48 protein-coding genes, 1 other RNA gene and 1 riboswitch (2 of these 50 only partly in view) are annotated in these 57,671 nt (G+C 51.5%); of the genes, 39 read left to right on the plus strand and 10 right to left on the minus strand.

Features of this window, described 5'->3' with window-relative positions; genetic code table 11:
- From L2Y54_RS09005 to thiC, 3 genes are all read right to left on the minus strand, one after another.
- On the minus strand, nt 1–1,280 hold the 5' portion of the coding sequence (locus L2Y54_RS09005) for a vWA domain-containing protein (protein ID WP_236501510.1). 394 nt of this gene lie to the left of the window's left edge; the window shows 1,280 of its 1,674 coding nt (coding positions 1–1,280); it begins with the start codon at nt 1,278–1,280; the stop codon falls past the left edge of the window.
- Nucleotides 1,277–1,894 carry a hypothetical protein gene (locus L2Y54_RS09010; RefSeq protein ID WP_236501511.1) on the minus strand — a complete coding sequence of 206 codons (618 nt, stop codon included), beginning with the start codon at nt 1,892–1,894 and terminating at the stop codon, nt 1,277–1,279. Before L2Y54_RS09010 ends, L2Y54_RS09005 begins: the two co-directional genes overlap by 4 nt.
- Nucleotides 1,895–2,252: 358 nt before the next feature.
- Nucleotides 2,253–4,142: a phosphomethylpyrimidine synthase ThiC gene (gene thiC, locus L2Y54_RS09015; protein ID WP_236501513.1), complete on the minus strand. Its 1,890-nt coding sequence runs from the start codon at nt 4,140–4,142 to the stop codon at nt 2,253–2,255.
- Between the two features lie 37 nt (nt 4,143–4,179).
- Nucleotides 4,180–4,271, minus strand: a riboswitch (TPP riboswitch).
- 155 nt (nt 4,272–4,426) lie between these two features.
- Here thiC and L2Y54_RS09020 point away from each other — a divergent pair.
- From L2Y54_RS09020 to murD, 12 genes are all read left to right on the plus strand, one after another.
- Complete coding sequence (locus tag L2Y54_RS09020; RefSeq protein ID WP_236501514.1) at nt 4,427–4,714, plus strand: hypothetical protein; 288 nt, start codon at nt 4,427–4,429, stop codon at nt 4,712–4,714.
- Nucleotides 4,715–4,829: 115 nt separating this feature from the next.
- Nucleotides 4,830–5,039 (plus strand): hypothetical protein, encoded by a 210-nt coding sequence (locus tag L2Y54_RS09025; RefSeq protein ID WP_236501515.1) that lies wholly within the window; start codon nt 4,830–4,832, stop codon nt 5,037–5,039.
- A 24-nt stretch (nt 5,040–5,063) separates the two neighbouring features.
- Nucleotides 5,064–5,418, plus strand: an RNA gene (gene rnpB, locus L2Y54_RS09030) — RNase P RNA component class A.
- A gap of 115 nt (nt 5,419–5,533) precedes the next feature.
- Nucleotides 5,534–5,965, plus strand: a complete 432-nt coding sequence (gene tnpA / locus L2Y54_RS09035; RefSeq protein ID WP_236501979.1) for an IS200/IS605 family transposase — start codon at nt 5,534–5,536, stop codon at nt 5,963–5,965.
- 335 nt (nt 5,966–6,300) lie between these two features.
- Nucleotides 6,301–6,756 (plus strand): division/cell wall cluster transcriptional repressor MraZ, encoded by a 456-nt coding sequence (gene mraZ, locus L2Y54_RS09040; RefSeq protein WP_236501516.1) that lies wholly within the window; start codon nt 6,301–6,303, stop codon nt 6,754–6,756.
- A 24-nt stretch (nt 6,757–6,780) separates the two neighbouring features.
- Complete coding sequence (gene rsmH / locus L2Y54_RS09045; RefSeq protein WP_236501517.1) at nt 6,781–7,707, plus strand: 16S rRNA (cytosine(1402)-N(4))-methyltransferase RsmH; 927 nt, start codon at nt 6,781–6,783, stop codon at nt 7,705–7,707.
- Nucleotides 7,704–7,976, plus strand: coding sequence for a cell division protein FtsL (gene ftsL, locus L2Y54_RS09050; RefSeq protein ID WP_236501518.1), 273 nt, complete (start codon nt 7,704–7,706; stop codon nt 7,974–7,976). Before rsmH ends, ftsL begins: the two co-directional genes overlap by 4 nt.
- 50 nt (nt 7,977–8,026) lie before the next feature.
- Nucleotides 8,027–9,823 (plus strand): peptidoglycan D,D-transpeptidase FtsI family protein, encoded by a 1,797-nt coding sequence (locus L2Y54_RS09055; RefSeq protein ID WP_236502011.1) that lies wholly within the window; start codon nt 8,027–8,029, stop codon nt 9,821–9,823.
- A complete protein-coding gene (locus tag L2Y54_RS09060; protein WP_236501519.1) occupies nt 9,820–11,313 on the plus strand; it encodes a UDP-N-acetylmuramoyl-L-alanyl-D-glutamate--2,6-diaminopimelate ligase in 1,494 nt (497 codons plus the stop codon). The genes L2Y54_RS09055 and L2Y54_RS09060 overlap by 4 nt, the downstream gene beginning before the upstream one ends.
- Nucleotides 11,310–12,671, plus strand: a complete 1,362-nt coding sequence (locus tag L2Y54_RS09065) for a UDP-N-acetylmuramoyl-tripeptide--D-alanyl-D-alanine ligase (RefSeq protein WP_236501520.1) — start codon at nt 11,310–11,312, stop codon at nt 12,669–12,671. Before L2Y54_RS09060 ends, L2Y54_RS09065 begins: the two co-directional genes overlap by 4 nt.
- A complete protein-coding gene (mraY, locus tag L2Y54_RS09070) occupies nt 12,671–13,753 on the plus strand; it encodes a phospho-N-acetylmuramoyl-pentapeptide-transferase (protein ID WP_236501521.1) in 1,083 nt (360 codons plus the stop codon). The genes L2Y54_RS09065 and mraY overlap by 1 nt, the downstream gene beginning before the upstream one ends.
- A 19-nt stretch (nt 13,754–13,772) precedes the next feature.
- The gene (gene murD, locus L2Y54_RS09075) at nt 13,773–15,122 is read left to right on the plus strand and encodes a UDP-N-acetylmuramoyl-L-alanine--D-glutamate ligase (RefSeq protein ID WP_236501523.1); all 1,350 of its coding nucleotides are present in this window, start codon (nt 13,773–13,775) and stop codon (nt 15,120–15,122) included.
- Here murD and L2Y54_RS21860 read toward each other — a convergent pair.
- Entirely contained in the window at nt 15,106–15,162 is a 57-nt protein-coding gene (locus tag L2Y54_RS21860; protein WP_414718467.1) for a hypothetical protein, read from the minus strand. The genes murD and L2Y54_RS21860 overlap by 17 nt on opposite strands.
- A 16-nt stretch (nt 15,163–15,178) precedes the next feature.
- Here L2Y54_RS21860 and ftsW point away from each other — a divergent pair, with 16 nt between their 5' ends.
- The 8 genes from ftsW to lpxC all read left to right on the plus strand — a co-directional run bounded on the left by ftsW (nt 15,179) and on the right by lpxC (nt 24,242).
- Complete coding sequence (ftsW, locus tag L2Y54_RS09080) at nt 15,179–16,348, plus strand: putative lipid II flippase FtsW (protein WP_414718468.1); 1,170 nt, start codon at nt 15,179–15,181, stop codon at nt 16,346–16,348.
- The gene (gene murG, locus L2Y54_RS09085) at nt 16,338–17,462 is read left to right on the plus strand and encodes an undecaprenyldiphospho-muramoylpentapeptide beta-N-acetylglucosaminyltransferase (RefSeq protein WP_236501525.1); all 1,125 of its coding nucleotides are present in this window, start codon (nt 16,338–16,340) and stop codon (nt 17,460–17,462) included. The genes ftsW and murG overlap by 11 nt, the downstream gene beginning before the upstream one ends.
- Nucleotides 17,459–18,895 (plus strand): UDP-N-acetylmuramate--L-alanine ligase, encoded by a 1,437-nt coding sequence (murC, locus tag L2Y54_RS09090; protein WP_236501526.1) that lies wholly within the window; start codon nt 17,459–17,461, stop codon nt 18,893–18,895. Before murG ends, murC begins: the two co-directional genes overlap by 4 nt.
- On the plus strand, nt 18,892–19,812 hold the full coding sequence (locus tag L2Y54_RS09095) for a D-alanine--D-alanine ligase (RefSeq protein WP_236501527.1): 921 nt from the start codon (nt 18,892–18,894) through the stop codon (nt 19,810–19,812). Before murC ends, L2Y54_RS09095 begins: the two co-directional genes overlap by 4 nt.
- Complete coding sequence (locus L2Y54_RS09100) at nt 19,812–20,636, plus strand: cell division protein FtsQ/DivIB (protein ID WP_236501528.1); 825 nt, start codon at nt 19,812–19,814, stop codon at nt 20,634–20,636. The genes L2Y54_RS09095 and L2Y54_RS09100 overlap by 1 nt, the downstream gene beginning before the upstream one ends.
- Nucleotides 20,617–21,861, plus strand: a complete 1,245-nt coding sequence (gene ftsA / locus L2Y54_RS09105; protein WP_236501529.1) for a cell division protein FtsA — start codon at nt 20,617–20,619, stop codon at nt 21,859–21,861. Before L2Y54_RS09100 ends, ftsA begins: the two co-directional genes overlap by 20 nt.
- Before the next feature lie 17 nt (nt 21,862–21,878).
- The gene (gene ftsZ, locus L2Y54_RS09110) at nt 21,879–23,099 is read left to right on the plus strand and encodes a cell division protein FtsZ (RefSeq protein ID WP_236501530.1); all 1,221 of its coding nucleotides are present in this window, start codon (nt 21,879–21,881) and stop codon (nt 23,097–23,099) included.
- Nucleotides 23,100–23,324: 225 nt separating this feature from the next.
- The gene (gene lpxC, locus L2Y54_RS09115) at nt 23,325–24,242 is read left to right on the plus strand and encodes a UDP-3-O-acyl-N-acetylglucosamine deacetylase (protein WP_236501532.1); all 918 of its coding nucleotides are present in this window, start codon (nt 23,325–23,327) and stop codon (nt 24,240–24,242) included.
- Nucleotides 24,243–24,250: 8 nt separating this feature from the next.
- Here lpxC and L2Y54_RS09120 read toward each other — a convergent pair whose 3' ends face one another.
- Nucleotides 24,251–24,670, minus strand: a complete 420-nt coding sequence (locus tag L2Y54_RS09120) for a hypothetical protein (protein WP_236501534.1) — start codon at nt 24,668–24,670, stop codon at nt 24,251–24,253.
- Nucleotides 24,671–24,760: 90 nt separating this feature from the next.
- Here L2Y54_RS09120 and L2Y54_RS09125 point away from each other — a divergent pair, with 90 nt between their 5' ends.
- From L2Y54_RS09125 to L2Y54_RS09140, 4 genes are all read left to right on the plus strand, one after another.
- Nucleotides 24,761–25,723 carry a M23 family metallopeptidase gene (locus L2Y54_RS09125; protein WP_236501536.1) on the plus strand — a complete coding sequence of 321 codons (963 nt, stop codon included), beginning with the start codon at nt 24,761–24,763 and terminating at the stop codon, nt 25,721–25,723.
- Nucleotides 25,724–25,840: 117 nt separating this feature from the next.
- On the plus strand, nt 25,841–28,558 hold the full coding sequence (secA, locus tag L2Y54_RS09130; RefSeq protein ID WP_236501537.1) for a preprotein translocase subunit SecA: 2,718 nt from the start codon (nt 25,841–25,843) through the stop codon (nt 28,556–28,558).
- Between the two features lie 21 nt (nt 28,559–28,579).
- Nucleotides 28,580–29,788, plus strand: coding sequence for a bifunctional glutamate N-acetyltransferase/amino-acid acetyltransferase ArgJ (gene argJ, locus L2Y54_RS09135; RefSeq protein WP_236501538.1), 1,209 nt, complete (start codon nt 28,580–28,582; stop codon nt 29,786–29,788).
- Nucleotides 29,769–30,722: a Nudix family hydrolase gene (locus L2Y54_RS09140; protein WP_236501539.1), complete on the plus strand. Its 954-nt coding sequence runs from the start codon at nt 29,769–29,771 to the stop codon at nt 30,720–30,722. The genes argJ and L2Y54_RS09140 overlap by 20 nt, the downstream gene beginning before the upstream one ends.
- Here L2Y54_RS09140 and L2Y54_RS09145 read toward each other — a convergent pair.
- The 5 genes from L2Y54_RS09145 to L2Y54_RS09165 all read right to left on the minus strand — a co-directional run bounded on the left by L2Y54_RS09145 (nt 30,711) and on the right by L2Y54_RS09165 (nt 36,198).
- Nucleotides 30,711–30,914 carry a YdcH family protein gene (locus L2Y54_RS09145; protein ID WP_236501540.1) on the minus strand — a complete coding sequence of 68 codons (204 nt, stop codon included), beginning with the start codon at nt 30,912–30,914 and terminating at the stop codon, nt 30,711–30,713. The genes L2Y54_RS09140 and L2Y54_RS09145 overlap by 12 nt on opposite strands.
- A 12-nt stretch (nt 30,915–30,926) precedes the next feature.
- Entirely contained in the window at nt 30,927–32,546 is a 1,620-nt protein-coding gene (locus L2Y54_RS09150; protein WP_236501541.1) for a DEAD/DEAH box helicase, read from the minus strand.
- A gap of 199 nt (nt 32,547–32,745) precedes the next feature.
- The gene (gene radA, locus L2Y54_RS09155) at nt 32,746–34,110 is read right to left on the minus strand and encodes a DNA repair protein RadA (RefSeq protein WP_236501542.1); all 1,365 of its coding nucleotides are present in this window, start codon (nt 34,108–34,110) and stop codon (nt 32,746–32,748) included.
- Nucleotides 34,103–35,392, minus strand: coding sequence for an HlyC/CorC family transporter (locus tag L2Y54_RS09160; protein WP_236501543.1), 1,290 nt, complete (start codon nt 35,390–35,392; stop codon nt 34,103–34,105). Before L2Y54_RS09160 ends, radA begins: the two co-directional genes overlap by 8 nt.
- Nucleotides 35,393–35,394: 2 nt before the next feature.
- Nucleotides 35,395–36,198, minus strand: a complete 804-nt coding sequence (locus L2Y54_RS09165) for a cytochrome C assembly family protein (protein WP_236501545.1) — start codon at nt 36,196–36,198, stop codon at nt 35,395–35,397.
- Between the two features lie 132 nt (nt 36,199–36,330).
- Here L2Y54_RS09165 and ffh point away from each other — a divergent pair, with 132 nt between their 5' ends.
- The 15 genes from ffh to L2Y54_RS09240 all read left to right on the plus strand — a co-directional run.
- A complete protein-coding gene (gene ffh, locus L2Y54_RS09170) occupies nt 36,331–37,716 on the plus strand; it encodes a signal recognition particle protein (protein WP_236501546.1) in 1,386 nt (461 codons plus the stop codon).
- A 197-nt stretch (nt 37,717–37,913) separates the two neighbouring features.
- Nucleotides 37,914–38,177 (plus strand): hypothetical protein, encoded by a 264-nt coding sequence (locus tag L2Y54_RS09175; protein ID WP_236501547.1) that lies wholly within the window; start codon nt 37,914–37,916, stop codon nt 38,175–38,177.
- Between the two features lie 343 nt (nt 38,178–38,520).
- On the plus strand, nt 38,521–38,895 hold the full coding sequence (locus L2Y54_RS09180) for a hypothetical protein (RefSeq protein ID WP_236501548.1): 375 nt from the start codon (nt 38,521–38,523) through the stop codon (nt 38,893–38,895).
- 235 nt (nt 38,896–39,130) lie between these two features.
- Complete coding sequence (locus tag L2Y54_RS09185) at nt 39,131–40,366, plus strand: hypothetical protein (protein WP_236501549.1); 1,236 nt, start codon at nt 39,131–39,133, stop codon at nt 40,364–40,366.
- A 127-nt stretch (nt 40,367–40,493) separates the two neighbouring features.
- Nucleotides 40,494–41,210 (plus strand): DUF1287 domain-containing protein, encoded by a 717-nt coding sequence (locus tag L2Y54_RS09190; RefSeq protein WP_236501550.1) that lies wholly within the window; start codon nt 40,494–40,496, stop codon nt 41,208–41,210.
- Between the two features lie 171 nt (nt 41,211–41,381).
- A complete protein-coding gene (gene rpsP, locus L2Y54_RS09195; RefSeq protein ID WP_236501551.1) occupies nt 41,382–41,636 on the plus strand; it encodes a 30S ribosomal protein S16 in 255 nt (84 codons plus the stop codon).
- Nucleotides 41,637–41,642: 6 nt separating this feature from the next.
- Nucleotides 41,643–42,149 carry a ribosome maturation factor RimM gene (rimM, locus tag L2Y54_RS09200; RefSeq protein ID WP_236501552.1) on the plus strand — a complete coding sequence of 169 codons (507 nt, stop codon included), beginning with the start codon at nt 41,643–41,645 and terminating at the stop codon, nt 42,147–42,149.
- Nucleotides 42,150–42,154: 5 nt separating this feature from the next.
- Nucleotides 42,155–42,904, plus strand: a complete 750-nt coding sequence (gene trmD, locus L2Y54_RS09205; protein WP_479688097.1) for a tRNA (guanosine(37)-N1)-methyltransferase TrmD — start codon at nt 42,155–42,157, stop codon at nt 42,902–42,904.
- Nucleotides 42,905–42,913: 9 nt separating this feature from the next.
- Complete coding sequence (gene rplS, locus L2Y54_RS09210) at nt 42,914–43,258, plus strand: 50S ribosomal protein L19 (protein WP_255697923.1); 345 nt, start codon at nt 42,914–42,916, stop codon at nt 43,256–43,258.
- A 203-nt stretch (nt 43,259–43,461) separates the two neighbouring features.
- Nucleotides 43,462–45,276: a putative bifunctional diguanylate cyclase/phosphodiesterase gene (locus L2Y54_RS09215; RefSeq protein ID WP_236501554.1), complete on the plus strand. Its 1,815-nt coding sequence runs from the start codon at nt 43,462–43,464 to the stop codon at nt 45,274–45,276.
- 15 nt (nt 45,277–45,291) lie between these two features.
- Nucleotides 45,292–46,587 (plus strand): UDP-N-acetylmuramate:L-alanyl-gamma-D-glutamyl-meso-diaminopimelate ligase, encoded by a 1,296-nt coding sequence (mpl, locus tag L2Y54_RS09220; protein WP_236501555.1) that lies wholly within the window; start codon nt 45,292–45,294, stop codon nt 46,585–46,587.
- 28 nt (nt 46,588–46,615) lie between these two features.
- Complete coding sequence (locus L2Y54_RS09225; protein ID WP_236502014.1) at nt 46,616–47,206, plus strand: UbiX family flavin prenyltransferase; 591 nt, start codon at nt 46,616–46,618, stop codon at nt 47,204–47,206.
- Nucleotides 47,207–47,241: 35 nt separating this feature from the next.
- Nucleotides 47,242–47,607 (plus strand): thioredoxin, encoded by a 366-nt coding sequence (trxA, locus tag L2Y54_RS09230; protein ID WP_236501556.1) that lies wholly within the window; start codon nt 47,242–47,244, stop codon nt 47,605–47,607.
- 150 nt (nt 47,608–47,757) lie between these two features.
- Nucleotides 47,758–53,010, plus strand: a complete 5,253-nt coding sequence (locus L2Y54_RS09235; protein WP_236501557.1) for an SdrD B-like domain-containing protein — start codon at nt 47,758–47,760, stop codon at nt 53,008–53,010.
- Nucleotides 53,011–53,090: 80 nt separating this feature from the next.
- On the plus strand, nt 53,091–57,671 hold the start of the coding sequence (locus L2Y54_RS09240) for an IPTL-CTERM sorting domain-containing protein (protein WP_236502016.1). Its footprint extends 9,552 nt past the window's final position; only the first 4,581 of its 14,133 coding nucleotides appear in the window; it begins with the start codon at nt 53,091–53,093; its stop codon lies beyond the right edge, outside the window.

The following is a 57,671-nucleotide window of genomic DNA, read 5'->3' on the forward strand; positions in this document are numbered from 1 at the left end:
TCGTTGTACGACACCAAGCCAATCGCATTATTGGCACTGATCAGGTCGGAGGATTCGATCAGGGCTTTTTTCAGATTTTTAATGCGTTCGCCTTCCATTGAGCCGGAAATATCGGTAACAAACACTGCCGCAACGGGTTTGCCGCCGGACTTTTTCTGTTTCCAAAGTTTTTGCGCTTGGGCGATTGTGTTGCCATCGGGAATTTTGTAGGCATCGCGGAAATCGGGGCTGGTTTCAAAGCCGTACTTGGTTAGCACTGCTTTTTGGGTAGCAATGTAGTTAGCAAACAGCTTCAAGGTTTCCAACTCCGCCGGGTCAGCTTCGCTGGTGGCATACAGCGGGTTGTCGTGGCGCACCCCGAACGGCACGAATTGGTAATCATCCATGCCGGTGGCACTTAACCAAGTTTGTTCGCTGCCAACAAAGCCATCCAATACGCCGCTGCCCATGGCGGCATCACGCATTTGCAGGGTGTTTTGCGCCACAAACGGCACACCAAGTTGGAAGGCTTCAAACGCGCTGGCAACATCCGGCGACAACATTTGGCTGTGATCGCCTTTGGCAAACGCATCCAGCACCGTGATTAAAAAGTTTAACCCCGTGGCGGATTGGTAAGGGTTGGTGTAGCCCATCGCAAATTCGCCGCTGCTGACGTTGGTGAGTAATTTAGCAACGTCAAGCTTACCATCGGTGGTAATCAGGTCGAGTTTGGTTTTACGTGCAATCACCCCGCCAACGCTGGAAGCGGTTACGTCGGCAATCGTGGTGAGTTTATTGCTGCTGCTATTCACCAAACTGCCCCACAAGGCATTCGCGGGGGAATACGCTTCGGCAATGTACTGCCCGGTCATAATGAATTGCGCCCCTAACCCGGAGTCGAGCTTGCGGATGGTAATCGCGGCTTTTTTGCCATTGCTCAGGGTTTGGCGTTGTTGGTTGAAATTTTCCGCTAACTCCAGATAAACGCCATCCAAACCTTTGCCTGCTTTGTCGGCAGAGGTGAAAATTTCTGCGACTTCGGTGTCATTACTGTCGGTTACGTCCAGCAACAGCGGGTATTCGGCTAAATCCGGCAACATTGCCAGCAAATTGGTGCGGGTTAACTGAATATTGGCGCGATACTGGTTTTCGCGCTGGGTAGGTTGAATCTCGGTTTGTACCAGTTCGGCGACTTTGGCTTCGGCCTTTTCTTTGGTGTCGAGGGTTTCGCCGCAACCGCTTAACGTGGTGGCGACTAACCAAGCGAGGGCTGTGACAGTAAGTGTGTTGCGCATATTCATGACTGAGTTCCTGTGTGGCTGGCGGTTTGCGCCAAACTGACTAAACGCGCCAAGGTGTCGAGCCGCGCAAACTCGCTGACTGAGCGAATATTGGCGACTTCCACGGCGGTTTCGTTTAAGGCAGTGAAGAATTTATCGTTTTCGGCGAGTAACGCGGTGATGCGTTGTTGTTGTTCCTGATGCAAATCCGATTGTGCAGCTTGGCGGTTTAATCCGGCAAGGCTGTGCCCAACCGCCACCATGTCGGTGAGATTTTGCACCACGTGTTCCTGCACGCTACGCGCTGCATTCAGGTAGGTAATTGGGGCGAAGGTTTTGCCGATAAAACGGGTTTCCACCACCGAACGGTAATCATCGAGGATGTCGGTGAGGATATTGGCTTGTTTCACACCGGCACTGATGTTTAATTCGGTTAAGGATTCGCGGGCATTGTCCAAGCGTTGCATTAAGGTGGCGTGTTCGCGCAGATTGCGTTCGTGTAGCCACAAAGCTTCGTCCTGCATTTTGTAACCGAACAGGCGGTACAATAGCGGCACGGTTAGTGCGATCAAAACCGCCGCTACGGTATAAATACCCAGCAGCCACCAGGGTGCTTGAAACCACCAAGCAAACAAGCCGACTAACGCCGCCGAGAGTGCCAGCGCGAGCAGGGTGTATGCTTTGATGGTGTTATAAGGATTTGGGGCAGAAATAAGCGTTCTCCTCGCACAGTCTTACCTAACGGCTATTGTAGAAGCATATTGCCTCACTGTGTCAACGATACGATAAACTGTTAGATAAGGGGTTAAGCTTGAGATCATTCAGCTATCATTAAGTTTGATTTATTTGCATAAAAATAAATCATGACCAATTTGGCACTATAAGCGCTAAAATCCAAGACACTGAATCTCCTTATCTAGTGACTTGGTTGAGAAGCTTTCAGTTTTTCACGCCTCCGATTCCCCCTGTTTCGGAGGCGTTTTTTATTTCAGCTTATGCCTGATGGTAAAGCTTGCTCCCTGTTTTAATGAATTCCACCGCTTTTTCTTCCATGCCTTTTTGCAGCGCTGCTTGCGCGTCCACACCTTGTTTTGCAGCGTAATCACGCACGTCTTGGGTAATTTTCATCGAGCAGAAATGCGGCCCACACATGGAGCAGAAATGCGCCACTTTGGCGGAATCTTTCGGTAAGGTTTCATCGTGGTATTCACGCGCCCGATCCGGGTCTAGTCCCAGATTGAACTGGTCTTCCCAACGGAACTCAAAACGCGCTTTCGACATGGCATTGTCGCGGACTTGTGCGCCCGGCCAGCCTTTCGCCAAGTCTGCCGCGTGTGCCGCAATTTTGTAGGTAATAATCCCGACGCGCACATCTTCCTTATTCGGCAAGCCCAAATGCTCTTTGGGAGTGACGTAGCACAGCATCGCGCAACCGTACCAGCCAATATTCGCAGCCCCAATGCCGGAGGTAATGTGGTCGTAGCCGGGCGCAATGTCCGTGACCAATGGCCCCAAAGTGTAGAACGGTGCTTCAAAGCAATCCTGCAATTCCTTGTCCATATTCTCTTTGACCATGTGCAACGGCACGTGACCGGGGCCTTCAATCATCACCTGTACGTCGTGTTGCCAAGCGATTTTGGTCAATTCACCCAAGGTTTCGAGTTCAGCGAATTGCGCTTGGTCATTGGCATCAGCGGCAGAACCGGGGCGCAAACCATCACCCAGCGAGAAGCTCACGTCGTAAGCTTTCATGATTTCGCAAATGTCTTCAAAATGCGTATACAGGAAGTTTTCCTTGTGATGTGCCAAGCACCATTTCGCCATGATTGAGCCACCACGTGACACAATGCCGGTAACACGATCTGCGGTCATCGGCACATACGCCAAGCGCACGCCTGCGTGAATGGTGAAATAATCCACGCCTTGTTCCGCCTGTTCAATCAGGGTGTCGCGGAAAATTTCCCATGTGAGGTCTTCGGCTTTGCCATTCACTTTTTCCAGTGCTTGGTAAATAGGCACTGTACCGATGGGCATGGGCGCATTGCGCAGAATCCATTCGCGAGTTTCGTGAATGTTTTTGCCGGTGGATAAATCCATCAGGGTGTCGCCGCCCCAACGTGCCGACCATGCCATTTTTTCGACTTCTTCTTCAATGGAAGAGGAGACCGCTGAGTTGCCGATATTGGTGTTGATTTTGACGCGGAAATTGCGCCCGATAATCATCGGTTCGAGTTCGGGGTGATTGATATTGGCAGGGATAATGGCACGGCCTTCCGCCACTTCCTTGCGCACGAATTCGGGAGTGACTTCCGCAGGCAGGTTTGCGCCCCATGCTTGTCCGCCGTGTTGGCGTAACAGTTTGCTATAACGCGGATCAGCGCGTAATTCTTGCAAGCGCATATTTTCACGGATGGCGACGTACTCCATTTCCGGCGTAATGATGCCTTGGCGGGCGTAGTGCATTTGCGAGACATTGTTGCCTGCTTTGGCGCGGCGTGGGGCGCGAAGGTGGGCGAAACGCAGGTGCGCGAGTTTCGGGTCGTTTTGGCGTGCTAGACCAAAATCGGATGTGGGGCCGTCGAGTTGTTCTGTGTCATTGCGCTCCAGAATCCAGTTCAGGCGCACATCGGGAATGCCTTCCAGTAAATTGATGGTGACATTCGGGTCAGTGAACGGACCAGAGGTGTCGTAGACCGGAATCGGTGGATTTTCTTCCGCACCAAAACTAGCAGCGGTGGGGTCTTGGTCGATTTCACGCATTCCCACGCGAATGTCGGCGCGTGAACCCAGCATGTAAACTTTACGGGAGTTGGGAAACGGTTTAGTGACTTCGCTGGACAGTTCAGCGGTTTTTTTTAGGAAGGCAGCAGGTATTGCGCTCATCAGTGTTTTCTCCATGAAGGTTCGGGTAAAAACTCCACGGCAAGCGCTGGAGCCTCCCTACACCGGTATGATCCGTATCAGGTTCCAAGGGTATAATCTCAGCCTGTGAAGGCACCCCCGGCTCATCAGGTTACACTGTAACAGATTCGTGGCTGATCAGGTATAACCCGACAAATTGTCGCAGGAATACCACGCTTGATCGGCATTTTGCGTTTTCTAAATTTGTATTTAAGCAAAGTCTTATACTATGCTGCGGTTTTAGAGTGTTAAGCAGGAGCTTCTGCATGAACGATTTAGTTGCACGCACCCACTGTGTTGTGCCGTCGGAAGTGCTTAAAGCACTACTGGTGGCGGGGATTGCCGGGGTGATTTTCCTCAGTATTGCGCGTTTGATGGGGGTCGAAGTGCCTGCCGCGTTAATCATTGGTGTGATTGGTTTTTTCTTTGCGGGTGCTATTTTGGCATCACACGGTCTATCCATCCTCCGTAAACCAGGTTTGGTTTTGTTGATTGGTACGGTTTCCATTGTGGCAGCAGTACAATTGCAAGGTGTCATTTTGAGCGTTATCTAGTGATTTTTTACACTTCGGTATCCTGTAAAGTGGATTATGTTAGTTTAACGTAAAGCAGTTTGAGGAAATTTGAGCTATATCTGTATTCTTTCCGTCAGGTGTCAAAGGAGTGTCCGTGACCAAGTGGTTTATTAATAGTGTGACTGATCTGTTGATTGCGTTTACCTTGGCAACGTTACTCTTATTTATGGTTGCAGTGAATTACCCAGAGCTATTTCCCCAACGGTTTTTCCAGTATTGGGCGGTTGCCACGCCTGATGCGATGCCCCCCGCGCCGTCGGAGGCTCCACGGCAAGTTTCTGTTGTCACACAGGTGCAACGTTGACACTTATCTGTTATGTTGCGCCCCAGAGCTGATCGGGCAATCGCGGTTTCTTGCGCAAGTAGGAAATGGAGGAAAGTCCGGGCTCCATAGGGTAGAACGCCAGGTAACGCCTGGGCAGCGTGAGCTGACGGAAAGTGCAACAGAAAGTAAACCGCCTGTGAGCTTGCTCATCGGTAAGGGTGAAAGGGTGCGGTAAGAGCGCACCGCGTCGCTGGTAACAGTCGATGGCACGGTAAACCCCGTTCGGAGCAAGACCAAATAGGGATGCATTGGTGTGACCCGCACTGCATCCGGGTAGGTTGCTAGAGGTGTACGGCGACGTACATCCCAGATGAATGATTGTCCATGACAGAACCCGGCTTACAGATCAGCTCTATCTTTTTTCTTATTGGTTATTTGACTTATTAATTTTCAATCACAAGGTTTAAACCACCGGCTTTAGCCGGTCAGCTTTAGCTGCGATAATGCGCTGTATGAACGAAGCGAGGTGCAGCATGGATTACCGCTATGGCAGTCACACGGTCTATCAGATTGAGTATCACTTTGTTTGGGTGACGAAATACCGTTACAAGGTGTTGACGGGAGAAGTAGCGCAGCGTGTGCGTGAGCTTGTTCGGCAGACTTGCGAGGCATTTGAGATCAGGATAGTCAAAGGCGTGGTGAGCAAAGACCATGTGCATATCTTGGTGAGTTGCCCGCCGGAACTAGCACCGAGTGAAATCATGCGTCGGATCAAGGGAAGGACATCCAGTCGGCTGTTTGAGGAGTTCCCCCATGTGAAGAAACGTTACTGGGGAAGGCATTTTTGGGCACGCGGGTATTTCTGCGCCACCGTGGGTCAAATGACGGAAGAGATGATCAAACAGTATTTGGAGCATCACTTTGAGCCAAATCCAAACGACCATTTCAAGATGGAACCGGAGTAAGCGTACCGACACGTCGTTTAGCCGACGTGTATCCGGGACTTTCAGTCCGTAGCAAAAAAACCCACCAGCTTTAGCTGGTGGTTGTTTAGTCAAAATAATAACGCATCAAATCTTAATCCTTGTTCTGAGGAGTCTATTATAAATCATTGATTATAAAATAATTCACTGGGTCGAATTCGGCGCATTTGTTTTGTTTTTGCCCTCTATTATTTTATTTAAAGTGATTTTGATCTGATTTTATTGACAGGTTGCGGCTGTCTGCCTATATTCTCATTCAAGTGGAAGAAAGTGGAAAAAAGTGGGTTGAATTCCCATTTTAAGTGGAATTGGATGGTATGTTTCGTGGTATTTCCAACATCTCGATTGATCCTAAAGGCAGGCTCGCCATGCCCGCTAAGTATCGCGAGGATATTGTGGAAAACACTGCGGGGCAGATTGTCATTACGGTTGATCACACCGATAAGTGCTTGCTTGTTTACCCGATGGATCAGTGGCTGAAGGTCGAAAAAACCCTGATGTCTTTGCCCAATATGAATCGCCGGGTACGCAATATGCAGCGTCTGATCTTGGGTCATGCGGCTGAGTTAGAGCTGGATGCGCAAGGACGGGTATTGCTGCCAGCCCCGTTGCGCGAATACGCGAACATCGACAAGCGTGCGGTATTGGTTGGTCAGGCGAATAAATTAGAATTGTGGGATGCTGATACTTGGGAAGCCGCTCGTGAGTCTTGGTTGCAGGAAGCGCAGGACGATGATGAGGCGACTGAGATATTGAATCAGGTTTCCATGTAATGCTGATAAAAGGTGGTTGATTCAGTGTTGAAACATGACACAGTGCTATTGCAGGAAGCCGTGCAGGCATTGAATGTTCAAGAGTCGGGCACTTATGTCGATGGCACGTATGGTCGTGGTGGTCATTCGGCGTTGATTTTGGAACATTTGGGTTTGAGTGGTCGCTTGATTGTGATTGATAAAGACCCAGTGGCGATTGAACATGCCCGCCAGCGTTATGCTGCGGATGCACGGGTGTCTGTGTGGCACGGTTCGTTCCGGGACTTCCCACAAGCGCTGTTGGCAGCCGGTGTAACGGATAAAATTCAGGGTGTCTTGCTGGATCTGGGGGTTTCTTCCCCACAATTGGATGATGCAGAACGTGGTTTCAGCTTTATGCGGGAAGGACAACTCGACATGCGCATGGATATTACCAGCGGTGAAAGTGCCGCGCAGTGGTTGAACCGGGCAGACGAGGCTCAAATTGCCGACGTGCTGTGGCGTTATGGTGAGGAACGTTTTTCCCGCCAAATTGCAAAAGAAATTGTACGTACCCGGATTAATACGCCATTGGAAACTACCACCCAATTGTCGAATTTAATCGCCAGTGTGGTGCATAAACGTGAGCCGGGCAAAAATCCTGCTACCCGTAGTTTTCAGGCCATTCGCATTAAGGTCAATCAGGAATTGGATGATGTCGAGGTGTGTTTGCAGCAATCGGTGGAATGGCTGGCATTTGCCGGGCGTTTAGTGGTCATTAGTTTTCATTCCCTTGAAGACCGCATCGTTAAACATTTCTTGCGTGATAATTCCAACGTACCTAATTTGCCCAAAGGGTTGCCTATTATGCCAGCCTTTATTCAGCCACCGATGAAACTCATTGGTAAAGCCGTGCGTCCTTCTGCGCTGGAAGTGGAGGGCAATGTCCGCGCCCGTAGCGCCATTATGCGTATCGGAGAACGGTCTGCATGAATAGAGGTGGCTTGCTAACGTTGGCATTACTCTATTTTCTGGTCATTGCCTTGGCATTGATGATTGTGGTGAATCGTCACCATTCACGGCAATTGTTTGCTGAATTGCAGAAGTTAGAAAAAGAACGTGACGAATTGAGCGCTGATTGGAGTCGCTTGAAATTGGAACAAAGCGTTTTGTTAAATCAAGTACACGTGGAAACCCGTTCTAAACAGGTGTTAAAAATGCAAAAGCCCAGTGCTGATAACATTAAGGTAATACGCGAGTGAGGCGTAAGGCACTCAAATCCCCGGTGTTTCAGGGGAGACGCTTGTTTTTGATGCTGGCTTTGCTGATCGTGATTGGCGTCCTGATGTTGCGTGCGGCTTGGTTGGAAATTTTTCAGCAAGAATGGTTACAACAGCAAGCCGATAAGCGCCAGATGCGTGTCGTGACCGTACCTGCTTACCGGGGCATGATTACTGACCGTAATGGCGACCCGATGGCAATCAGCTCCCCCGTCTCTTCCTTATGGTGCAACCCGCAGGAGTTACTGCAAGCCCGTGAGGAATTGCGTCATGAGTATGAACTGTCACGTCAGGTGACAGATGCTACCGTTGGTGATAGCGCGGCAGAAGAGCGTGAGGTGCAAGAGTTGGCGAGCACCCGTTTTGCACGCCTGGAATCCGGGTTCCGTCAGATTGAAAAAGAGCTGGGTTTGGAAGATGGCGGTTTGCCTGCCAAGTTAAAAGAAGCCAGCAGCAAACAATTCTTTTACCTTGGGCGTCAATTGCCATTAGAAGTCGCGGATAATATTTTAGCCTTGGATTTACCCGGTGTGGCAGCAACACGCGAATACCGTCGTTATTATCCTTTAGCCGAAACTGCTGGGCATGTGGTGGGCATGACCAATGTTGATGGCAATGGCATTGAGGGTATTGAAAAAGCGCGTAACGAAGTATTGGCGGGTAAAAACGGTCAAACGCGCGTGGTGCGTGATGCCAAAGGCAAGTTGGTCGAAAGCGTGATCAGCATGGAAGAAATGCAGCCTGGGCAGGATGTGCGGCTCACGATTGACCGTCGTATTCAATACCTCGCTTACAAAGAACTGAAAACGCAAGTGTCGCTACTCAATGCCAAAGCGGGTTCCGTGGTGGTATTGGATGCACATACCGGGGAAATCCTCGCGATGGCAAATGTTCCTTCCTTTAACCCCAATAACCGTAAAGAGTTGGAACCCTATCTCTATCGCAATCGCGCCGTGACGGATAAATCCGAACCGGGTTCAACGTTAAAGCCATTGACCATTGCGGCAGCATTAGAAGCGCGGGTATTAGGTGCGGATGTTGAAGTGAATACATCACCGGGTGAAATTAAATTCGGCAAATACAGCGTTAAAGATCCCAAAGATTATGGCTCAGTCACGTTGCCCACGTTGTTAGCGAAATCCAGTAACGTCGGGGCAAGCCGGGTGGCATTGCTGATGAATGCGCGTGATCAGTGGATGTTCCTCAGTCGTCTGGGGTTTGGGCAAACGCCTAATGCAGGCTTTTCGGGTGAAACAGCGGGAATGCTGACCAACTACACACAATGGGGCAAGGTTGACCGTGCCTCACACGGTTACGGTTACGGCCTGTCCTCCAGCTTATTGCAGCTAACTCATGCGTATGCACCGTTTGCGGCGAATGGGGTGTTGATGCCGGTTTCCATTTATAAGCCAGAGAAGCTTGGTCTTGGTCAGCAAGTGATGAGCCCTGATACCGCGAGTTCTGTCCTGCGCATGATGGAGGCGGTGGTGCAGGAAGGTGGTACCGGTGAAAAAGCCATAGTAGATGGCTACCGTGTCGCGGGTAAAACCGGGACAGCTTATAAATACATTGACGGTCAATACCAGAATGATCGCTATTTAACGAGTTTTATCGGCGTTGCGCCTGCGAGTCGCCCGCGTTTGGTGGTGGCAGTACAAATTGATGAGCCGAAAATTGATGACAGCGGTGGTCGTGCTGCTGCCCCGGTTTTTTCTAAAGTGATGGCGGAAGCACTGCGTTTATTGGACGTACCCCCCGATAATTTACCGGATGCCAAGCAGGCAGTGCAGCAAGCACCCGTAGTGAATACAGCGGGAGGGGCAACATGACGATGGTTTCCCTGCGTGAGTTGTTGCACGGTATTGCGGATGCAGTACCTGATGTTCAGGTCAATGGTTTGACACTGGATAACCGCGCTGTGCAACCCGGTATGGCGTTTATTGCATTGCGAGGCACGCGCCAGCACGGTTTGAGTTATGCCGCCGCCGCTGTGCAAGCCGGTGCGGCAGTGGTGCTTTACGAGCCAGAAATAGGTTTACAACAGCCACCCTTGTCGGTCGAGTTAGTGCCGGTGTCTTCCTTACGGGAACATTTAGGCACACTCGCCGACCGTTTTAATGCCAGCCCCAGTGCCGAATTGTTCATGGTGGGCGTGACAGGTACTGACGGCAAAACCTCGGTGAGTCATTTTGTCGCCGAAGCACTGAATGCGATTCACCCACAGCAAGCCGCCGTGTTGGGAACGTTGGGGATTGGTGTGCCGGGCGCGTTGCAGCCTGCCACGCATACCACGCCGGATGCGCTGACTTTGCACAGTTTGTTACGGCACTTGCAGCAGGATGGCTTTACCACGGTGGCAATGGAGGTTTCCTCGCACGCGCTGGATCAGGGGCGTGTCAATGGGGTGCGCTTTAATGTGGCAGCGCTGACAAATCTTACCCGCGACCATTTGGATTATCACGGCACGGTTGAGGCGTATGCCGAGGCTAAGCGTAAGTTGTTTCACTGGCCTGATTTGCAGGCAGTGGTGCTGAATCTGGATGATGCCTTTGGGCAGCGTTTGGCGGCAGAATTAACCGGTAGTGCGCTGCGGGTAATGGGTTACGGTGTCGGTAATGCGGCGGATTATCCGGCTGACACCTTGGTGGCAAGCAATCCGGTATTTGATCATAGCGGCATTCGGGCAACTGTGTGCGTTGGGCAGCAGGAAGCACTGCTACAAGCCCCTGTGTTGGGGCAATTTAATTTGCATAATTTGTTGGCAGCTTTGGGCGTATTGTTGGTGAAAGGCTTAACGCTGTCAGCGGCTTTACAAGGTTTGCAGCAGGTTCAGGTCGTGCCGGGGCGCATGGAGCGAGTCACGTCGACTTCGCTCAGTGACCGCTTGGTGGTGGTGGATTACGCGCATACGCCCGGTGCATTGCAGCAAGTATTAAAGGCGGTACGGGTGCATACCCGTGGGCGTTTGCTGTGTGTGTTTGGCTGTGGTGGCGACCGTGATCGTGGAAAACGTCCTTTAATGGCGGAAATTGCTGAATCAGATGCTGACGTGGTGATCGTAACCGACGATAATCCGCGCTCTGAAAATCCGCAGCAAATATTTGAGGACATTATGCAAGGCTTCCACAATAAAACGGGTGTTGTCTTTGAACACGACCGTACTAAAGCCATTCGTTTCGCCATTGGGCAAGCCCAACCCGGTGATACGGTGTTAATTGCAGGTAAGGGTCATGAAACTGTGCAAATTCTTGCACATGGCACGGTGCCGTTTGATGACCGCATTCAGGCAGCCTTGGCGTTGCAGGAGTGTGGCGCATGACTTGGCTGAATTTGACTGAAATTGCGCAAATGGCAGGTGGTACGCTTCACGTCCCGGATGTTGAGCGTAGCCGAACGATTGCCATTGAGCGTGTCGAGCGCGATTCCCGCCAGGTACAAGCCGGGGATTTATTTCTCGCCTTGCGTGGTGAGCGTTTTGATGCCCACGACTTTGTGCCGCAAGTTGCGGGTAAAGCCAGTGCTGCGCTGGTGTCGCACGTTGTTGATGCCCCGATTCCGCAAGTAGTGGTTGATGATGTGCGCTTGGCATTGGGGCGTTTGGCGGCTGCTTGGCGGCAAGGTTTTCAGCAGCCGTTGGTCGGTTTGACCGGCAGCAATGGCAAGACCACCGTCAAAGAAATGCTGACAGCTATTTTGTCGTTACAGGGTGATACTTTAGCCACGCTCGGCAATCTTAATAACGATATTGGAATGCCACTGACGTTATTACGCTTGCGCCCACAACACGCTTTTGCGGTGATTGAAATGGGTATGAGTCATTTCGGGGAGATTGATTATTTGACCCGTATTGCCTGCCCAGATGTTGCCATTATCAATAATGCAGGTGCGGCTCATTTGGAGGGGGTTGGTGATTTGGCAGGAGTCGCACGTGCCAAAGGTGAGATTTTCAATGGCTTGTCAGCAAGTGGTATTGCCGTTCTCAATGCTGATGATACGTATCTGGATTATTGGCGCGGTCTGAACGCCAGCAGGAAGATAATGACTTTTGGTCTGGATAACGCAGCGGATGTCCAAGGCAGTGTCGTTGATAATCAGTTATGTATTACTGCCAATGGGCAATCCGTTATGGTCAGCTTGCCATTATTGGGGCAGCACAATCAGATGAATGCGTTGGCGGCTGCGGCTGCGGCACTGGCTGTGGGAGTTGCATTGGATACCGTAAAGCGTGGTTTGGAATCTTTGCAAGCGGTTAAAGGGCGTTTGTACCCGAAACTAGGGACACATGGCGGTTTGGTGATTGATGATACTTACAATGCCAATCCGAGTTCTACAGCGGCAGCGGTAGCAGTATTGGCAGGAATGCAGGGCAGGAAGGTGTTGGTATTGGGTGACATGGGCGAGTTGGGTGCAAATGGGGCAATGTTACACGCGGGCATTGGGCAACAGGCGGCACAAGCCGGAATTGATGCTTTGTATACCTTAGGCGCATTGAGTGCCAATGCCAGTGCTGCATTTGGTCATGCGGCGAGTGCTTTTAGTGAGTTGGATGCGTTGCTGGGTGCATTGCAGGTGGAATTGCAGCCGGGTACGACCCTGTTGGTGAAAGGTTCGCGTTCTGCGCGGATGGAACGGGTAGTGGATGCATTGACAGTCGCGGCTGTCCGGGAGGCTGCGTAATGTTGGTGTGGTTGTTTGATTTCCTGAGTGATTTTTACAGCGGTTTTGGGGTATTCCACTATTTGACCTTGCGTTCGATTTTGGGTTTATTGACAGCGCTGTTTATCGCCTTGTGGACTGGTCCCAGCATGATCCGCGCCCTGACCCGTTTGAAAATTGGGCAATATATTCGTGAGGATGGTCCGCAACATCAAATGAAAGCGGGTACGCCGACGATGGGTGGCGTGATGATTATTTTGGCAATTGCTGTGGCGACCTTGCTGTGGGCAGATTTGTCGAATCGTTACGTATGGGTGGTGTTGTTTGTCACCTTGGGTTTCGGCTTGGTGGGCGGTTTAGACGATTACATTAAGCTCAAAAAGCGCCGCAATATGGGGTTAACTGCTCGCCAGAAATACGTTGGCTTGAGCCTGATTGGTTTTGCTGGTGCGTTTTACTTGTTTTTTAGTGCGACAAGTCCGGTTGAAACCACGTTTTTCCTGCCGGTATTTAAAGATGCGTATTGGCAGATGGGGTGGTTGTTTATACCTTGGGCTTATTTGGTGGTGGTGGGTTCGAGTAATGCGGTAAACCTGACCGATGGTTTGGATGGCTTGGCGATTATGCCGACCATTATGGTGGCTGGCGGTTTGGCTATTTTTGCTTATGTGAGCGGACATGCCACAATTTCGCAGTATTTGGGTGTGCCACGAATTCCTGGTGCGGGCGAATTAGTGGTATTTTGTGCGGCAATATTCGGTGCTGGTTTGGGGTTTTTATGGTTTAATACCTACCCCGCGCAAGTGTTCATGGGCGACGTGGGCGCATTGGCACTGGGTGCGGCGCTGGGTATCGTCGCGGTGGTGGTGCGTCAGGAAATCGTGCTGGCAATTATGGGCGGGATTTTTGTGTTAGAAACGCTCTCGGTCATTATGCAAGTAGGCTATTTTAAAGCTACCGGAGGCAAGCGGATTTTCCGTATGGCTCCTTTGCATCACCACTATGAGAAGAAAGGCTGGCCCGAACCACGGGTTATTGTCCGTTTTTGGATTGTCACCGTGATTCTGGTGATGATTGGTTTGGCAACCTTGAAGATTCGTTAAGGCAATGAGTGACGCTGGTATGACAATGCAAATGCACAATTGGGATACGCTGGTGGTTGGCTTAGGTCAGACCGGGTTATCGGTTGCGCGGCATTTACAGGCACGTGGCGTGGCTTTTGCGGTGGTGGATAGCCGTGCGAATCCGCCGGGTAAGGCTGAGTTGCTGGCAGAATTTCCGCAAACGCCTTACCACTTCGGGGCATTTGCTGAGGCAGCCGCGTGGTTTGCCAGTGCGGCTACCTTGGTGGTTAGCCCCGGCATTGCGATTGCGACCCCGGAAATCCATGCAGCGGGCGAACGTGGGGCGGCAATCATTGGCGACATTGAGTTGTTTGTGCGCGAAGCATCAGCACCCGTGATCGCAATTACGGGTTCTAACGGTAAAAGCAGTGTCACCACGCTGGTGGATTTAATGGCGCAAAAAGCCGGGATGAAGTCCTACGCAGGCGGCAATCTGGGCTATGCCGCGCTGGATTTGCTGGCACAGCCGATGCCGGATGTGTATGTGATGGAACTTTCCAGCTTTCAGTTGGAAACCACCCAATCACTACGCGCCGTTGCAGCAGTGGTCTTAAATGTCAGCGAAGACCACATGGATAGATACCCCAGCTTTGCTGATTATGCTGCCGCCAAGCAAGTTTCGTACCAGAATTCAGGATGTGCGGTAGTAAATCGTGACGATCCGGTAGTGATGGCGATGCTAAGCCAAGTGGAATGCGGGTGTAGCGTCAGTTTTGGCTTGGATATTCCGACGGACGGTCAATACGGTCTGCGCGAACACGCCGGTAAGCGTTGGTTAGCTAAAGGTGAAACCTTGTTGCTGGCTGTGGATGAAATGCGGTTGCCGGGTGAGCATAACTACGCGAATGCGCTGGCAGCGCTGGCGTTAGGCGAGGCAGCCGGTATTCCGTTGGACGGCATGTTGGCGGCTTTGCGTGAATTCAGCGGTTTGGCACATCGCACCCAATGGGTACGCGAACGCGCTGGGGTGAATTGGTATAACGATTCCAAAGGCACGAATGTTGGCGCGACGCTGGCGGCTTTGGCTGGTTTGCCCGGTAAAACGGTGCTGATTGCGGGTGGGCAGGGCAAAGGTGCAGATTTTTCGCCCTTACGCGCGGTGGCAATGGCAAAAGCACGAGCATTGGTATTGATTGGCGAAGACCGTAATAAAATTGCCGATGTGGTGGAGGGTTACGCCCCGTATGTGTTTGCCCACGATATGGCAGATGCGGTTGCTATTGCGGCAGAGCTGGCGCAGTCGGGGGATAATGTGCTGCTGTCACCCGCCTGTGCGAGTTTTGATATGTTTAAAAGCTATGTGCATCGTGGTGACGTGTTCAGTGCGGAAGTCAGGAGCTTGCCATGATTAAACTGCCTACCTTGACGCTGGATACCCCGACCGACAATTTTTGGTCACGTTATGTGGATCGTGATTTGCTGATTGCGTTGCTGGCAATCATTGGTATCGGAATTGTGATGTTGGCATCGGCATCCTTATGGGTGGCAGAAAAGCAGTACAACGACCCGTATTTTTACCTGCAACGTCAAACATTCTTTTTGGCGATAGGCTTGGTATTGGCGGTGGGGATGTACCAGATTCGGGTGGATTTCTGGCAGCAATTAGGGGTGCGTTTATTACCGATTGTATTGGTGTTGTTGGTGTTGGTGCTGATCCCCGGTATTGGCAAGGAAGTGAATGGCAGTCGGCGTTGGTTAAATCTGGGTTTTATGTCGGTGCAGGTATCAGAGTTGGCAAAACTGATTATGTTGCTGTACTTGTCAGGTTATTTGATTCGTCATGGAAAAAGCTTGGCGACGTCGCCGTCTTATCAGCCCTTGTTAATTCCCTTGGTGGTGTTGGGTGTAACGGGTGGTTTGCTGTTATTAGAACCCGACTTTGGTTCGACTGTGGTGATTTTTGTGACGGGTTTGGCGCTGCTATTTTTGGGCGGTGTGCCGTTGAAACGTCTTGGGATTCTGCTTGGCGGCGCGATTTTGGTAATGATTCCGGTGTCCATGATGGGCTATCGAGGGGCGCGTTGGGATGCCTTGATGAACCCCTGGGCGCACGAAGCCGACAAGGGGTATCAGACGGTTCATGCCTTGATGGCAATTGGTGACGGCGGTTGGTTTGGCAATGGCTTGGGTGGCGGTATCCAGAAATTGTTTTACCTGCCAGAAGCGCACAACGATTTTATTTTCTCGATATTGGCGGAAGAGTTCGGCTTTATCGGCATGTTGGTAGTATTGATTTTGTACGGTTGGTTGGTGTTACGCGCGTTTGTGATTGGTTTTCAGGCAGATAAGGCGGGTAAGCATTTTGGCGCGTATGTGGCTTATGGGATCGGGTTCTGGATGGGGTTTCAGGTCATTCTGCATGTTGGGGTGAACTTGGCGGTATTGCCCCCGAAAGGTTTGACCTTGCCGTTGATGAGTTATGGCGGGAGCAGTTTGTTGATTACGTTGATGTCAATGGCGTTATTGATGCGGGTGCATCGTGAAACCCAGTTGGTGCAGTTTGGTTTGCCAGAAGTACGTGCGCCCAAACCACCCAAAGCGCGAGCGATTCGGAGGACTACCCGTGGCGAGTAAACAGCAGCGTCCGATTATGATTACCGCAGGCGGCACGGGTGGGCATGTTTACCCCGGTCTGGCGGTGGCGCGTGCCTTGATCGCACAGGGAATTCCCGTGGTGTGGATGGGGACGCGCAAAGGTTTGGAAGCGCGGGTGATTCCCGAAGCCGGTATTGAAATGGCGTGGTTGGATGTCAGTGCCTTGCGTGGCAAAGGCTTGCGGGCATTGTTGTTAGCGCCAGTGAATTTGGTACGGGCGTTGTGGCAAGCGCTGCAAATCGTGCGTAAACATCAGCCTGCTGCGGTATTGGGCATGGGCGGCTTTGTGGCAGGGCCCGGTGGCTTAATGGCGGCATTGCTGGGCAAGCCGGTAGTGATTCATGAGCAAAATGCCGTCGCAGGTTTAACCAATAAACTGTTATCGCGTGTCAGTCGGCGGGTGTTGGAAGGTTTCCCTAGCACATTTGCTGCCAGCCAAAAGGTAATGGCAACCGGCAATCCAGTACGTTTGGATATTGCCAGTTTGCCCGCCCCGCTGGAGCGCTTGGTTGATCGTGACGATGAGCCGGTACACGTATTAGTGGTCGGTGGCAGTCTGGGAGCGCAAGCTTTAAACCAGATGGTTCCGCAAGCCTTGGCGCAATTGGATGCGGCAATTCGCCCAGTGGTGCGCCATCAAGCTGGGGTGAAAAACATTGACGATGCTCGCAGCCAATACGCCGCCACGGGTGTTGAAGCGGAGGTGATGCCGTTCATTGAGGACATGGCGGAAGCGTATGCATGGGCGGATTTGGTGATTTGCCGTGCCGGTGCGCTCACGATTGCCGAATTGGCAGCAGCGGGTGTAGCGGCATTATTAGTCCCTTATCCGCACGCGGTGGATGATCACCAGACCGCGAACGGCAATTACTTGGCGGAAAACGGCGCAGCGTTATTAATTCAGCAGCGCGATTTAACCCCAGAAAAACTCGCGGGCGTATTAACAGATTTGTGTACGGATCGCGCTCGTTTACGGCAAATGAGCATTGCGTCACGCACGTTGGCGAAGCCTCATGCAACGGCACAAGTGGCGGCGATTTGTGCGGCTTACGCCGGTTATGATTTCGATAATTCAGCAGGAAAACAACAATGAAAATAGGCAAGGACGATCTGGCTCGCAAACGCATTAATCGGCTGCATTTCATCGGTATCGGTGGTGCAGGGATGGGCGGCATTGCTGAGGTGGTCGCCAATTTGGGCTATCAGGTATCCGGTTCGGATGTGGCAGAGGGCGCGATGACCCGCCGTCTGCAATCGCTGGGGATTACAGTTTACAAAGGTCATGCCGCGGAAAACGTTGCGGGCGCGGACGTGATCGTGGTGTCGACCGCGATTGATACGGCTAACCCGGAAATCGTGGCGGCGCGTGAAAAGCGTTTGCCGATTGTGCGCCGTGCGGAAATGTTGGCGGAGCTAATGCGTTTCCGGCAGGGCATTGCGGTGGCAGGTACGCACGGTAAAACCACGACGACCAGTTTGACCACGAGTTTGCTGGTGGAAGGCGGGATGGATCCGACTTACGTGATCGGTGGCAAACTGAACAGTTCCGCGAGTAATTCCAAACTCGGTACGGGTGAATATCTGGTGGCAGAGGCGGATGAAAGCGATGCGTCATTCCTGCACCTGCAACCGATGATTGCAGTCGTGACGAATATCGACGAAGACCACATGTCGACCTATGGCAATGATTTCAATAAGTTGAAGCAAACATTTATCGAGTTTTTGCATCACTTGCCATTCTACGGGTTGGCGGTGTTGTGCGTGGATGATGAATACGTGCGCGAAATCATGCCGGAAGTCGGGCGACCTATCGTCACTTATGGCATTGATCAGGAAGCGGATGTGCGGGCGACGAATCTACGCTTTGAGGGCACACAAAGCCATTTCACGGTGCATTGCGTCAAGGGTGAGCGCACCTTAGACATCGTGCTGAATTTGCCGGGTCGTCACAACGTTTTGAATGCACTGGCGGCGATTGCGATTGCAGCAGAATTGGATGTGTCGGATCACGCCATTCGAGATGGTTTGCGCAAATTTGACGGCGTAGGGCGGCGTTTCCAGCAATACGGTGACATTACCTTCGCACCCGGCAAGCAAGCAACTTTGGTCGATGATTACGGGCATCACCCACGTGAAATGAAAGCGACGCTCGAAGCGGTGCGCAATGCGTGGCCGACGCGGCGTTTGGTGCAGGTGTTTCAGCCGCACCGTTACACCCGTACCCGCGATTTGTTTGAAGATTTCGCGCAAGTATTGTCGGAAACCGATGTGCTGGTGTTGATGGATGTGTACCCCGCCAGCGAACAGCCAATTCCGGGTGCTGATGGGCGGGCGTTGGCACGGGCGATTCGTATCCGTGGCAAGGTTGACCCGATTTTTGTGACCGACGTGGAAGACGTACCGGGTGTGTTAAAGCATGTGTTGCAAGACGGTGATGTGATTCTGACCCAAGGCGCGGGTAGCGTGGGTGCATTAGCCGCGAGTTTGCCCGAAAAACTGATGCTGAAGCCGGAGGGTGGTGCATGAGCCAGAATCTGACGGCTAAATTCGGCAAAGTCGCGGTGTTATACGGTGGTTGGGCAGCCGAGCGCCCAGTTTCGCTGAAAAGTGGCGCGGCAGTGCTGGCAGGCTTGCAAGCCAGTGGCGTGGATGCGCATGGCATTGATGTTGATCGTAACATTATTAAGACACTTCAAGACGGTGGCTTTGATCGGGTATTTAATATCCTGCACGGTGCTGGCGGCGAAGATGGCGTGTTGCAAGGTGCGCTGGAAATTCTCGGTTTGCCCTATACCGGCTGTGGGGTGATGGCTTCCGCGATTAGCATGGATAAGCTCATGACCAAACGGGTCTGGGCGGGCGCGGGCTTGCCGACGCCAGCGTATCGGGTGCTGACAGCGGCTACCGATTTTGATGCGGTGATTGCCGAGTTGGGTTTGCCGTTGATGGTGAAACCGGCGACGGAAGGTTCCAGCATTGGCATGAGTAAGGTGAAAGCGGCGGCGGATTTGGCGGGTGCTTACCACAAAGCCGCCGAATGCAGCGCGGTGGTGATTGCTGAGCAGTGGATCACTGGCGCGGAATATACCGCTGGAATCGTTGCTGGCGAATCATTGCCCCTGATTCGCTTGGAAGTGCCGGGTGAGTTTTACGATTACGAAGCGAAATATATCTCGAATGATACCCGCTATTTCTGCCCCTGTGGTTTGGATGCGGCGGAAGAGCAGGCCATGCAAGTGCTGGCACAGCAAGCGTTTGCTGCGGTTGGCGGGCGCGGCTGGGGGCGGGTTGATCTGATACGCGATGCCCAAGGCAAAGCGTGGCTGATCGAAGTCAATACAAACCCCGGTATGACGGATCACAGTTTGGTGCCGATGGGCGCTCGTGCGATTGGAATGGATTTTAACGCGCTGGTGGTGCGCATTTTGGAGACGACATTGTAATGGCAACAACACGCCGCAACACAGTTAAACGTACCCGCTCAGGCTTTAGTTTGCCTGAGGTGTCGCCGGTTTTACTGAAGCTGATTGCGGTGTTGGTGTTGGGTGTTATGTTGCTGGCAGGCGGCTTAGGGGTAAGGGCAATGCTCAATAACCCAGAAAACCTATCCATTAGTCGGATTGATCTACAAGATGGGCTTAAGTTCATCAAAGATACTGAGTTACAAGCAATTACGGATAAATATCAGCAAACCAATTTATACCTGCTGGATGCCAATGCGTTGGAAACGGAACTCAAAGCCTTACCGTGGGTACGTGGCGTTAGCTTACGTAAAGCGTGGCCCGACCGTTTGATTGTGGGCATTGAAGAGCAGCATCCCGTGGCGTTTTGGGGGCGGGAACGCCTGATGAATAAATACGGTGAATTATTCAGTGCTGATCTATCTTCTATACGTGGATTATTGCCAACTTTATACAGCCCGGAAGATAAAGGGCGCGAAATTGCGGAGCGTTATCTGCAAGTCAAGGAATGGCTAAGCGGTTTACCATTGGAAATCTCGGAACTGACTGAAGATGTTAGTGGTTCATGGCGTTTGAAAATTAAAGATGGCCCGGAAATCATGATCGGTAGCGAAGATCAGGAACGTCGGATACAACGCTTTCGCGTTGGTTTTCAGCAGGAATTAGCAAAAAAACTAGCCAATATACGGCGAGTGGACTTGCGTTATACCAATGGTTTTGCAGTGGAATGGAAGAAATCCCCAGTTGGCTCGCGGGATTCAACGAACGGAGTCGCAGGAGTGAGTGATGTCAAAGAAAGAACATAACGTGATTGTAGCGCTGGATCTGGGTACATCCAAAGTGGTGGCTCTGGTCGGCGAAATCAATGACGCAGGACGTTTGGAGATTATCGGCATTGGTTCATACCCGTCACGGGGTATGAAAAAAGGCGTGGTGGTCAATATCGAGTCCACTATTCAGTCGATTCAGCGGGCGGTGGAAGAAGCCGAATTGATGGCGGGTATCCAGATTCGTTCGGTATACGTGGGTATTGCCGGTAGCCATGTGCGCAGCCTGAATTCTCACGGGATTGTGGCGATTAAGGATAAGGAGGTCACGGTCAATGATGTAGATCGCGTCATGGATGCGGCACGGGCGGTGGCAGTGCCTGCGGATCAGCGCATTTTGCATGTATTGCCTCAGGAATACATCATTGACCAGCAGGAAGGTATCCGTGAGCCGATTGGCATGTCAGGCGTGCGGCTGGAAGCACGGGTGCATTTGGTAACGGCAGCGCACAGTGCGGCACAGAATTTGGTTAAGTGCGTGGAGCGTTGCGGCTTGCACGTGGAAGACATCATTCTGGAGCAAGTTGCGTCTAGTTACGCGGTGCTGGAAGAGGATGAGAAAGAGCTGGGCGTTTGCCTCGTGGATATTGGCGGCGGAACCAGTGACATTGCGGTGTTCATGAACGGTTCGATTCATCACACGGCGGTGATTCCGATTGCAGGTGATCAAGTCACTAATGACATTGCGGTCGCGGTTAGAACCCCAACGCAACACGCGGAAGAGATTAAGATTAAGCACGGACGGGCGCTACGTCAGCTTGTCGATGAAGACGAGTTGATTGAAGTGCCGGGTGTAGGCGAACGCGAACCGCGCAGTCTGTCGGTACAGACCTTGGCGTCGGTGATTGAGCCGCGTTACGAAGAATTATTTTCACTGGTGCTTCAGGAGCTGCGTCGCAGCGGTTATGAAGAACGCATTGGCGCAGGCATTGTGCTGACTGGCGGCTCCTCCAAAATGCGGGGAGTGCGTGAGTTAGCCGAAGAAGTGTTCCACATGCCGGTACGGATCGGTATGCCTCGGAACATGGGCGGCTTGCGTGGTGAAGTTGAAAACCCTATCCATTCCACTGGGGTAGGATTACTGCTGTACGGGATGGCACAGCAGGCATATGGCACCAAGCGCACTTATCCCACTCCCGGCGTTATGTCGACGGAAGATGGCTGGTGGGATCGCTTGAAAAGCTGGTTTAACGGTAATTTTTAACAGTCGGAGATACGGGCATGTTTGAATTAATGGACAGTGCAGCCAAAGGCGCTGCAATCAAAGTCATCGGTGTCGGCGGTGGCGGCGGCAATGCAGTCAAGCACATGTTGGCATCTGGCATTGAAGGCGTTGAATACATTTGTGCGAATACCGATTCCCAAGCCTTGGCTGGCATCGGAGTGAAAAGCGTACTGCAACTGGGGACTTCCCTGACTAAAGGTTTGGGTGCGGGTGCTAACCCTGAAATCGGGCGTGAAGCCGCAATTGAAGACCGTGAACGCATTAAGGAATTAGTGAGCGGTACCGATATGCTGTTTATTACTGCCGGGATGGGCGGTGGCACAGGTACTGGAGCCGCTCCTGTCATTGCTGAAATTGCGCGTGATATGGGTATCTTGACCGTAGCGGTGGTGACACGACCTTTCCTGATGGAAGGTTCACGCCGTAAGAAATCGGCGGACGCGGGGATTGCCGAGTTGCACAAGCATGTCGATTCCCTGATTACCATTCCTAACCAGAAGTTGCTGACTTCATTGGGTAAGAATGTGTCGTTGCTATCAGCGTTTGAAGCCGCCAATGATGTGTTGCTGAAAGCGGTGCAAGGCATTGCGGAATTGATTACTAACCCCGGTTTGATCAACGTTGACTTTGCTGACGTGCGTGCGGTCATGATGAACGGTGGTGTCACCATGATGGGTTCAGGTGAAGCACAAGGCGAAGACCGTGCTTCCAAGGCTGCACAAATGGCCATTTCCAGCCCCTTGTTGGAAGACATTCGCTTGGACGGTTCGCATGGCATTCTGGTCAGCATCAGCGGTGGTCTGGATATGACCATGCACGAGTTCGAGGAAGTGGGTGCTGTGGTGAGTCAATTCGCGGCGGATGATGCGAACGTGATCATCGGTACGACCTTGAATCCAGAACTCGGTGACAAAATCCGCGTCACTATTGTGGCAACGGGTTTGGAAGAAGGTGGTATGACAGCGGCAGTACGACCAGCATTATCGGTTGTGGGTCATCAGCAGCCAGCCAGAGGTCTTGACCGTCATGCGCAACAGCAAGCGGTGGTCAATGAGCAACGCAGCCGTGTCCGTGATTTGCCACCCGTGGTGTTGGCGCAGGATGTTCCCGGTGTGAGAGGCTCTTACGGCGCTACCCGTGATACCCCAACTTATATCCGCAATGGCACAGAAAGCAGCTTGGATATTCCGGCTTTCCTGCGTAAACAAGCCGACTAAGTGTGCAGTCCTGAATTTCGTTGATTAATCGACATGCCCGTCGAGGCGTTGAGGCTCTGCTTCAACGCCAACGGAGCGGTCAGTGCTGCGTTATTGATGGAAATAATAAGTCCATACGTCGATTCATGAGAGTTTGAAGAAACTTGTTCAGACTCTAACAAGTCAAATCGACTAGAATTCACGTATTCTAAAAAATAACGCGCCAGCAACGAAAGGGAGTCTACTTTGTTAAGGCAACGGACACTAAAAACAACCGTATCGACTGTCGGTATCGGTTTGCACTCAGGTACGAAAGTTTCGATGACTTTACGCCCTGCACCTTCTAACACCGGCATCGTGTTTCGCCGGGTTGATATGACCCCACCTGCATTGATTGAGCTTCACCCCGAATTGGTCGGTGAAACAATGCTATGCACGGCACTCATCCATCAAGACGCTAAAGTGGCAACGATTGAGCACTTACTGTCAGCGTTAGCGGGGTTGGGCATAGATAATCTTTACGTGGATTTGGATGCTGCGGAAATTCCTATTATGGATGGCAGTGCCGCACCGTTCCTTTATTTACTGCTGTCTACCGGTATTGAGGAACTCAAAGCACCCAAGCGCTTTATCCGCATTAAAAAGCCGATTGAAGCCAGTCGGGGTAACGGTTGGGCGAAATTACTGCCCTATGCCGGTTTTAAAGCCAGTTTTGAGATTGAGTTTGATCACCCTGCTGTTAGCGCCACGGCGCAATCCTTGGAGATCGACTTTTCCCGCCAAGCGTATGCCAGCGAAATTGCGCGGGCGCGGACTTTTGGTTTCATGCGCGATGTGGAGATGCTGCGTTCCCGTAATTTGGGTTTAGGCGGTAGTCTGGAAAACGCGATTGTCTTGGATGAATTCCGGGTGTTGAATCAGGATGGTTTGCGTTATGGCGATGAATTTATTCGCCATAAAATTCTGGATGCGATTGGCGACTTATATACCTTGGGGCATGGCATTATCGGTGCTTATCAGGGGTATAAATCGGGTCATGCTATCAATAACTTACTGGTACGTGAGTTGCTTCAGCAGCAGGATGCTTGGGAAATGGTGACGTTGGCAGATAAACAAAAAGAACAAGCTATTTTTGCTGACAGTTATGCGTTTGCCGGTATTTGAGCATTCGGTTAGACAGGGCGGCTGGCAGTCTTTGCCAGTTGCTCAATTGCCTCCCTTAGTTCTTTATTATCAATGCTTTGGGCGATACTCTGCATGATGTTTGCAGCATTGCTTGAAAGTCTAAAATTGCCTGTTTTTTGCTCAACACTTGCAAGATGTAAGCCGATCACCTTAATATCAATGCCGCGAATGTTAGTGTTTAAGCATTTGCTTAAATATTTGCATAACAAGTGCTGCTGAAAGCGGGCTTGCGTAGCAAAATGAGGGTCATCGGTCAGGAGTGTTATGCGTTGGTTTTTCAACAAAGACCAAAAACGGTTTTCGTTAGGAACGGAGAAGAAATGAGCAATTTCTGCCGTGAGTCGGTCGAGTTGATGCAATTTCTCATCAAACCCTTTGCTAATCAACTGATCAATTCTTTTCATCATGTTTGGTGAATTCCTGAACCCGCAATATTCTATTATAAACGCTATGGTCGCATTTTTTGAGTTAGTGAGGAATCCAAGAGATTTACTATTATGCAGGTAATCTGTCTTAGTGATGACGGCACGCGCCGTTCATCGTTTATTCTCCATCCCTGGAAGCACTTGATTATCCCTGCTGGCATTGTCGCCTTGCTGTTGGTAGGGCTTTCCGTGAACCAAATGTTGGGGCTTTACACGTTGGATGCTACGCCGCCGAATGCGGAAGTGTCCGAAAATGATGCGGGTAAGCTCCTGACGGCTTTGGAGCAGCAAATTTCCACGGTTGACCAAATTAAGAAGGCATACGCCAACTATACGGTGGATGTTGATACCCTATCCGTCCGTTTGGGAACGCTGGAAGCCGAAATCGCGCGTTTGAATGCCTTGGCTAAGCGAGTTGCCGACAAAGCCAAGCTTGATCCGCAAGAATTCTCCTTGGATGCTAAACCCGCTCGTGGTGGTTTGTCGGGTGAGGAAGCGGAAGTGGTCGTCGCCAAGTTATCGTCGAATGAATTTTTGGCATCTTTCGAGTCAGTTGAAAACAGCCTTGATCGTCAAAAAGGCATGTTAGCCACCTTAGACCAGATTCTGGAAGGTATGAATATGCAATCTGAAATCTTGCCGAGTGGCAGACCAGTGCGCAGTGGTTATATTTCCTCCGAGTTTGGTTTCCGGCGCGATCCTTTCAATGGTCGCCAGAAACTGCACAAAGGCGTGGACTATGCAGGGCCGCATGGCACGGAAATTTATGCGGTCGGTGGCGGTGTGGTCTCTTTTGCAGGCAACCGGAACGATGGCTATGGTAATGTGGTGGAAGTTGATCACGGCGATGGCTTGATTAGCCGTTATGCCCACTTAAGTACTGCTAAAGTTGCTGAGGGTGAGGTGGTCAAAAAAGGCGATAATGTGGCATGGATGGGTAGCACCGGACGTTCCACAGGGTCGCACTTGCACCTCGAAGTCTTGAAGCACGGTGAGCAGGTTGATCCGCGTGAATACCTTGAACACGAAGAATAATTCACCGTACAGCCGGTTAAACCGTATATAATAGGAAACAAACCGTCCGGTGTAATGCTATGTCTGCATGGCATTCGCCGGATTTTCTGTTTGGAAAGGATACAAGAGAGTAAACGTATGCTGGGTTCCGTAGCCAAAAAGATTTTTGGCAGCCGCAATGACCGTCTGGTCAAGTCTTATTCCAAAGCCGTCAAGAAAATCAATGCGCTGGAAGAACAGTACAAAGCGCTGTCTGATGCCCAACTAGCGGCAAAAACCATCGAATTCCGTGAGCGCCTGCAACAGGGGGCAACGCTGGAAAGCTTATTGCCGGAAGCTTTTGCGGTGGTGCGCCAAGCGGGGCAACGTGTTTTGGGTATGCGCCATTACGACGTGCAAATGATCGGTGGCATGGTGTTGAATGACGGCAAAATTGCCGAAATGAAAACCGGTGAAGGTAAAACCTTGGTGGCAACACTGGCGGCTTACCTGAATGCCTTGCCCGGTTACGGGATGCACGTCATCACCGTTAACGATTATCTGGCGCAACGTGACGCAGCACAGATGGCGCAGGTGTACGGTTTCTTAGGCTTGACCACGGGTGTGATTATCAATGGTTTAAGTTCTGAGCAACGTCGCGAAGCCTATGCAGCCGATATTACTTACGGTACGAATAACGAATTTGGTTTCGATTATTTGCGTGACAATATGGCGTTCCGTAAGGAAGACCGGGTGCAACGCGATTTGTATTACGCGATTGTGGATGAGGTCGACTCTATCCTGATTGATGAAGCGCGTACTCCGTTGATTATTTCCGGTCCCAGCCATGACGCTTCGCAGCTTTACATGGCGATTGATCAGCTTATCCCCAATTTGACCAAGCAACTGGAGGCAGAAGGGGAAGGTGATTATTCGGTGGATGAAAAAGCCCGCCAGGTGTACCTGACCGAAGCAGGGCAGGAACGTGCTGAGCAATTGCTGTGGCAAGCTGGCGTGTTACCTGAAGGTCAGGGGCTGTACGATACGATCAGTATCAGTGTCTTGCACCACCTGAATGCGGCATTGCGTGCCCATGCGCTGTTCCAGCGTAACGTGGACTACATTGTGCGTGATGGCAAAATCGTCATTGTCGATGAGTTTACCGGGCGTACCATGCCAGGCAGACGTTGGTCAGAAGGTTTGCATCAAGCGATTGAAGCCAAAGAAAAAGTCGAAATTCAGGCTGAAAACCAGACGCTGGCATCCATTACCTTCCAGAACTATTTCCGTTTGTATGAAAAACTTTCGGGGATGACGGGTACAGCCGATACCGAAGCGTTCGAGTTACAACAAATCTATAACTTGGAAGTGGTGGTGATTCCCACGCATCGCCCGATGGTGCGGATTGATTCCAACGATTTGATTTACTTAACGGCTGAAGAAAAATACGACGCTATCATTAAGGAAATTGAAACCGAAGTGGCGAAAGGTCGCCCGGTATTGGTGGGTACGGCATCCATTGATACCTCGGAATTGGTTTCCAATAAGCTTAAAGCACTGCGTATTCCGCATGAAGTCTTGAACGCCAAGCAGCATGAGCGCGAAGCCCACATTGTTGCGAATGCGGGTCGTCCCGGTGCGGTTACGATTGCCACCAATATGGCAGGTCGTGGTACCGACATCGTACTCGGCGGTAGCATGGATGAGGAAGTTCGGCAACTGGGTGAAAACCCTGATCCCGAAGCGCTACGCAAACTCCGTGAATTGTGGCAGAAACGTCATGATGCGGTGGTCGCATCCGGTGGTTTGCATATCCTCGGTACCGAGCGCCACGAATCCCGCCGCATTGATAACCAGTTGCGCGGGCGTTCCGGGCGGCAAGGCGACCCTGGCTCTTCCCGTTTCTTCCTGTCATTGGAAGATAACCTCATGCGTATTTTTGCCTCTGAGCGCGTGAAAAGCATGATGCAACGCTTGGGGATGGAAAAGGGGCAGGCGATTGAAGCCGGTTTGGTTTCCAAATCCATTGAAAATGCCCAGCGTAAGGTCGAAGCGCACAACTACGACATCCGCAAACATTTGCTGGAATACGACGATGTGGCCAACGATCAGCGTAAGGTGATTTATTCACAACGCAATGATTTGCTGGAAGTGGATGACATTAAAGAAACCATTGATGCGATCCGTGAAGATGTGGTCGATGCCATGATGGCGAAACACATTCCGCCCGGTAGTATTGATGAACAATGGGATGTGGATGGCCTTCATAAGCAACTGTACACCGATTTTGGTGTCGATTTGCCGCTCAAGCAGTGGTTAGCGACTGAGAAAAACCTGCACGAAGAAGGTCTGCGTGACCGGATTCAGGAACAAGTCGCAGCAGTGCTCCAGCAAAAAGAAGCCATGATCGGCGAGCCGAATATGCGCCGTCTGGAACGCGATGTCATGTTGCATGTGCTGGATGGTGAATGGAAAGAACATCTTGCAGCAATGGATTACTTGCGCCAAAGCGTGGGTTTGCGTGGGTACGCGCAGAAAAATCCCAAACAGGAGTACAAGCGCGAAGCGTTTGAAATGTTTGAGCAATTGCTGGATCGCGTCAAACATGACGTGGTGGCTTTCCTGATGCGCATCCAATTGCAAGAGCCGCAACAGGCGATGGCAGCCTTGGAAAAGCATGAACCACAACCGATGGCATTTTCGCATCCTGATGCGGGCAATGCCTTGGACGATGATGATGAGGTGGTGGATGCGGTGGTGGGCGATAAGCCCGCTAAGCAAGCTTACGAACGTGATGGCGTAAAAGTGGGGCGTAATGATCCTTGCCCGTGCGGTTCTGGTAAAAAGTACAAAAACTGCCACGGTCAATTAGTCTAAGTTTATTCGGGAGGCGGTCATATGGCAGTCAATTTACAAGCACCGGATACCTTATTGCCGATTGCCGGGGTGCGCTTGGCATCGGTCAATGCGGGCATTCGTTACAAAAACCGTAATGATGTCTTGCTGATTGAGTTGGAGTCGGGGAGCCATACAGCAGCGGTATTCACGCGCAATGCGTTTTGTGCTGCACCGGTGCATGTGTGTCGTTACAATTTGCTGCATTCTAACCCACGTTACTTGCTGATCAATGCCGGTAACGCCAATGCGGGAACCGGTGAACCTGGGATGCAAGCGGCGCGAACCACCTGTGAGCAAGTGGCACAACAGGGTGCGTGTTGGGCAGAGCAAGTGTTGCCGTTCTCAACCGGTGTGATTGGTCAACAATTGCCGGTGGATAAAATCACCGCTGCGCTACCGGAAGCCTTTGCCAAGCTGGATGCGGCGTGCTGGATGGAAGCTTCGCGCACCATTATGACGACTGATACAGTGGCGAAAGCCATCAGCCGTCAGGTGCAAATCTTCGGTGAAACCATCACGATTACGGGGATTGCCAAAGGCGCAGGCATGATTCACCCCAATATGGCAACCATGTTGGCGTATGTGGCAACCGATGCACTGGTCGAGAAAAACATTCTGCAAGAGCTGCTGAATGAGGTAGTCGAAGAAACCTTTAACTGCATTACGGTGGATGGTGATACGTCAACCAACGATTCCCTGATTGTCATGGCAACTGGCAGTTCGGGAGTGTACGTGGGTGGCGATGGTTTGCCCGCGTTCCGTCAGGCGCTGTTGGATGTTTGCTTGTATCTGGCGCAAGCCATTGTGCGCGATGGCGAAGGCGCAACCAAATTCATCAGCATTGAGGTGCAAGGCGCGGCAACCCGTGCCGAAGCACGCATTGTGGGGAATACTGTTGCCCTGTCACCGCTGGTTAAAACCGCCTTGTTTGCCAGTGACCCGAACTGGGGGCGTATCCTTGCCGCTGTGGGGCGTAGCCAAGTGGACGACTTGGATGTCAGCCGTATCAGCATTTGGCTGGGTGAAACCTTGCTGATCGAAAACGGTGAACCAGCACCCACTTACTACGAGGAATTGGGCGCGGCAGAAACCAAACGTGACGAAATTCATATCCGCATCCATTTAGGACGTGGAGAGGCTGCGGCAACGACCTGGACGTGTGATTTTTCCTACGATTACGTCAAGATCAATGCCGAATACCGCAGTTAAGTATTTGCACGTCGTCGCGGCGGTTATCCGTGACGCGGCAGGTAATATTCTGTTAGCGCAACGCCCTGCTCACAAACATCAGGGCGGTAAATGGGAATTTCCCGGTGGTAAAGTCGAATCCGGCGAGATTCCGCTACATGCCTTAAGCCGTGAGCTTGATGAAGAGCTAGGCATTCAGCTTCAACAGGCACAGCCGCTCATTAAGATTCGCTACGTGTATTCTGAACTGGCGGTGTTGTTGGATGTGTGGGAAGTGACCGCTTTTAGTGGCATTGCACATGGGCGCGAAGGTCAACCAGTTACGTGGTTTAGTGCTGAACAGTTGCCTGCACTAGAATTTCCGCCCGCCAATTACCCGATTATTACCGCTGCACGATTACCCGTCCGTTGCCTGATTACCCCTGAACCGCAAGATCCTGCTGATTTTTTGCAACAGTTGGCGGTACGGCTGCAAGCAGGGATTCGATTGGTGGTGTTCCGGGCTAAATCGTTGGCGGCAGATGATTATGTGGCGCTGGCGGGGGAGGTTATTTCGTTGGCACATGGGTTTGGTGCCAAGGTTATTTTGAATTCGCCACCGCTGATGTTGGCACAAGCGGATGGTTTGCATCTGACTAGCACTCAATTGTGGGGGGAGAAAGGTGTATTTCCGCGAAGGGAGGGGCAGTGGTTGTCGGCTTCTTGCCATGATGAGCGAGAATTACAGCGAGCGGCGGATATTGGGGTGGATTTTGCCTTCCTGTCGCCGGTATTGCCAACGTTGTCGCATCCGGGGGCAGCCCATTTGGGTTGGGAGTCATTCGCTGCTTTGGTGGAAAACGTCAATTTTCCGGTCTACGCCCTAGGCGGCATGACTCCCGATCATGTGGTAAACGCCCGGCAACACGGCGGGCAGGGCACCGCCGCCATCCGCAGTGTGTGGTCAAGCGTTTAAATCGGGAATCAACTGGCTGTTGAGGCGCGAAATCATATCTTTTAACAACAGTTTGCGCTTTTTCAGGCGGGAAACTTTAAGCTGATCCGTCGTTGGTTCTTGCAGCAATGCCACAATCATCTCATCCAACTCCCGGTGTTCTTGGGTAAGTTCCGCCAGTTTGCGATGCAGTTCTTCCGTGTCTTGCAGCATGAGGATTCTACTTTACTTTGTCAAAATACGGCGTTTTTCCTTGTAACGGATAACGACCTGCTTATCGGTTTTCGGTTTGTCGTCTTGTGGCGTGTAATTGGGTTTTTCCCAACTGCCAATTTCATAAGAGCCACCCTGTTCACGGCGTGATGCGGGATTGCTGCTCCCTGTGTACGGGCCGCCGTCGCGCTTGCGTTGTGCGCCACCATTCAGGCGACCATAAGCACCTTTGCGTTGCTGGCGATCAGCCGTGTTGGCAGGGGATTGTTCTTGACCTGTGGCAGGGCGATTGTCCCGCCGCGCGGCATTTTGTTGCTGATTGGGGTTGCTGCGTCCACCATTTTGCCCTTGATGCGGGGGGCGATTTTGTTGGGAGCCAGAACGGTTTTGTTGTGAACGTCCGCGCTCACCCTGATTGCTGCCGCCTTTGCCATGATGTTGACCCTGTTGGCGTTGTCCGCCACTGCTATTGCTGCGGTTGGTTCTGGGGGAACGGACTGAGGGGGTGAAGCCAGAAGTATGTTCCAGCGGGGCAAGCCCAGGCAAGGTGCATTGTTCTATCGAGTCGCCAAGGAAGGTTTCAATTTGTTTCAGATTGTCGCGTTCACGCGGTAATACCACGGCAATCACGGCTTCTTCACGCTCTGGGCTAAGCCCTTGCAGACGCGCTTCGTAATCTTCCACCTTCTGCGGTAGCTCGAAGTTGATGATGTGTTCATCGCCTTGTAGGTTGGGCTGCAAGCCGTCTTGATCGGCATAGATCAGGATGGGGGCAGAAGTACCGTTGCGTTCGGATTCGGGCAGGTCGGAAGCCACCTCGGCGGTATGCCCATGGTTGGCAAGGCTTTCAGCCAGTGCCTTGGCAACTTTGGTGGTAATTGTGAAAATACAGGTGGGTTCACCGGAAAACTCATCCAGCAAATGATCCATCAGGGCAATTTTGTGAGTGTAATCGTCTGCGAGATGCACTACTTGTGGAATCAGCAACAGCGGGTTGCGGTCGTCATCGACTTCGAGTTCTTCGGCACCGGCTAACACGGCACGGGCATAGCCGGTAATGTCATTTTCCGGGCGCACAAACGCAATGACAGGACAGGCAGTGGTTCGTTCCGAGAGGATTTTGTTAACTAAACCGTGCAGACCTTTGTGGTAAATCGCACTAAGGTCATCAATCACCAACATTTCCAGCTTGGAAAAATCCGCTTTGTTATTGTCAACCAGGTCATTTAAACGCCCTGGTGTGGCAATCATCAGATCCAGCGGGCGGCGCAATAAGCGCATCTGCGGCTGATAAGGGCGACCGCTCACAATGAAGCCAGAGCGAATTTGTTGCTCATCGCCCATCAGGCGTTTGATCGTGTAATTGATCTGGTTTACCCGATCGCGCCGCGAGGTCAGGATCAAGACGCGGGCGTGGCGCTGGTCTTCAATCGGGTTGGTTAACACATAGTTGATGGCAGGGATCAGGAATGCGCCGGTTTTACCGGAAGCCGATTGCGTCCATACAATGACACTTTTATTGTGTGCAATGAGGGGAATCAACTGTTTTTGTAGATCAGTTGGATTCTCATAACCGGCAGCTTCAATTTTAGCCGCAAACTCTGGATGTAAGCCTAATTCTGAAAAAGACAAGATGGATACTCCCCGTCTGTGAATGTGGGTGAGAGTAATTAATAAATACTATCAAGCTGGAGAGGTAACGTTAACAACAAAATATTTCTAGCGCTTGCCCGTACCTGTGTTTGTAACGTCTGTATGACCCGAACGGAATAATAAAATTATTATATCTGTTGTTGAGAGTCAACAAATTATGCACGTTATTGTTGCGAATTTACATCACAATTTCTATCGCTTTCTCCAATCTGGCAATGGCGACCACTTTCATGCCCTCAATCGGGTGACGTGGTTTGTTTCCTTTCGCTACGATAGCCTGTTTAAAACCGTGTTTGGCTGCCTCACGCAAACGCTCCTCACCGTTTGGAACCGGGCGAATCTCGCCTGCCAGCCCAACTTCTCCGAAAACCACCAGATCAGCAGGCAGAGGACGGTTGCGAAAACTTGAGAGAGCCGCCAACAACAATGATAAATCAGCAGCGGTTTCTGAAATCTTAACACCACCGACAACATTTATGAATACGTCTTGGTCAAACATTGAGATTCCGGCGTGCCGATGCAGCACTGCTAAGAGCATGGCAAGGCGATTTTGTTCCAATCCCAAGGTCACGCGGCGCGGAACGGCACCGTGGCTTTGATCGACCAGCGCTTGCACTTCCACCATGAGCGGGCGTGTACCTTCGCGTGTGACCATGATGACACTGCCGGAAACGGGTTCTTCGTGGCGTGACAGAAAAATGGCAGACGGGTTGCTGACGCCTTTCAAGCCTTGTTCGGTCATGGCGAACACGCCCAGTTCGTTGACTGCCCCGAAACGGTTTTTGACGGCGCGAATAATGCGGTAACGTCCGCCCGGGTCGCCTTCAAAATACAGCACGGTATCAACCATGTGTTCGAGGACACGCGGCCCTGCCAATGTGCCTTCTTTGGTGACATGACCGACCAAAAACATCGCGGTGTTGGTTTGCTTGGCGAAACGCACCAGCTTAGCCGCTGATTCACGGATTTGGCTGACCGAACCGGGGGCAGCCTGCAGACTGTCCGTAAACACGGTTTGGATGGAATCAATCACCATCAATTGCGGTTTTTCTTGCACCACCAAACTGAGGATGGTTTCCACACAGGTTTCAGTGAGCAAGCGCAAGTGGTCGCTGGGTAGCCCTAGGCGCTTAGCACGTAAGCCTACTTGTTGTAGCGATTCTTCCCCGGTCACGTACAGGGTTTTCATCTCGGTTAAGGTGGCAAGCGTTTGCAGCAAAATGGTGGATTTGCCAATACCAGGATCGCCACCGATTAGCACCACAGAACCGGATACCAAGCCTCCGCCGAGCACCCGATCGAGTTCGGGTTGGTGGGTGAGGATGCGGGGCGCTTCGCTTAAACTGACTTCGTTGAGGGAACGAATCACGGCGGTTTCACCCGCGTAGCCTCCCGCCCGTTGATTGGCTGCTTGCTTGTTTGCCGGTAGGCTGACGCTTTCCTCCAAGGTATTCCATGCACCACACTCACCGCATTGCCCGCTCCATTTGGGATGCAGGCTGCCGCAGGCGGTGCAATGGTACTGGAGCTTTGCCTTACTCATCGTTATCAGTTTCGTTGCGCTGAATTTTGGGGTGGATGATCAGGGTTTTAACCGCATTGTTGCGGGTTTTACGAATTTCCAGCGGATAATCATCAATCAGCATGGTCATACCGGGGACGGGAATGGATTCCAGGTGCTCTAGAATCAAGCCATTGATGGTATTGGCTTCTTCCGAGGCGAAGTTGCTGCCCACTTCGCGGTTAATGTCACGGATGGGGATGCTGCCATCCACCCAATAACTGCCATCGTCCATACGGCGGATTTCCCGTGATTGGTTGCTGGGGGCGCTGGAAAATTCACCGACAATTTCTTCCAGAATGTCTTCGAGCGCGACCAGACCGAGAATTTCACCGTATTCATCCACAACCAAGGCAATACGGCGGCTTTCCGTTTTGAAGTTCAGCAATTGTTGAGTTAATGGGGTGCTTTCCGGGATGAAGTACGCGGGGCGAATGCTGGCTTCAAAGCGTTCTTTGTCTAAATGCCCGTCACGGAACAGTGGCAAGAGTTTGCGCAGGTGCACGAAACCAATCACATTGTCGAGGCTTTCGCGGTAGACCAGCAGGCGGGTGAAATTGCTATTGGTAATTTGTTTTTCGAGTTCATTCCAGTCGTCATTCAGATCTAACCCGACCAGTTGGCTACGCGGAATCATAATGTCTTCCACGGTGGCGCTTTCCATGTCCATAACGCGCAATAGCATATCGAGGTGCGTTTGGGGAATATGAGCGCCAGCAGAGCTGACAACTGTGCGCAATTCCTCATGGCTGAGGGCCACGCGACTGGCTTCATCGCTGTGTGCCCCAAATAAGCGCAGAATGCCATTGGTAAATAAATTCAGCAGCCAGACGAAGGGTAACATGACCTTCATTAAAACGGCGTAAACCCGCGAAGCCGCAAACGCAATGGGTTCGGGGTGCATGGCACCGAGTGTTTTGGGGGTGATTTCGCCGAAAATCAGGAGTAAGAATGTTAAAATACCGGTTGCAATTGCCAAGCCTGCATCGCCAAACAAGCGCAAACCTAGCAAAGTGGCTAATTGTGTAATCAGAATGTTAACAAAGTTATTGCCTAATAATATCAGGCTAATCAGGCGGTCAGTTCGTTTCAGTAATTTTTGCGCGAGTCTTGCACCTGAGTGACCTTTTTCAGCAAGGTGTTTGAGTTTGTAGCGGTTGAGCGACATCAACGCGGTTTCAGAGCCAGAGAAAAACGCTGAGAGCAGAAACAGGATAAACAAGGCAGAAAACAGTATGCCTAGGGGGATTTCATTAATGTCCACAATTATTTTACCAAAAACTCTAATACGAATTTGCTGCCAAAAAAAGCCAGCATAAGGATGAAAAAGCCACTGAGTGTCCAGCGGATGGCGATGCGCCCGCGCCAGCCATAACGCCAGTGACCCACCAGTAATCCGGTAAATACAACCCATGCCAGGATTGACAGAATGGTTTTATGCACCAAGTGTTGGGCAAACAGGTTATCGACGTATAAGACACCGCTAAACAAGCCAAAAGATAACAGGATAATACCCAGCAGGATCAATTTGAACAGCAGGGATTCCATATCCAGCAGCGGTGGTAAGGTGCGAATTAACCCGCCCGGCTGGTGATTATGCAGATGTTTATTTTGCAGTGCCAGTAATAATGCCTGCAATGCAGCGAGGGTTAACATGCTGTAAGCCAATAGAGAGATGAAAATATGCACGCCCAAGCCATTGTTTAAGTTAATGGCGGCAGTTTGACCGGAATTCAGCAATGGCAACAGCATCGCGCTTGCCGTAAAGGGTACGACGAAAATCCCCAGCGTTTCCAGTGGGCGTTTCAACATGGTAATAAACAGCAAGAGGTTGCATAGCCACATAACGATGGAACTGGCCGTAGCAAAGCTGATGGACAGACCATCTGCCTGCCAAACATGATGCAATATGCTCCAACCGTGCAGGCTCAGTGAAAGCAGCCAGAGCAACACCAGTACGCTACGGTACTTAGGTGAGCGCGTTTGTAAGCGATCCCGCAGGCGCACCCCAATCAGTAGCCAAGTTGCCAGCCATGCCAGTGTGGCAAGTACGTTAAGTGTTGTTGTCATTACTCAAACAGATTTCATGGGTTGGGACGTTTATTTTCCAGTTTACGTAACCGTTTCGGGAACGCATTCGTGTTTGCTTTAGTGCTATGATAGCAACTTGTGCCTGAATGGGACTAGCAAGAAGTCAAAATCATGTTCGAGAATTTAAGTGAACGTCTTTCGCAGACGGTAAAAAAACTACGCGGTCAGGCACGTCTGACCGATGAAAACATTAAAGATGCCCTGCGTGATGTGCGCATGGCACTGTTAGAGGCGGATGTGGCGCTGCCAGTGGTGCGTGAGTTCACCAATCGGGTGCGCGAGCGTGCGATTGGGCAAGAGGTATTGGAAAGCCTTAGCCCCGGTCAAGCTTTAATCAAAGTGGTCAACGATGAATTGGTTGGTCTCATGGGTAAAGCCAACGAAACGCTGTCGCTGAATGCGCAACCACCCGCTGTCATTCTCATGGCAGGTTTGCAGGGCGCGGGTAAAACCACCACGGTCGGTAAACTGACCCGCTTCCTGAAAGAGCGTCAGAACAAGTCGGTCATGGTGGCGAGCTGTGACGTTTACCGCCCTGCCGCGATTAAACAGCTTGAAACCATTGCCGGGCAGACTGGGGGGATCTTCTTCCCCAGTGAGAATGCCCAAAAGCCGGTGGACATCGCTAAAGCGGCGGTGGCGCAGGCAAAACTCAAGTACATGGATGTGCTGATCATTGATACCGCCGGGCGCTTGCACGTCGATGCGGAGATGATGGCGGAAATTCAAGCCATCCATTCTGCCGTGAATCCGGTGGAAACGTTGTTTGTGGTGGATAGCATGACCGGTCAGGATGCTGCCAACACCGCCAAAGCCTTTGGTGATGCCTTGCCGTTGACAGGGGTGGTACTGACCAAGGCTGATGGGGATGCACGCGGTGGTGCGGCTTTGTCGGTGCGTTACATTACCGGCAAACCGATTAAGTTTATCGGGATGGGCGAAAAGCTGGATGCGTTAGAGCCTTTCCACCCCGAACGTATGGCATCGCGTATTCTGGGCATGGGCGACGTGCTGAGCTTGATTGAAGAAGCCCAGCGTCAGGTTGACCATAAAAAGGCGGCGCACTTAGCTAAAAAGCTGAATAAGGGCAAATCGTTTGATTTTGAAGATTTGCGTGACCAAATGCAGCAAATGCAAAAAATGGGTGGCATGGCGGGCTTAATGGATAAGTTGCCGGGGATGGGAAATCTGCCCGCTAACGTCAAAGATCAAGCCAATGACAAAGAAGTGCGTCGCATGATTGCCATCATCAATTCCATGACGCTGGAAGAGCGCCGTAACCCAGATCTTATCAAAGCATCCCGCAAGCGTAGGATTGCTGCTGGTTGCGGGTTGCAAGTTCAGGATGTGAATCGTCTGCTGAAACAGCACTTGCAAATGAGCAAAATGATGAAGCAGTTTTCTAAAGGTGGCTTGCGCAAACTCATGACGGGGATGAAAGGTAAGTTGCCGATGGGCGGTGGTGGTTTCCCACCTATGGGGGGGTTCCCAGGGTAGCTATATTAGCTTTTTTTGATATTTCTGGCGACCATTAAGGAAATTTACGCTAAGATGGGTTTGCCTACTGAATTGTCTAGTTGTATGATGCGCTTCATCCAGAAAATTCATGGCCTGGATTAAAGCTAATGCCGTCACCTTTATGGGGGTGGCTTGGTTTCCATTTACAAATCAATTATTTAGAGGGTTTTACTATTATGAAAATCAAATCTCAAGTGGCTATCGCTGGTTTGTTGTTCGCTGGCTTGCTGGCAACTGGTTGCCAACAGCAGTCTGCTCAGCAAACTGCTGAAGTTCCTGCTGCTGCTGCGCCTGCACCTGCTGCACCTGCTCCTGTTGCTCCAGTACGTCAAGCACCTGCACCAGTAGTTCCTAAAGTTAAAGCTAAAGGTAACTACAAAGGTCCAGTCGCTATGGATCCAGCTTCTCAAGGCGCAATGCAGCAATATCAACAGCGTTAATCTTAAGCTGTTAATATTCGGCGCTGTAGATACTCTGCCTTTTGGGTAGTTGTATTGCGAAGAGCCTCTTGTTACGACAAGGGGCTTTTTTTTGAAAAGGGTTTCTGTCGTTATCTTTATCTGCACATAAATTTTTTTTTGTTTGAACCTTTTCTGCATTTAATGCAACTATCTGTCAGGCTTGAACGTTCGCCTGCACGAATCTAACCCTTTGGGAATCTTGCGTTTCTAAAGGTTTTTTGTGGTAATTCGTGCTAAATTCATTCCTGTGTGTGGTAAATACCCCCTTGAGTTTTTGCTACACCGTGTGTGTTTCCCTTAAACAATGAAAGAGACTAAGACGATGAAAATCAAATCTCAACTGACACTGGCAACCCTGATCGTTGCTGCTATGTTCGCTACTGGTTGCCAACAACTAGGTAGCGTTAGTCAGCAAACTGCTCAGCAAGTTGCTCCTGCTGCTGCTGCTGATGCAAAGCCTGCTGCTGGCAAAGCTGCACCTGCTGCTGGCGAACACTGCCATGAAGATGCGCCACCTTGCGCAACTAAGTGCCACAGCCATGCGGGTGCTACCCCTGGTCATAAACACGTTTATGGTTGTGTCGCTGGTCAAGGCAAGCGCCCAGTTGTTCCTAAGGTCAAAGCTAAAGGTAACTACAAAGGTGCAGTTTCTATGGATCAGTCTTCTAAGTCTGTCATGCAGCAATACCAGAAGTAATGATGGGTGTGAAAGTGGCTGATGAGCAATCATTAGCAACTTGAAGTGATCTGAAACGGCTCTATTACCCTGTAATCGAGCCGTTTTTATTGAAATCCTTGATAAGCTGAACTACCCTAGCAACCTTTAGGAACTTATGGGCATTTTTCCTATCCTAACGTTTGTATGGGGATGGCCTGTTGGGCGTCTGTTTATTTAGTGTTCTTCTGATGAACCGTATCAAGTTGTAAATTTCATGAAAAAAGTATTTATTCTGGCATGGTTGCTGGCAGTGATTTCATTCATGCCTTCGTTTGCTGTTGCGGCAGTGTGGCCCAGTGAAAATGTGTGGGATGATGTGTGGGAAGAGCGTTATCACCAATGGGTACGCACCGAGTGGAAAGATGATATTTTCATGGATCCCGCCAAGCCAATTTACTACAAGTTTGAAAATGATTGCGCGGATGCGGTATACGCGATGCGGCTAATTTTCGCGTTCGAGCACCGTTTGCCGTTTGTAGTGGGCAATCGTGACAAAGCAGGGCGCACCATCAGCAATGATATGTCTACGTGGGATAATTTGCCGCCTGATCAACGGGTTCGGCGTTTCATGGATTATGTCGCTGATATGACCAGTACCGTGTCACTACGTAATGATACTTATCCCATCGCTTTGCATGATATTAAACCCGGTGATCTTTACGTGGCTCCCGGTGTTCATTCTTACTTAATTGTTGATGTTACCGAGGCGGGTATTGCTGAGGTTATGGCATCTACCACTCCTAAACAGGCACGTTATTTGCTCCGCACTCCTTCCTTCCCGTTTTATGTGCCGGAAGATAAGCAGTTAGGTGATGGCTATCGGCGCTTTAAGCAGCCGCAAAATATTATGAGACCTGCGAGCCAGCAACCTGGTTACAGTGAAGAGCAATTTCGTCTGGCAGAAGAGGTTGCTTATGATTATGTGAAATACACCGATGTCATTGCTGGCAAGCTGGCAAAACGCCCGGAAACGTCTGATGAGAAAACCCAGCGTTTGCTACTAGCCTTGTGTATGTACGCCAATGATCGTGCGGTTTATGTCTATGATGCTTTGTGGTATTTGCAAAAAATCCAAGGTGAGGGGCGTCGCTGCATGAATGCTCGTGAGTATGATGACCATTCAACACCAGGGCGTGATAAGCGTTTGGTTTTGTTCTTTGGTTCCATCCGTCATCATTTGGATCGGGTAGGGCGTTTTGACCCGCGTTCGCAGCCAGCCCGTTGGGCGAAAGCTGTTTTTGCGAATGATCAGCCGCCACCGCAAGAGTTGAAAAGTCTTAATGATTTTTGCATGGTGCAGATGACATTGGGCGAAGAATACTACATGACGTTGCGTGAACTGCGTCAGAATGTGGAGGCTGGATCTTTGGTATCCGATCCACACGCGCCATTGCCATTCCGTTGGGGCGTGGTAAAGGAAGCATACCGTGCAGATTGTCCTACCTATTAAGGTGGGGTGTTCTTTTGTCGGGATAGACTGGCATTCTATCTGCTTATGGTATAAAAGTTATGATAATGACTAGTGATTATTTTGGAGAGTCCGTTTATTGGGGATTTTTGGATCGGGAGTGGGGTAAATGAGTAGTATTTTTGCTATACCACGCTTGTCAACGTGGGGTTTCCCTGTCATTTTGACGGGGGCAATGTTGTTGGTTAGCTTAGCGGGTTGTTCAACGCAGCAGGCTGCTGAGCCTGTTGATGTTAAACGTTCGGCAGCCGCGCGTAGTAATGTGGCAACGCCTGAGCGTTTGTCTTATGCGGCTTTGGATCGTTTGCGGCATCGGGTGGTGTATGATGGGCGTTATATTCCCATTAGTTACCCAAATGGTGATGTGCCGTCGAATGTTGGAGTCTGCACGGATACAGTTATCCGTTCGTATCGCAAGCTGGGGATAGATTTGCAACGTTTGGTGCATGAGGACATGAGCCGTAATTTCCATGCGTATCCCAATCTTACAAAGTGGGGTTTATCTCGCCCGGATCCCAATATTGATCACCGCCGTGTGCATAATCTGAAAGCCTTTTTCACCCGTCATGGCGCACGGTTGCCGGTTACGGGTAATCCTGCCGATTATCGTCCCGGTGATTTGGTCACGTGGAGTCTTGGTGGGGATCAGGAACACATCGGTATTGTGGTTAACCGTAAGTCTAGCGCTGATCCAAGCCGTCACTTGATTGTGCACAATATTGATTCCGGCGATAAGATAGAAGATGTGCTTTTCCAAATGCCAATTACGGGTCATTACCGTTATTTTCCCGGTAATGCTCGGTTAAAATACGTGTCTGCGAACTAAGTTTGCTCATCTGTTCAACGGTTTTATCAGGAAGCCCCCATGCCTTGGGGGCTTTTTTGTGGGTAAGCCCTTAATCAACGCTTCACTTTTTCTGAAATTAACGTAGAATTGCGCGTTTACTTCGGGCAGCCTCGGTTGCTTCGTATTAACTGAATTTGGTAAGGTCTTCACATGGTCAATATTCGTCTGGCAAGAGGTGGTGCGAAAAAGCATCCATTTTACCACATCGTCGTTAGCGACAAGCGCAAGCCGCGCGATAGTGGTTACATTGAGCGTATCGGTTATTTCAATCCGGTGGCACGTGGTCAAGAAGTCCGTCTGCACATTGAGCAGGATCGGGTGGCTTACTGGGTCGCATGTGGCGCACAGCCCACTGAACGGGTAGCTAAGCTGCTGAAAGAATCCACAGAAACAGTGGCGGCGTAAGCAGTTATGTCCCAGCCGGACATGGTGACACTCGGCAAAATTTCTGCTGCGTTTGGCATTAAAGGTTGGGTTAAAGTATTTTCTCATACCCATCAACTCGACGGAATTTTGGGGTATGCCCCTTGGTTTCTGAAAGTGGCAGGTGAGTGGCAGCCTTGTAAATTGCTCAATGGGCAAATTCAAGGTAAAGGTATTGTCGCTCAACTGGATGGGGTTGTAGACCGTACTCAGGCTGAAAAGCTTGTAGGTTGTGAGATCGGTGTACCACGTAGCCGCTTACATCCATTGGATACAGATGAATACTACTGGGCTGATTTAATCGGAATGGAAGTTGTCACCGTTAATGGCGTATTGCTAGGAACGGTGGATCATTTGTTTGAAACAGGTGCGAATGATGTGCTGGTTGTACAAGGTGAGCGGGAACGCTTATTGCCTTGGGTACTGGGGACTTTTATTCAATCTGTTTCTTTGGATGAAAAACGTATTGTGGTGGATTGGGATCCAGACTTTTAATGCCTATCCGGTTTGATGTCATCACTTTATTTCCTGAACTGGTTGAGGCGGTGACTAGCAGCGGCGTAACAGGTCGGGCAGCAGAGCGTGGCATTATTTCGCTGAAACAGTGGAATCCGCGTGATTATGCGACCGATGTGCACCGCACGGTGGATGACCGTCCTTATGGTGGTGGCCCTGGCATGGTGATGAAGGGCGATTGTCTATTAAAGGCAATTCGTGATGCGCGTCAAGTCAATCCGGGTAAAGTGATTTACCTGAGTCCTCAGGGGGTCACGCTTAACCAAGCCTTGGTTAATGAGCTGGCAACAGAGCAGGGTTTGATTCTGCTATGCGGACGCTATGAAGGCATTGATGAGCGCGTCATCACCTTGGAAGTGGATATGGAATGTTCAATTGGTGACTATGTGCTGAGCGGCGGTGAGCTGGGAGCCATGGTGCTGATTGATGCAGTGACCCGCTTATTGCCGGGTACATTGGGGCATAATGAGTCGGCAGCACAGGATTCGTTTTTTGATGGATTACTGGATTGCCCGCACTATACCCGCCCGGAAGAACTGGAAGGGTTGGCATTACCCGCTGTACTGAAAAGCGGCAATCATGCTGATATTGCCCGTTGGCGCAAAAAGCAAGCGCTGGGAAAAACATGGCGACGCAGGCCGGAATTGTTACAGGCACGACAGTTGACCGACAGTGAGCGTGTGTTGCTGAACGAGTATATAAACGAGTTTGAAAGCAGTGAAGAACTGCATTAGAGGATTATCATGAACACGATTATTCAACAACTTGAACAAGAGCAAATGACCAAGGTAATCCCGGATTTTAGCCCCGGCGATACCGTTATTGTTAGTGTGCGCGTTAAGGAAGGCGACAAAGAACGCATTCAGGCTTATGAGGGTGTGGTGATTGCGAAGAAAAATCGTGGTCTGAACTCTGCATTCACTGTCCGTAAAATGTCTTACGGTGAAGGCGTTGAGCGCGTATTCCAAACATACAGCAATAGCATTGCCGGTATTGTTGTTAAGCGTAAAGGTGATGTACGCCGTGCGAAGCTGTACTACCTGCGTGGTCTGACCGGTAAATCTGCGCGTATCAAAGAAAAACTTTAAGCTACGACGTGTTGTATGTCGATCGGCGAGCCGACAGTACTGGATACAGTCTGTCGGCTTTGCTGTGTCTGCGTTATTTGACCATTAATATCAATGGTAGGTCGTTTCGTCGCTGAAAACTGTACATTATCACTGCCTGAGCCTACTATCGGCTGTGAATTATATTTCATAAAATAAACACGCTATAGTAGGTGGGGGCTTTTGTGGCCGATTTTGTTGATTTCGCATCTCATGCTGTCATTTTAGGCGGGTTGCTTGCCGCTGGCATAGTTGCCGCTTTGGTGTGGTGGTGGTTTGTTGTGCGTCGTCAGTCTAGCAGTCAATTGCACTTGGCTCAGCAGAATATGCTGGTGTCTTCCCTTTCTGATGTGCAAGAGTCCGCCGTATTGGTGGATAATAATGGCGTGGTGGATTTCGTTAATCCTGCGGCTGAAAGAATCTTAAATTACAAGCTCCGTAGTGCACGCGGCAAACATTACGGTGAACTGTTTACCTTGGTTGATCCTTTGACACGCAATTCGGTCAGTTGGCTGGATACGGCGAAAGCTAATGACCGGCCATTATTGCGTTACGCCTTGCTCAATACCGCCCATCTGAATGATATACAAGTCACTTACACAGTACAGCCAGTATTGTTTGAGGGCAATGATAAGCCTTGTTATATGCTGCTGATCCGTGACCAGACAGAGCTGCACGCGATGCAATTACGTCTGGATCACGTGGAAACGCACGACCAACAAACCTTGTTATTGAATCGTAAAAGCTTTGAATTACGTTTGAAGGTGGCGATTGATCAAGTGCGTCAGCACGGCGTTAAACATTCATTCTGTCTGATTTCAATGGATCAATTCAAACTGGTCAATGATGCGATGGGGCATACAGCGGGGGATGCGCTGATCGAGCGTATTTCACGGATGTTAAAAGAAGAAATTGATGCGCGGCGTGATGTGTTAGCGCGTTTGGGCGGGGATGAGTTCGGGATTTTGTTTCAGGAAATCGAGCCTTCTGTGGCGATTCGGGCGGCAGAGCAGATTCGTATTAAACTGGAACAATACGATTTTGATTGGAACAAAATGCGCCAGAAAGTCACGGCGAGTATTGCATTTGTACCGCTTTATAAAGGCTTGAAAACCCCTAATCGAATTTTGGCGGAAGCGGATGCGGCTTGCCGGGTGGCGAAAGCCAAGGGCGGCAACCGTATCCATATTTTCAAACCCAACGATCAGGAAGTGACCAAGCACCGTGGCAATATGGTGTGGCTGGGGCGGCTGAAAAAGGCGATTGATGCCAGTAATTTCAAGCTGGTGGCGCAACCGATTCACCCGTTAAATCCGGTGGGTTTTAAAAAGCCGTTTTGCCATTATGAAGTGCTGATCCGTTTATATGACGAAAGTAATCAGCCGGTATCGCCTGATGAATTCATCCCTGCGGCTGAATATTATTCGATGATGCCGCGTTTGGATCGTTGGGTGGTGCGCAAATTATTGCAAACCTTACGTGAAGTGACCCAGAAAGTCCCACGCCCGGTATTTGCGGTGAACCTCTCCGGGCAGAGTTTGGATGAACCGGATTTTCTCAAATTTGTGCTGGAAGAAATTCAGACAGCAGGGATTAGTCCGGCTATGTTGTGTTTTGAAATTACCGAGCGGGTCGCTATCCATAACCTTGAGTTGGCACAACATTTTATCCAAACCTTGAAGAATTTAGGGTGCAGTTTTTCGTTGGATGATTTCGGTACTGGGGTGAGTTCGTTCGGGTATTTAAAATCCTTGCCGGTGGATTACCTGAAGATTGATGGCAGTTTTATTAAAGACATTACTAACGATGATGTTGCCCACGCGATGGTGCAATCCGTGAATCAGGTAGGGCATTTGATGGGTTTGCAGGTGATTGCGGAGTACGTCGAAAATGAGCGTGTCATTCAGATATTGCGCGAGATTGGTGTAGACTACGGGCAAGGTTACGGCATTTCCAAACCGATTCCTTTGGAAGAAGCTGTGCGCAATCACATGAGCTAAGGTTAACAAATACGCATGAAAATTCACATTTTGGGCATTTGCGGTACGTTTATGGGCGGCATTGCCTTATTGGCACGCGCACAAGGGCATGAAGTGACGGGGGCGGATACCAATGTTTATCCGCCGATGAGCACGATGCTGGCAGAGCAGGGCGTTGATATTCTGCAAGGTTATCAAGCACAGGATTTCCCCGCTGATGCCGATGCGATTGTGGTGGGCAATGTGATGCGGCGCGGTTTGGATGTGGTGGAGCATATGTTGGATCACAACCTGCCGTATACCTCTGGCCCGCAATGGTTGGGTGAACATATCCTACGGGAACGTTGGGTGTTGGCAGTGGCGGGTACGCACGGGAAAACCACCACGGCGAGTATGCTGGCTTGGATTCTGGAATATGCAGGGTTAAAGCCGGGGTTTCTCATCGGTGGTGTGCCGCAAAATTTCGGCGTGTCGGCTCGCTTGGGGGATTCGCCGTTTTTTGTGGTGGAAGCGGACGAATATGACACCGCGTTTTTCGATAAACGTTCTAAGTTTGTGCATTACCACCCGCGTACCGTGATTCTGAATAATCTGGAATACGATCACGCGGATATTTTCCCCGATGTACAGGCGATTAAAACCCAATTTCACCATTTAATGCGTACCGTGCCGGGCAGTGGTTTGGCAGTGGTGAATGCGCAGGATGCGAATCTCAGCGACACGCTGGCAATGGGGTGCTGGACTCCCGTGGAAACCTTTGCGGATGGCGATTGGCGGGCGGACTATTTGCAAGCCGATGGCAGCGAATTCCGCGTGTTTTGCCAAGGGGTGGAACAAGGCGTGGTGCGCTGGGATTTGCTGGGCGAACACAATGTGAATAATGCGCTGGCGGCGATTGCGGCAGCGCGTCACGCGGGCGTTCCGGCTGAACATGCGATTGCGGGTTTGGCGGAATTCCAAGGGGTGAAACGGCGGATGCAAGTGCGTGGTACGGTGCGCGGCGTGACAGTTTACGATGATTTCGCGCATCACCCGACGGCGATTACTACGACGTTGGCGGGGTTGCGAGCAAAGGTGGGCAATGCGCGGATTATTGCGTTGCTGGAACCGCGTTCCAACACCATGCGCATGGGGACGCATGGGGCGGCGGTGGCTGAGGCTTTGCAAGTGGCGGATTATGCGTTTATTTATCAGTTGCCGGAATGGGATGATATTGATGCTTTAGCAGCAACCGTGGCGCAATTGTCGCAAGCGGGAGACCATGTTCTGGTTATGAGTAATGGCGGTTTCGGTGGGATTCATGACAAGCTATTAACCTTGTTGGCGAGTTAAGAGAACGCTTTTGACCATTACGTTGATTATGACAGGCGCATCGGGTGCGCAATACGGCTTACGGTTGCTGGAATTTTTGCTGCAACACGGGCATCGGGTGTATTTGCTGTTGTCACGCCCCGCGCAGGTGGTGGTGAACATGGAAACCGAGCACCGTTTGCCGGGGCGAGCCAGCGAGATTCAAGCGTATTTCAGCGCATTGTATGGCGCAGCGCCGGGGCAGTTGCAGGTGTTTGAGCGCGAACAATGGGCTGCACCGATTGCCAGTGGCAGCGGAGTGGCGGATGCCACGGTGGTTTGCCCGTGTACTACGGGTACGCTTTCCGCCATTGCGTGTGGCAGCAGCCGCAATTTGATTGAACGCGCGGCGGATGTGTGTTTGAAAGAGCGCAAAAAACTGATTTTGGTGGTGCGCGAGACGCCGTTTTCTGAGATTCATCTGGAAAACATGCTGAAACTGGCGCGGATGGGGGTTATTATCATGCCCGCCAATCCGGGCTTTTATCAACGCCCGACATCCGTGCAGGAATTGGTTGATTTCATGGTGGCGCGGGTACTGGATCATTTGGGTATTTCTCATGCGTTGTTACCCCGTTGGGGCGATGCGCTGGTGGAGTAGCCTGATTTTTTATTGTTATATACAGGAGCGATGCGATGGCAACTATGGAAATGACCGCGCAGGATTTTGAAGATACCATCACCACCAATGACATCGTGGTCATTGATTTCTGGGCACCTTGGTGTGGGCCGTGCCGGTCTTTCGCCCCGATTTTTGAAAAAGTGTCTGACAACCACACTGACATTGTGTTTGCGAAAGTGAATACCGAGGAAGAGCAGGAGTTGGCTGGGCATTTCCAGATTCGTTCCATCCCGACGTTGATGATTTTCCGTGAACAGGTGATCTTGTTTGCAGAAGCGGGAATGTTGAGCGAGCCGCAACTGGAGCAAGTGATTGCTAAGGTACGCGAGCTGGATATGGCGAAAGTTCATGCGGATATTGCCGCACAACCGCAGCAGTAATTGACAAATTCCATTAGTACCGTTTATCAGAAAAGCCGGGGTTAGCCCGGCTTTTTTGTGCCCACCCGTTTGAAAGTGTGGGACACTATTCATGTATATAGAAAATATTAATGATTGCTTGCTGATAAAACGATAAAGCTGGGGTTTCTCATGTCTCATCCTCCCTCCCTCCTTGGGCTGCGCATACTGTGGTTGTGCGTGTTCCTGCTATTTCCCGCACTGGCAAGTGCTACGCCTGCCCTCAACCTAGGGCCATTTGGGCCGAATAACGGTACGGTTGATGGTACTGCGCCGTTCAATGTTTTAAACGGTTGCGGGGGCGATGCGGGTAATCGTCAAACAGCAGGTGAGGACTGTGGTGAGGCAAACCTAGTGGTGCGCAATCAGGATGTAGTGGCACATTCCTGGTCGGTGACAGCGAACAACTACGCGCCCGGTGCGGAAAACCTCAAGAATGTCATTCTGGAACAGACCATTACCCCGGCGGATGGTGCGGTGATTGCGTTTGAACGCATTCCCGTGGTGTGCACCACGGCTGGTGGTGGTGGCAGTACACCGGTTTCCAATATCGTTACCAACCCCGATGGTTCCAGCAAACTGGTTTGTAACTTGGGTGAGTTCACCGAAGGTCAGCAGAAGTCGTTTTCGGTCTATGTGAAGGTTTCCGGTAAATCCCCTAACGATTCCAGCTATACCTCAGAACAGCGGATTTACTCGTTGGACTCAGCAGGCGTGGAAAACGCCACGCCGGATGATAGCCCGAAAGTCGGACCAATCCTGATTTCGGCAGCACCGGCTTACGATTTAATCCACTCCATTTCTCCCATCCAAGGTTTGTATAACCGTGACCCCGCCAAACGCGATGTGGGTAAGGGTCTGGAAATGGGGTACCACACCTACATGATGATCCGGGTGGCAGCAACCCGCAAAACCGGGGTAGAAGCAATTACCCAGCCGTTCTCATTCGATAATGTCATCACTGCAACGCATACGGACGGCGTAACACCTTACCCGGAATTTGAATACCACATTACCCAATGCATTCCTCAGCCATCCGGTTGGGGTGGTGAGGTTTGGGGTAATGAAACCATGTATGCTGACCAGCCACAGAATACCAAAGTGATTGATTCGGGTACTTGCGAATATACCCGCAGTGATCCGGCTGACCCGACCTCTGACTACAGCTTCACTGTTAAAAATGCTGACCTGTCAGGCAATCGTTATCCGACCAAGACCGTTTACGGTGGGGCGGATTTAACGGCTGGCCCTTATTATGTGGTGAATCACCGGGTGCAAATCTGGATTCCGTTCCGCACCATTGATGGTGAAGACGGAGTGATGGGGAATAACAACGGTCAGGTTAAAGTGTCGAGTGCACTGGAAGGCTTTGATCCCAATGGTGTATCCGGTACATCCAACTTCGGTGCTTTGAAAGAACCGGGTTTTGGTGGCGCGTTGATGGATGATGGTACGCGCAGTAATAACTTGTTGGGGCCAACGGATTACCCGATTTTCCCAGCCGGTAGTTTTTGTAACTATATTTTTGACAGGGAAAATGGCAGCGGGGCAAGTTACACTTACTTGCCGACACAGAGCGGTTGGCACTCCGGTGATGGTGAGGTAGAGCCGGGGCAGACTTACCACAATATGCTGCATTATGGTAATAGCGGTTCAGTGAATTTAACCAATCCGGTTGCTTGTACTGCCTTTGATAATTCCACACAGAAACCTGTTACCCGTGACAAAATCGGTGCGCCTGCGGATGGGGTGTATGCCTATGTCGGGACGTATGCCGGTGAAGGTTTTGATGCCACCAAGTACACGGTCGAGTATGGTCATGCGGATACGACCAGTGATGACATATTGGATGGTGATGGTAATGGCACGAAAGATTATGATCTCGCCAGTGGACGTTATGACGGAAATTGGACAAAATCAGCGGCATTGCGCTGTGATGATGCGGTGTCTCCCGGTGGTTGGTTCACTGATATTACGGCTGTTCCGGGTGGAATTGATGCGGTTAATATGGTGCGTGTTCGTCTTAAAGACCCTGTGGCAGATAGCCTTGAGCCGGGACAATATATCCGTGTTGGTGTTCCATTAGAGGCGCGTAATACCTTTAACGGTGGCCCTTACAATGGTGAGCAAATTCCCATCGGTACGGTATTAGCCAGCTTTGGTGCGGTAAAGTCAGACCAGTGGGCGCAAACATGGTATCCGGGAAATCCGCGTGGTTACAATCCAATGCCGGAAACAGGGGCTTGTGACGGCGACCGTGTAACCTTAAACCGCGTTTCTTTGCGAATTGATTCTGAGTCTCTGACACCCGTTGCGGCATCCGGCAAAACCGCTTCGACTTTGGCAGGTAAACAAATCGTGTGGAAGCTGAATACTTCTGCGCAATCACGCCAAAGCACGGCAGTGGCTAACAATGTCAAAATCATTGACGTACTGCCACCACTGGCTACTTACAACGCCAGTTGTACCTTGGAGCAGGCAGGTAATACCCCGCCTAGCTTGATCGAATACAACACGAATAAAGACGGTAACGCAGCCCCCGGTTACACCCGTTTGACGTGGAATCTGGGTGATGTAACGGCCAATAGCGTTATTGCCCCGCGCATTTTCTGTACCGATACCGACTCGCTCGCACCCAACAACAGCAATGTGGTGAACTGGGCAACTATCCGGGCTGATAACGTGTCGTTTTCAGCGTCACGCCAGCAAGATGACCACACGATTACGCTGGAGCAATCCGGCTCCATCCAGTTGTCGAAAAAAGTCGATATGCCGCTGGATGATTTGAATGACGATCAAGTGCATACCATTTCCTGGTCAAACTTTGCGGCATCGTTCTCGATCAATCCGCCGACCGTGATTGACGTATTGCCGTTCATGTCGGGCGGTGGCGATGGTTCAAGCTCGAAATCACCGCGTACCCCAGCATCCAATTTCCACGGCAAACTGGTGTTGACCAGCAAACCGACTATTGCCTGGTTAGACGGTACAATACCCGGTGGTGCTGATCCCCATGCCGAGCTGGGTACATGGTATTACACCGCTAATGCCCCTGAAACCGTGAATTATGACCCGGATAACAACACGTCTCAGTGGTGTACCGATGCACAGTTTGGCTCGGCAGGTTGTCCGGCTGATCTTTCCAAAACCACTGCGCTAAAATTCGTGTCGAATTATGCGTTGGAGCGTGACGGCAATCCGCGTCAAGGCATGAAATCAACCTTTACCTTGCAGGCTGGTGATACGGTTGATCCGAATTCAGCCATTGCCAATAAGCCGGGTGATTTGTACACCAACCGTTTTACGATGGATTCTACCTCGTTGCCCGGTGATCAATTCTTACGTTCTAACAACGTGTCGGTGCAAGTGGCGGCTTACTCGATTGGCGATTTTGTGTTTGCCGACAATAATCAAAACGGTATGTATGACGCAGGTACGGATGCGCCCGCACCCGATGGTGTGACCATTGATTTGTATGACAGTGCCGACAAGAAAGTGGCGACGACGACCACCGGTTTGGTGGGGGCAGGGCGTTTCCTATTCGAGCCACTGGCTGGTGGTAGCTACTACGTGAAAATTCCTGCCAACCAGTTCCAAAGCGGCGGCAAGCTGTTTGGCTGGCAGGCAGCCGTTGTGCCAGATGGCGCGAAAGAAGCGGATGACAAGAATGAAACCGTCGACCAGCACGGTTATGTTTCCGGCACACTGACCGCGAATGGTGTTCGCACGGGTTTGCTTGAATTGTCCGCAAATCCACCGCCACCGGGTGGCGTGCCAACGGGCAACGAACCGATGGGCGACAATGCAGGCGGCATTACTGACCCAACCGGCGATGACTTTTCCAACCTGACCTTGGACATTGGCTTAGTGCCACCACCTGCCAGCTTGGGCGATACCGTCTGGAACGACGTGAACCAAAACGGTGTGCAAGACGTAGGTGAGCAAGGGCTTTCCAACGTACTGGTCAAGTTGCTGGATAAAGACGGCGTAGAACTGAAAAACATGCGCACCGATGCTGCCGGACAATACAAGTTCAGCAATCTGGCAGCAGGCAGCTATTACGTGGAAGTGGTGAAACCAGCGGGTTACACCCATTCACCGCAAGATCAGGGCGCGGATGATACCAGCGACAGTGATGTAGCCGTGGCGACTGGGCGCAGTGCCTTGATTACGCTGGGCTTCGGCATGGATAACCCCGATGTGGATGCCGGTTTGTACCGTGCTGCCAGCATTGGTGATCGCGTGTGGCTGGATGCGAACGGTGATGGCAAACAAGACCCGACCGAAACCACTAACCTTGCTAATGTCACCATCGTGCTGCAAGACAGCTTGGGTAAGACGCTGGCAACCACGCAAACCGATGCCAATGGTGCCTACCTGTTTAGCGGTTTGATGCCGGGTATTTATAAAGTAGACATTGATACGGCGGATGCAGATTTAGTGGGTTATACCCTGACCACCAGCAATGACCCGCACAGCGTGACCCTGACGGAAGGGCAAGTGTATGCGGATGCGGATTTTGGCTTCGTCAATTTCGCCAGTGTGGGTGATTTCGTTTGGGATGATCTGAATGGCAACGGTATTCAGGATGACGGTGAAGCGGGCATTGCCGGTGTCACGGTACGCTTGCTGGATAAAACCGGCGCAACCGTGATGGGGACAACCAGCACCGATGCCACCGGTAAATACCTGTTCAGCAACCTGACGCCGGGTGATTACCTGCTGGAATTCGCGAAACCGGAAGCCTACGCCGGGTTCGTCAGTGCCGACAAGGGTGCTGACAACAGCAAGGATTCCGATGTGGATGTGGCAAGCGGACGTACTGTCGTGTTTACGCTGGCAGGCGGGGCGAACCTGCGCGATATGGATGCCGGTTTGTACAAAGCCGCCAGCCTCGGCGATACGGTGTGGTTTGATGCCAATGGCGACGGTATGCAAGACGCAGCGGAAACCGGCGTTGCCGGTGTCAATGTCACCCTGAGCGGCACACGCGGCGATGGCACTGCGATTACTGCCAGCAGCAAAGCCACCGATGCACTGGGCAATTATCTGTTTGAAAACCTGTATCCGGGCAACTACAGCGTGACGTTTGCGTTGCCAGCGGGCATGAGTTTCACCAGCCAAAATCAGGGCGCGGATGATGCCAAAGACAGCGATGTGGCAAGCGATGGCATTGCCAGTGCTACCCTGAAATCCGGTGACAATAACCTGACGCTGGATGCCGGGGTACGCCCTGCTTCCGTCGCCGGGCGGGTCTGGATCGACAACAATACCTCGAATGCACAAGACGATGGTCTGGCGGCAGAAAACGGTGTAGTTGGTGTCAGCATTAACCTGATTGACACCAAAACCGGCAAGGTGGTGGCGACTACCACCACTGGCTGAGCGGCACACGCGGCGATGGCACTGCGATTACTGCCAGCAGCAAAGCCACCGATGCACTGGGCAATTATCTGTTTGAAAACCTGTATCCGGGCAACTACAGCGTGACGTTTGCGTTGCCAGCGGGCATGAGTTTCACCAGCCAAAATCAGGGCGCGGATGATGCCAAAGACAGCGATGTGGCAAGCGATGGCATTGCCAGTGCTACCCTGAAATCCGGTGACAATAACCTGACGCTGGATGCCGGGGTACGCCCTGCTTCCGTCGCCGGGCGGGTCTGGATCGACAACAATACCTCGAATGCACAAGACGATGGTCTGGCGGCAGAAAACGGTGTAGTTGGTGTCAGCATTAACCTGATTGACACCAAAACCGGCAAGGTGGTGGCGACTACCACCACTGGCGCAGACGGTTTGTATAACTTTACTGGGGTATTGCCGGGCAATTATCAGGTGCAGGTGATCGAACCGGCTGAAATGGGCTTCGTCAAGCAAGACCAAGGCGGCGACGATACCAAAGACAGCGATGTGGCAGTTGCTGATGGCAAGAGCCATGCGTTTGATGTCAAATCCGGCGATGCGATTATTGATGTGGATGCGGGTATTGAACCCGGCGCATTGGGTGATCACGTTTGGCTGGATCTGAATGGCAATAACCTGCAAGACAGCGGTGAACCGGGCGTTGCCAATGTCACGGTGAATTTGCTGAATGGCGGCGGCACGGTCGTGGCTACCCAAACCACCGATGCCACCGGCTTCTATAACTTCGCGGCGGTACTGCCGGGCAATTACACGGTGCAATTCGTACCACCGGCAGGCATGACGCTGGTAACAGCCAATGTCGGTAGCAATGACACCCTTGATTCCGACCCCGGTGTGGATGGCAAGGTTGCGGTAACGGTCGTTTCCGGCGTGGGCAATCAAACCGTGGATGCGGGGATTGTGCCAGCCAAACTCGGCGATTTCGTCTGGTGGGATCAGAATGGTGACGGTACACAAGGTGCTTCCGAACCTGCGGTAGTGGGCATGAGCGTCAACTTGCTGGATAAAGATGGCAAATCAGTGCTGGATGCGGGTGGCAATGCCATGACTGCCATTACCGACGCTCAGGGCAAGTACGAATTTGTGGTATTGCCGGGCGAATACCGGGTTGGTTTTGTTTTGCCAGCCGGGGCAACCTTCAGCAAGCTGGATCAAGGCAGCAATGATGCCGCCGATTCGGATGCGGATCTGGCAACCGGTCTGACCCCGGTGGTCAAACTGGTGTCTGGCGATGTGAACACTACGCTGGATGTTGGTTTGAGCGTTTCCAGCGTGTCTGGTTATGTGCTGGAAGACCGCAATGCCAATGGCGTACACGATGCGGCTGAACCCGGTATTGCTGGTGTCAGCCTGACACTGGTGGGCAATGATGTATTCGGCAATCCACTGACAGCGACGGCAACCACCAATGCGGATGGTTTCTACAGCTTCAGCGTCCCGGCGGGTACGTATACCGTGACCGAAACCAATCCGGTGACTTACCTCTCCAGTGGCAGCAAAGCCGGTTCGGCAGCGGGTGCTGCGGTAGTGGATGCGGATAGTGTCACCACCCCTGCACCGGGCGGCAGCACTTCCGAACGCAACGACTTCTTCGACTACCGTATTGGCAGCATTGCCGGTCAGGTACGCGATGACGTGGATTACGACGGTGCATTGGCTGATGTGGAAACCGGTATTCCGGGCGTGACCATCATCCTATTGCGTGATGATGTCGAAGTGGCAAGAACCGCTACTGACAGCGACGGCAAATACCTGTTCCCGAACCTGAAACCGGGTAACTACGTAGTGGTTGAAACCGATTTGGCACTGTGGAATTCCACTGCTGACATTGAAGGTGCAAACGACAACCGTATAGCCGTGGCACTGGCTTCTGCCCAACACAGCACCGGGAATGATTTCTTGGATAGCAAGCAGAAGGGCAGCCTCAGCGGGGTAGTGTGGACTGACACCGATACCGACGGGGTGCGTGATGCTGAAGAAACCGGTATTCCCGGCGCAACGGTTACGGTAGTGAATGCTGATGGTACGGTGGTGGCGACGCTGACCACCGATGCCAATGGGGCGTATCGTGCGGAGCAGTTACCGCCGGGTGAGTACTTGGTGAAAGTTGATCCCGCCAGTTTGCCAAGTGGCGTGCAGCAAACGGCTGACCCGGATGCGGCGAAAGATCATCAAACCACCGCTAATGTGAATCCCGGAACAGAAACCTCTGGGCTGGATTTCGGTTACGTCGGCAGTGTAAGTCTGGGTGATCGGGCATGGCACGACCTGAATGCGAATGGTATGCAGGATGCTAGTGAACCTGGGGTTGCTGGGGTATTGGTAACACTGTTCCAAGATGCGAATGGTGATGGTGTTCCAGCCGCTAATGAGCAAGTCAGTACACAAATTACAGGGGCGGATGGTGCTTATCAGTTCAGTGGCTTGTTACCGCTGGATTATCTGCTGACCTTTAGCCAGCCAGAGGGTTATCTGCGCAGTGCCAGCAATCAGGGCGCAGATGATGCGCTGGATTCGGATGCTGATGCGAATGGTCTGGCGGCAGTGAGCCTGAAAAGCGGCTCAAACCAGACAGTGGATGCGGGTTTCTATCGTCTGGGTAGCCTTGGGGATTATGTCTGGTTGGATATGAATGACAACGGCAAGCAAGATGCCAGCGAACCTGCAATGCCCGGTGTTACAGTGCAATTGCTCAGCGCAGACACCCAGCTTGCGGCGACGACAACGGATGCCAACGGTAAGTATGTCTTTACCGATTTGCCGCCAGCGGTTTATACCGTCAAATTTGTGCTACCCAACGGGATGGCATTCGCCACCGCTAAGCAAGGTGCAGATGATGCGCTGGATTCCGATGCAGATAGCAACGGTGTAGTCAGCGTTACCTTGACCTCAGGTCTTGAGCTGCGTCATGTCGATGCTGGGATAAAACCGGCAGCTATCAGCGGACGTGTGTGGAGCGACAACCAAACTCCGAACGCCCAAGATGATGGTATCGGTACCGAATCCGGTGTGGTGGGTGTCGGCGTCAACCTGATTGACGTGAAAACTGGCAAAGTGGTGGCTACTACCACCACAGGTGCAGACGGTATCTATCAATTCACGGGTGTATTGCCGGGCGACTATCAGGTACAAGTCATCGAACCTGCCAATATGGGCTTCGTCCAACAAGACCAGGGCGGCGACGATGCCAAAGACAGTGATGTCAATGTGGAAGACGGCAAGAGCCATACCTTCACGGTCAAATCCGGCGATAGCATTACCGATGTCGATGCCGGGATTGAACCGGGCGCACTGGGTGATCGCGTATGGCTGGACAGCAACGGCAATGGTCTGCAAGACAGCGGTGAACCCGGCATTGCCAACGTCACCGTCAACCTGCTGGATGGCAGCGGCGCAATCGTTGCCACTCAAACCACCGATGCGACGGGCTTCTACAACTTCGCCGCCGTCTTGCCGGGTGATTACACCGTGCAATTCGTCGTTCCAGCCGGAATGACGCTGGTAACAGCGAATCAGGGCACGGATGACACGCTTGATTCTGACTCGGTAGCCGATGGCAAAGTAGCAGTCACCATCGTTTCCGGTGTGGGTAATCAAACCGTGGACGCAGGGATTGTCCCTGCCAAACTGGGCGATTACGTCTGGCAAGACTTGAATGGCGATGGCAAGCAAGACGCGGCAGAACCTATGGTTGCTGGTCTGGTGGTCAACCTGCTGGATAAAGATGGCAAGCCAATGCTGGATGTGGGTGGTAACGCCATTACCACCACCACCGACCAAGACGGCAAATACCAGTTCATGGTTGTACCGGGTGAATACCGTGTGGGTTTCAGTCTCCCAACAGGTGTGGCAGCCACTACCGCCGATCAAGGTGCGGATGATGCAGCGGATTCCGACGCTGACCCCGCCACTCTGATGACACCGGCAGTTACGCTGGCATCCGGTGCGGAAGATGTCACTTTGGATCTGGGTCTGGCTCCGGCTACTGTCTCCGGTTACGTAATCGAAGACGCCAATGCCAACGGCGTACAAGACAGCGGCGAACTGGTGATCGTGGGAGTGAGCGTGACCCTCACAGGCAAAGATGCCTTCGGTGTCGAAATCACCCAAACCACGACAACCGATGCCAATGGTTTGTACAGCTTCACTGTTCCAGCGGGCGAATACACCCTCAAGGAAACCAACCCGGAAGATTACTTCTCCAGTGGCAGCAAAGCCGGTTCGGCAGCGGGTGCAAGCGTGGTCGGTATGGATGAAGTCATGACCCCCGTTGCTGGTGGCACTACTTCCGAACGTAATGACTTCTTCGACTACCGCGTCGGCAGCATTGCCGGTCAGGTACGTGATGACGTGGATTACGACGGCGCATTGGCTGATGTCGAAACCGGTGTTCCGGGCGTAACCATCATCCTATTGCGTGATGATGTCGAAGTAGCAAGAACGGCTACCGACAGCGAAGGCAAGTACCTGTTCCCCAACCTGAAACCGGGTAACTACGTCGTGGTTGAAACCGATCTGGCACTGTGGAATTCCACTGCTGACATTGAAGGTGCAAACGACAACCGTGTGGCGGTCACACTGGCCTCTGCGCAACACAGCACTGGTAACGATTTCCTCGATAGC

The organism is Thiothrix winogradskyi (assembly GCF_021650935.1).
Classification (GTDB): Bacteria; Pseudomonadota; Gammaproteobacteria; order Thiotrichales; family Thiotrichaceae; genus Thiothrix; species Thiothrix winogradskyi.

Bases quoted from the DNA above. Each gene is read 5' to 3' on its own strand.
- thiC (WP_236501513.1), bottom strand. From the start codon at position 4,142: ATGAGCGCAATACCTGCTGCCTTCCTAAAAAAAACCGCTGAACTGTCC.
- L2Y54_RS09020 (WP_236501514.1), top strand. From the start codon at position 4,427: ATGAACGATTTAGTTGCACGCACCCACTGTGTTGTGCCGTCGGAAGTG.
- tnpA (WP_236501979.1), top strand. From the start codon at position 5,534: ATGGATTACCGCTATGGCAGTCACACGGTCTATCAGATTGAGTATCAC.
- mraZ (WP_236501516.1), top strand. From the start codon at position 6,301: ATGTTTCGTGGTATTTCCAACATCTCGATTGATCCTAAAGGCAGGCTC.
- ftsL (WP_236501518.1), top strand. From the start codon at position 7,704: ATGAATAGAGGTGGCTTGCTAACGTTGGCATTACTCTATTTTCTGGTC.
- L2Y54_RS09055 (WP_236502011.1), top strand. From the start codon at position 8,027: ATGCTGGCTTTGCTGATCGTGATTGGCGTCCTGATGTTGCGTGCGGCT.
- L2Y54_RS09060 (WP_236501519.1), top strand. From the start codon at position 9,820: ATGACGATGGTTTCCCTGCGTGAGTTGTTGCACGGTATTGCGGATGCA.
- L2Y54_RS09065 (WP_236501520.1), top strand. From the start codon at position 11,310: ATGACTTGGCTGAATTTGACTGAAATTGCGCAAATGGCAGGTGGTACG.
- mraY (WP_236501521.1), top strand. From the start codon at position 12,671: ATGTTGGTGTGGTTGTTTGATTTCCTGAGTGATTTTTACAGCGGTTTT.
- murD (WP_236501523.1), top strand. From the start codon at position 13,773: ATGACAATGCAAATGCACAATTGGGATACGCTGGTGGTTGGCTTAGGT.
- murC (WP_236501526.1), top strand. From the start codon at position 17,459: ATGAAAATAGGCAAGGACGATCTGGCTCGCAAACGCATTAATCGGCTG.
- L2Y54_RS09095 (WP_236501527.1), top strand. From the start codon at position 18,892: ATGAGCCAGAATCTGACGGCTAAATTCGGCAAAGTCGCGGTGTTATAC.
- L2Y54_RS09100 (WP_236501528.1), top strand. From the start codon at position 19,812: ATGGCAACAACACGCCGCAACACAGTTAAACGTACCCGCTCAGGCTTT.
- ftsA (WP_236501529.1), top strand. From the start codon at position 20,617: ATGTCAAAGAAAGAACATAACGTGATTGTAGCGCTGGATCTGGGTACA.
- ftsZ (WP_236501530.1), top strand. From the start codon at position 21,879: ATGTTTGAATTAATGGACAGTGCAGCCAAAGGCGCTGCAATCAAAGTC.
- L2Y54_RS09120 (WP_236501534.1), bottom strand. From the start codon at position 24,670: ATGATGAAAAGAATTGATCAGTTGATTAGCAAAGGGTTTGATGAGAAA.
- L2Y54_RS09125 (WP_236501536.1), top strand. From the start codon at position 24,761: ATGCAGGTAATCTGTCTTAGTGATGACGGCACGCGCCGTTCATCGTTT.
- secA (WP_236501537.1), top strand. From the start codon at position 25,841: ATGCTGGGTTCCGTAGCCAAAAAGATTTTTGGCAGCCGCAATGACCGT.
- argJ (WP_236501538.1), top strand. From the start codon at position 28,580: ATGGCAGTCAATTTACAAGCACCGGATACCTTATTGCCGATTGCCGGG.
- L2Y54_RS09140 (WP_236501539.1), top strand. From the start codon at position 29,769: ATGCCGAATACCGCAGTTAAGTATTTGCACGTCGTCGCGGCGGTTATC.
- L2Y54_RS09145 (WP_236501540.1), bottom strand. From the start codon at position 30,914: ATGCTGCAAGACACGGAAGAACTGCATCGCAAACTGGCGGAACTTACC.
- radA (WP_236501542.1), bottom strand. From the start codon at position 34,110: ATGAGTAAGGCAAAGCTCCAGTACCATTGCACCGCCTGCGGCAGCCTG.
- L2Y54_RS09165 (WP_236501545.1), bottom strand. From the start codon at position 36,198: ATGACAACAACACTTAACGTACTTGCCACACTGGCATGGCTGGCAACT.
- ffh (WP_236501546.1), top strand. From the start codon at position 36,331: ATGTTCGAGAATTTAAGTGAACGTCTTTCGCAGACGGTAAAAAAACTA.
- L2Y54_RS09175 (WP_236501547.1), top strand. From the start codon at position 37,914: ATGAAAATCAAATCTCAAGTGGCTATCGCTGGTTTGTTGTTCGCTGGC.
- L2Y54_RS09180 (WP_236501548.1), top strand. From the start codon at position 38,521: ATGAAAATCAAATCTCAACTGACACTGGCAACCCTGATCGTTGCTGCT.
- L2Y54_RS09185 (WP_236501549.1), top strand. From the start codon at position 39,131: ATGAAAAAAGTATTTATTCTGGCATGGTTGCTGGCAGTGATTTCATTC.
- L2Y54_RS09190 (WP_236501550.1), top strand. From the start codon at position 40,494: ATGAGTAGTATTTTTGCTATACCACGCTTGTCAACGTGGGGTTTCCCT.
- rpsP (WP_236501551.1), top strand. From the start codon at position 41,382: ATGGTCAATATTCGTCTGGCAAGAGGTGGTGCGAAAAAGCATCCATTT.
- rimM (WP_236501552.1), top strand. From the start codon at position 41,643: ATGTCCCAGCCGGACATGGTGACACTCGGCAAAATTTCTGCTGCGTTT.
- rplS (WP_255697923.1), top strand. From the start codon at position 42,914: ATGAACACGATTATTCAACAACTTGAACAAGAGCAAATGACCAAGGTA.
- mpl (WP_236501555.1), top strand. From the start codon at position 45,292: ATGAAAATTCACATTTTGGGCATTTGCGGTACGTTTATGGGCGGCATT.
- L2Y54_RS09225 (WP_236502014.1), top strand. From the start codon at position 46,616: ATGACAGGCGCATCGGGTGCGCAATACGGCTTACGGTTGCTGGAATTT.
- trxA (WP_236501556.1), top strand. From the start codon at position 47,242: ATGGCAACTATGGAAATGACCGCGCAGGATTTTGAAGATACCATCACC.
- L2Y54_RS09235 (WP_236501557.1), top strand. From the start codon at position 47,758: ATGTCTCATCCTCCCTCCCTCCTTGGGCTGCGCATACTGTGGTTGTGC.